The organism is Pseudomonas aylmerensis (genome assembly GCF_001702265.1).
Lineage (GTDB): Bacteria > Pseudomonadota > Gammaproteobacteria > Pseudomonadales > Pseudomonadaceae > Aquipseudomonas > Aquipseudomonas aylmerensis.
The window spans coordinates 1-57671 of the sequence record NZ_MAUE01000004.1 but is presented as its reverse complement, the minus strand read 5'-3'; the positions used below and the strand labels follow the sequence as shown (position 1 = coordinate 57671).

At 63.1% G+C, this 57671-nt stretch carries 50 protein-coding genes (1 of these 50 running past the window's edge); 37 read left to right on the top strand and 13 right to left on the bottom strand.

What is annotated here, in order from left to right:
* On the bottom strand, positions 1-2478 hold the 5' portion of the coding sequence (locus BBG20_RS03545) for an alpha-2-macroglobulin family protein (RefSeq protein ID WP_065900297.1). Its footprint begins 2424 nt before the window's first position; 2478 of the gene's 4902 nt are visible here — the first part of the coding sequence; its start codon is at positions 2476-2478; the stop codon falls past the left edge of the window.
* 224 nt (positions 2479-2702) lie between these two features.
* Here BBG20_RS03545 and BBG20_RS03540 point away from each other — a divergent pair, with 224 nt between their 5' ends.
* Positions 2703-4040 carry an MATE family efflux transporter gene (locus tag BBG20_RS03540; RefSeq protein WP_065900295.1) on the top strand — a complete coding sequence of 446 codons (1338 nt, stop codon included), beginning with the start codon at positions 2703-2705 and terminating at the stop codon, positions 4038-4040.
* Here BBG20_RS03540 and BBG20_RS03535 read toward each other — a convergent pair.
* From BBG20_RS03535 to BBG20_RS03515, 5 genes are all read right to left on the bottom strand, one after another.
* On the bottom strand, positions 3985-4878 hold the full coding sequence (locus tag BBG20_RS03535; RefSeq protein WP_065900293.1) for an alpha/beta hydrolase: 894 nt from the start codon (positions 4876-4878) through the stop codon (positions 3985-3987). The genes BBG20_RS03540 and BBG20_RS03535 overlap by 56 nt on opposite strands.
* A 154-nt stretch (positions 4879-5032) precedes the next feature.
* A complete protein-coding gene (speA, locus tag BBG20_RS03530; RefSeq protein ID WP_065900291.1) occupies positions 5033-6946 on the bottom strand; it encodes an arginine decarboxylase in 1914 nt (637 codons plus the stop codon).
* Positions 6947-7157: 211 nt separating this feature from the next.
* Complete coding sequence (locus BBG20_RS03525; protein ID WP_065900288.1) at positions 7158-7529, bottom strand: translation initiation factor Sui1; 372 nt, start codon at positions 7527-7529, stop codon at positions 7158-7160.
* Positions 7530-7803: 274 nt separating this feature from the next.
* Positions 7804-8340 carry an NUDIX hydrolase gene (locus tag BBG20_RS03520; protein ID WP_065900389.1) on the bottom strand — a complete coding sequence of 179 codons (537 nt, stop codon included), beginning with the start codon at positions 8338-8340 and terminating at the stop codon, positions 7804-7806.
* A 2-nt stretch (positions 8341-8342) separates the two neighbouring features.
* Complete coding sequence (locus BBG20_RS03515; protein ID WP_404940331.1) at positions 8343-9320, bottom strand: DUF2333 family protein; 978 nt, start codon at positions 9318-9320, stop codon at positions 8343-8345.
* Positions 9321-9707: 387 nt separating this feature from the next.
* Between BBG20_RS03515 and BBG20_RS03510 the strand changes: the two genes are divergently transcribed.
* The 13 genes from BBG20_RS03510 to BBG20_RS03450 all read left to right on the top strand — a co-directional run bounded on the left by BBG20_RS03510 (position 9708) and on the right by BBG20_RS03450 (position 26725).
* A complete protein-coding gene (locus BBG20_RS03510) occupies positions 9708-11378 on the top strand; it encodes a response regulator (RefSeq protein WP_065900285.1) in 1671 nt (556 codons plus the stop codon).
* Between the two features lie 53 nt (positions 11379-11431).
* Positions 11432-13393, top strand: a complete 1962-nt coding sequence (locus tag BBG20_RS03505; RefSeq protein WP_065900282.1) for a methyl-accepting chemotaxis protein — start codon at positions 11432-11434, stop codon at positions 13391-13393.
* Positions 13394-13655: 262 nt separating this feature from the next.
* Entirely contained in the window at positions 13656-14111 is a 456-nt protein-coding gene (gene aroQ, locus BBG20_RS03500) for a type II 3-dehydroquinate dehydratase (protein ID WP_012721999.1), read from the top strand.
* Between the two features lie 24 nt (positions 14112-14135).
* Positions 14136-14600: an acetyl-CoA carboxylase biotin carboxyl carrier protein gene (gene accB, locus BBG20_RS03495; protein ID WP_065900279.1), complete on the top strand. Its 465-nt coding sequence runs from the start codon at positions 14136-14138 to the stop codon at positions 14598-14600.
* Positions 14601-14617: 17 nt separating this feature from the next.
* Positions 14618-15979 carry an acetyl-CoA carboxylase biotin carboxylase subunit gene (gene accC, locus BBG20_RS03490; protein ID WP_065900276.1) on the top strand — a complete coding sequence of 454 codons (1362 nt, stop codon included), beginning with the start codon at positions 14618-14620 and terminating at the stop codon, positions 15977-15979.
* Positions 15980-16248: 269 nt separating this feature from the next.
* A complete protein-coding gene (prmA, locus tag BBG20_RS03485; RefSeq protein WP_065900274.1) occupies positions 16249-17127 on the top strand; it encodes a 50S ribosomal protein L11 methyltransferase in 879 nt (292 codons plus the stop codon).
* Positions 17128-17157: 30 nt separating this feature from the next.
* A complete protein-coding gene (locus BBG20_RS03480) occupies positions 17158-18384 on the top strand; it encodes a DUF3426 domain-containing protein (protein WP_065900273.1) in 1227 nt (408 codons plus the stop codon).
* Positions 18385-18569: 185 nt separating this feature from the next.
* Positions 18570-19583, top strand: coding sequence for a tRNA dihydrouridine synthase DusB (dusB, locus tag BBG20_RS03475; RefSeq protein ID WP_016976994.1), 1014 nt, complete (start codon positions 18570-18572; stop codon positions 19581-19583).
* A complete protein-coding gene (gene fis, locus BBG20_RS03470; protein WP_002555375.1) occupies positions 19580-19900 on the top strand; it encodes a DNA-binding transcriptional regulator Fis in 321 nt (106 codons plus the stop codon). The genes dusB and fis overlap by 4 nt, the downstream gene beginning before the upstream one ends.
* An 82-nt stretch (positions 19901-19982) precedes the next feature.
* Positions 19983-21590, top strand: a complete 1608-nt coding sequence (gene purH, locus BBG20_RS03465) for a bifunctional phosphoribosylaminoimidazolecarboxamide formyltransferase/IMP cyclohydrolase (RefSeq protein ID WP_065900272.1) — start codon at positions 19983-19985, stop codon at positions 21588-21590.
* Positions 21591-21767: 177 nt separating this feature from the next.
* On the top strand, positions 21768-23060 hold the full coding sequence (purD, locus tag BBG20_RS03460; protein WP_065900269.1) for a phosphoribosylamine--glycine ligase: 1293 nt from the start codon (positions 21768-21770) through the stop codon (positions 23058-23060).
* A 101-nt stretch (positions 23061-23161) separates the two neighbouring features.
* Positions 23162-25933 carry a hybrid sensor histidine kinase/response regulator gene (locus BBG20_RS03455; protein ID WP_065900267.1) on the top strand — a complete coding sequence of 924 codons (2772 nt, stop codon included), beginning with the start codon at positions 23162-23164 and terminating at the stop codon, positions 25931-25933.
* A gap of 195 nt (positions 25934-26128) precedes the next feature.
* Positions 26129-26725: a MarC family protein gene (locus tag BBG20_RS03450; RefSeq protein ID WP_003217330.1), complete on the top strand. Its 597-nt coding sequence runs from the start codon at positions 26129-26131 to the stop codon at positions 26723-26725.
* Here the strand turns inward: BBG20_RS03450 and BBG20_RS03445 are convergent.
* The 5 genes from BBG20_RS03445 to cobG form a co-directional block, all read right to left on the bottom strand.
* Positions 26722-27501: a hypothetical protein gene (locus BBG20_RS03445; RefSeq protein WP_065900265.1), complete on the bottom strand. Its 780-nt coding sequence runs from the start codon at positions 27499-27501 to the stop codon at positions 26722-26724. The two genes, BBG20_RS03450 and BBG20_RS03445, sit on opposite strands and share 4 nt — an antisense overlap.
* Before the next feature lie 235 nt (positions 27502-27736).
* On the bottom strand, positions 27737-29374 hold the full coding sequence (gene cobJ / locus BBG20_RS03440; RefSeq protein ID WP_065900264.1) for a precorrin-3B C(17)-methyltransferase: 1638 nt from the start codon (positions 29372-29374) through the stop codon (positions 27737-27739).
* A complete protein-coding gene (locus tag BBG20_RS03435) occupies positions 29374-30105 on the bottom strand; it encodes a precorrin-2 C(20)-methyltransferase (protein ID WP_065900262.1) in 732 nt (243 codons plus the stop codon). The genes cobJ and BBG20_RS03435 overlap by 1 nt, the downstream gene beginning before the upstream one ends.
* A complete protein-coding gene (locus BBG20_RS03430) occupies positions 30105-30731 on the bottom strand; it encodes a precorrin-8X methylmutase (RefSeq protein ID WP_016972527.1) in 627 nt (208 codons plus the stop codon). The genes BBG20_RS03435 and BBG20_RS03430 overlap by 1 nt, the downstream gene beginning before the upstream one ends.
* Positions 30724-32070 (bottom strand): precorrin-3B synthase, encoded by a 1347-nt coding sequence (gene cobG / locus BBG20_RS03425; RefSeq protein ID WP_065900261.1) that lies wholly within the window; start codon positions 32068-32070, stop codon positions 30724-30726. Before cobG ends, BBG20_RS03430 begins: the two co-directional genes overlap by 8 nt.
* Positions 32071-32108: 38 nt before the next feature.
* On the opposite strand from cobG, the gene BBG20_RS03420 reads away from it, so the two are divergent.
* Positions 32109-33314, top strand: coding sequence for a bifunctional cobalt-precorrin-7 (C(5))-methyltransferase/cobalt-precorrin-6B (C(15))-methyltransferase (locus tag BBG20_RS03420; protein ID WP_065900259.1), 1206 nt, complete (start codon positions 32109-32111; stop codon positions 33312-33314).
* Positions 33311-34030: a cobalt-precorrin-6A reductase gene (locus BBG20_RS03415; RefSeq protein WP_065900257.1), complete on the top strand. Its 720-nt coding sequence runs from the start codon at positions 33311-33313 to the stop codon at positions 34028-34030. The genes BBG20_RS03420 and BBG20_RS03415 overlap by 4 nt, the downstream gene beginning before the upstream one ends.
* A 94-nt stretch (positions 34031-34124) precedes the next feature.
* Here BBG20_RS03415 and BBG20_RS03410 read toward each other — a convergent pair whose 3' ends face one another.
* The gene (locus BBG20_RS03410; RefSeq protein ID WP_065900255.1) at positions 34125-34376 is read right to left on the bottom strand and encodes a DUF6124 family protein; all 252 of its coding nucleotides are present in this window, start codon (positions 34374-34376) and stop codon (positions 34125-34127) included.
* Positions 34377-34975: 599 nt separating this feature from the next.
* Between BBG20_RS03410 and BBG20_RS03405 the strand changes: the two genes are divergently transcribed.
* The 20 genes from BBG20_RS03405 to ureC all read left to right on the top strand — a co-directional run bounded on the left by BBG20_RS03405 (position 34976) and on the right by ureC (position 55782).
* Complete coding sequence (locus BBG20_RS03405; RefSeq protein WP_065900253.1) at positions 34976-35371, top strand: DUF2946 domain-containing protein; 396 nt, start codon at positions 34976-34978, stop codon at positions 35369-35371.
* Between the two features lie 47 nt (positions 35372-35418).
* Positions 35419-35901: a copper chaperone PCu(A)C gene (locus BBG20_RS03400; RefSeq protein WP_065900251.1), complete on the top strand. Its 483-nt coding sequence runs from the start codon at positions 35419-35421 to the stop codon at positions 35899-35901.
* An 11-nt stretch (positions 35902-35912) separates the two neighbouring features.
* The gene (locus tag BBG20_RS03395; RefSeq protein ID WP_083221326.1) at positions 35913-36314 is read left to right on the top strand and encodes a DUF2946 domain-containing protein; all 402 of its coding nucleotides are present in this window, start codon (positions 35913-35915) and stop codon (positions 36312-36314) included.
* A gap of 93 nt (positions 36315-36407) precedes the next feature.
* Positions 36408-38468, top strand: a complete 2061-nt coding sequence (locus BBG20_RS03390) for a TonB-dependent copper receptor (RefSeq protein WP_065900248.1) — start codon at positions 36408-36410, stop codon at positions 38466-38468.
* Positions 38469-38553: 85 nt separating this feature from the next.
* Positions 38554-39936 carry a PepSY-associated TM helix domain-containing protein gene (locus tag BBG20_RS03385; protein WP_065900246.1) on the top strand — a complete coding sequence of 461 codons (1383 nt, stop codon included), beginning with the start codon at positions 38554-38556 and terminating at the stop codon, positions 39934-39936.
* 152 nt (positions 39937-40088) lie between these two features.
* Positions 40089-42197, top strand: coding sequence for a TonB-dependent receptor (locus tag BBG20_RS03380; protein ID WP_065900244.1), 2109 nt, complete (start codon positions 40089-40091; stop codon positions 42195-42197).
* Between the two features lie 128 nt (positions 42198-42325).
* The gene (locus BBG20_RS03375; RefSeq protein ID WP_065900242.1) at positions 42326-43114 is read left to right on the top strand and encodes an ABC transporter ATP-binding protein; all 789 of its coding nucleotides are present in this window, start codon (positions 42326-42328) and stop codon (positions 43112-43114) included.
* Positions 43111-44058 carry an ABC transporter substrate-binding protein gene (locus BBG20_RS03370; RefSeq protein WP_065900240.1) on the top strand — a complete coding sequence of 316 codons (948 nt, stop codon included), beginning with the start codon at positions 43111-43113 and terminating at the stop codon, positions 44056-44058. Before BBG20_RS03375 ends, BBG20_RS03370 begins: the two co-directional genes overlap by 4 nt.
* The gene (locus tag BBG20_RS03365) at positions 44055-45065 is read left to right on the top strand and encodes a FecCD family ABC transporter permease (protein WP_065900238.1); all 1011 of its coding nucleotides are present in this window, start codon (positions 44055-44057) and stop codon (positions 45063-45065) included. Before BBG20_RS03370 ends, BBG20_RS03365 begins: the two co-directional genes overlap by 4 nt.
* A gap of 286 nt (positions 45066-45351) precedes the next feature.
* A complete protein-coding gene (urtA, locus tag BBG20_RS03360; RefSeq protein WP_065900237.1) occupies positions 45352-46617 on the top strand; it encodes an urea ABC transporter substrate-binding protein in 1266 nt (421 codons plus the stop codon).
* A 135-nt stretch (positions 46618-46752) separates the two neighbouring features.
* On the top strand, positions 46753-48255 hold the full coding sequence (gene urtB, locus BBG20_RS03355; RefSeq protein WP_065900236.1) for an urea ABC transporter permease subunit UrtB: 1503 nt from the start codon (positions 46753-46755) through the stop codon (positions 48253-48255).
* On the top strand, positions 48255-49322 hold the full coding sequence (urtC, locus tag BBG20_RS03350) for an urea ABC transporter permease subunit UrtC (protein ID WP_065900235.1): 1068 nt from the start codon (positions 48255-48257) through the stop codon (positions 49320-49322). The genes urtB and urtC overlap by 1 nt, the downstream gene beginning before the upstream one ends.
* Positions 49319-50152, top strand: coding sequence for an urea ABC transporter ATP-binding protein UrtD (gene urtD / locus BBG20_RS03345; protein WP_162946058.1), 834 nt, complete (start codon positions 49319-49321; stop codon positions 50150-50152). Before urtC ends, urtD begins: the two co-directional genes overlap by 4 nt.
* A gap of 467 nt (positions 50153-50619) precedes the next feature.
* Positions 50620-51318, top strand: coding sequence for an urea ABC transporter ATP-binding subunit UrtE (urtE, locus tag BBG20_RS03340; protein WP_065900233.1), 699 nt, complete (start codon positions 50620-50622; stop codon positions 51316-51318).
* A gap of 31 nt (positions 51319-51349) precedes the next feature.
* Positions 51350-52189 (top strand): urease accessory protein UreD, encoded by an 840-nt coding sequence (locus tag BBG20_RS03335; protein WP_065900232.1) that lies wholly within the window; start codon positions 51350-51352, stop codon positions 52187-52189.
* 146 nt (positions 52190-52335) lie between these two features.
* Complete coding sequence (ureA, locus tag BBG20_RS03330; protein WP_003171437.1) at positions 52336-52638, top strand: urease subunit gamma; 303 nt, start codon at positions 52336-52338, stop codon at positions 52636-52638.
* Positions 52639-52648: 10 nt separating this feature from the next.
* On the top strand, positions 52649-53170 hold the full coding sequence (locus BBG20_RS03325; RefSeq protein WP_065900222.1) for a GNAT family N-acetyltransferase: 522 nt from the start codon (positions 52649-52651) through the stop codon (positions 53168-53170).
* Positions 53171-53175: 5 nt separating this feature from the next.
* Positions 53176-53709, top strand: a complete 534-nt coding sequence (locus tag BBG20_RS03320; RefSeq protein ID WP_065900219.1) for a GNAT family N-acetyltransferase — start codon at positions 53176-53178, stop codon at positions 53707-53709.
* Positions 53706-54011 carry an urease subunit beta gene (locus tag BBG20_RS03315; protein ID WP_065900216.1) on the top strand — a complete coding sequence of 102 codons (306 nt, stop codon included), beginning with the start codon at positions 53706-53708 and terminating at the stop codon, positions 54009-54011. Before BBG20_RS03320 ends, BBG20_RS03315 begins: the two co-directional genes overlap by 4 nt.
* Before the next feature lie 70 nt (positions 54012-54081).
* A complete protein-coding gene (gene ureC, locus BBG20_RS03310) occupies positions 54082-55782 on the top strand; it encodes an urease subunit alpha (protein ID WP_065900213.1) in 1701 nt (566 codons plus the stop codon).
* A gap of 87 nt (positions 55783-55869) precedes the next feature.
* Here the strand turns inward: ureC and BBG20_RS03305 are convergent, their stop codons facing one another.
* Positions 55870-56808: a DnaJ C-terminal domain-containing protein gene (locus BBG20_RS03305; RefSeq protein WP_065900211.1), complete on the bottom strand. Its 939-nt coding sequence runs from the start codon at positions 56806-56808 to the stop codon at positions 55870-55872.
* Positions 56809-57046: 238 nt separating this feature from the next.
* Between BBG20_RS03305 and BBG20_RS03300 the strand changes: the two genes are divergently transcribed.
* Positions 57047-57671, top strand: a 625-nt coding sequence (locus BBG20_RS03300; protein ID WP_146168118.1) for an Hsp70 family protein, incomplete at its 3' end; no start/stop codon positions are given.

Sequence of the window (57671 nt, the reverse complement as noted above, 5' to 3'; positions counted from 1 at the left end):
CAGGCCCACCGCGCGTTTAGGGGTGATATTGGCTTTGCGCTCGCCGGGGCGAATCACCAGCGCGCTCACATACAGATCATGGCGTGACCATTTCGGGTCGAGCTTCACCGCGAAGCTTTTGCCTTCGGCCGGCACGTCGATTTCCTGCCACCACAGCGGCCCTTCGGCGGACTCCACCAGCAGGTAGCCTTTACCGGCAGCCGGCGGCGTGACCGTGACGTTGGCGGTATCGCCGTCGCCATACGCAGGCTTGTCCAACGCCAGCTTGACCTGGTCGGGCCGTACGGCGCCGCCCTCGGTATTGTCCTGGGCCTGGTAACCGGCCCAGAAACGCAGGCTGCTGACCAGGCCGGTCTGCGGGTCTTCGACCTCCACGCGATATGGGCCCCACTCCACCTGGAAGCTGACCTTGGCGGTGTCGCCGGCCTTGATGTTCAGGGTCTGTTCGTCGAGGTTGAGGAATTTTTCGTTGTAGTGATAGCTCCAGCCATCGCTGTCGGAGTAGTTCCAGTAGTAGTCACGACGCTCGCGCACCAGGCGCACCTTGAGGTTTTGCGCGGCGAGTTTCTGCCCGTCCTGATTGGCCACCAGCACTTCGAATTCCGCCGGGCCGTCGCCGTTGGTTTCCTTGCCGTCAAACAACCCGCGCAGGCCCGGCAGCTGTTCGGCCGGCCAGATCGGCTGCACCAGGCGCCGGGTGATCGGGCGCCCGCCCGACTCTTGCAGGCTCGCTTGCACGATCAATTGCAGCGGCGACTTGGCGTCGGCCCATTTGCTTTCCAGGGTGAGGTCTTCCTGGCCTTTGGCATCGAGGACGCTTTCGTCCAACTCGAAATCCTGGCTCAGCTCTTCCTCGGTGACCGAACCGAACTGGTAGCCCGGCAGTGCCTTGACCGCTTCACGCAGCGGGCGCACATAGACCTGGCCGCTGACCCGGTTGCCCGAGGCCGGCGCGCCGTAGAGGTAGCGTCCATTGACGTGAATGACCGGGTTATCCGCCGGGCTCAGGGCCGTGTCGCTGCCCTTGAGTTCCAGGGCCAGGCGCTCGGGCAGGAAGTCTTCGACAAGGAACTCATACAGCTGCGGCTTGCCGTCACCCAGGTCGAATACCAATTGCCAGCGCCCGGTCGGCGCTTCGCCCGCCAGTTGCAGTTGATATTGATACAGGCCGGAAGCATCGGCATCCCACACGAACTTGCGGCTCACCTGCTCATCCGGGCGACGCACTTCGACGCTCACCGGCTGCGGCTTGACCGCGTTGCCATCCTTGTCGCGCAGCAGGGCGTTGAGCAGCACGGTTTCGCCAGGGCGATACAAATCGCGCGGGCCGAACACAAAGAACTGCAACGGGTGGGACGGCTGGCCGCCGATGTCGAACTCGGCCAGATCCAGCGCGGCGCTGTCGAGGCGCAGCAGGCTGGTCTGTTCGCCTTGCTTGGCGAGCAGCACCTGGGCTTTTTTCGGCAGTGGCAACTCGGCGTGACCACCCTTCTCGGTCTTGCCCTGGCCCAGCACCCGGCCATTGGCATCCAGCACTTCGAGGTCGACGCCGTCCAGGGCTTTGCCGCCTTCGAGCGCCTGGGTGAACACATCCAGGCGGTTGGCATAGCGGTGCACCGACAGGCCGATATCACTCAAGGTGAACAACGTGGCCGGCTGCGAATAGTTGTAGGTGCCCGAGGCGCGCATTACCGCCAGGTACACGCCCGGCTGCTGCAATGGCTTGAGGCCGGCGATCGGCAACAACAGGGTTTCGCGGGTATTGCGCGCAGGTTTCAGGTCGAAACGCCCGCCGTAGACCAGGTCGGCCATAGGTAGCAGTTCGCGCGATTCATACCCTTGCAGGCTGGAGTTGCGGCCCCACTGCGCGAGAAACGACGGCAGCGATTCAGGCTTGATCCGGAAGAATTCGACGTCGATCTTGTCGACGTTCAGCGCGATCACCGGCAAGCCTTCGGCCAGGCGCGTCGGCAGCAAGGTGCCACGGCTGGCGAAGCCGACGGTGGCTTGCAGATCACGGGTTTCCAGGCGCGCGCTGTATTCGGCGGCAAGTGTGTTGTCGTTGACCGCCTTAACCCCGGCATCGACCGTGAGCACCAGTTTGCGTTGCGGCTCCAAGTGGCGCAGGCGCAGCTCCATCAGGTTATCGGAGAGTTCCCAGGCACCATCGACCTTGCCGGACTTGGCATCGACCAGGTGCAGTTTGTCGGCGAATTTCTGTTCGGGATCCAGTGGAATCGAAAAGCTCACCGACAGGGTGCTGGCGCCATCCAGCTGCACCTCGGAGACGTCCACCACACTCAACTCACGCCCGGCATAGCGCTGCTTCAATGCCGCCACATCCACCGCCGCCTTGGCCGGCTTCGGTGCGGTACTCGTCGCCGCTGCTGGAGCGGCCGGGGCTGCCGGTTTATCGGAAGAGTCGCAAGCGCTCAGCAGGGCCAGCGCACAGGCCAGGAACAGTCCTTTGTTAAGCATGGGGCACTCGTAGTGAGAGGGATCCGAGGGGTGAACTATATATCAGCGCCAGCCAAGCCGATGTGGCGCTGGTCACATTGACCGACGGAGGGCAGTTTGGTTCTTGAACGGCTCAAGCCCAGCCAAATCCCACAACCAACACCAACCCCCTGTAGGAGCCGGCTTGCCGGCGCCGACATTCGTTCTGCGGACAGTTACAATGCCGCTCCCCCGTAGGAGCCTCCATGAATTCCCTGCTCACCGACTGGCGCCACCGCCCCACTCACCGCCGCGTCTGGGCCCTGGCCGCGCCGATGATCCTGTCGAACATTTCGGTGCCGCTGGTGGCACTGGTCGACAGCATGGTGATCGGCCACCTGCCGCACGCCCACCAACTCGGCGCGGTGGCTGTCGGTGCCAGCCTCTACACCTTTCTCGCCTGGGCCATGGGTTTCCTGCGCATGGGTTCCACCGGATTCGCCGCCCAGGCCGCCGGGCGTAATGATGGAGCGGCGCTGCGGCAAATCCTGCTGCAGGGTTTGCTGCTGGCACTGGGGTTGGCGATGCTGCTGGGAACCGTCGGCATCCCCCTGAGCCATCTGGCGCTGGAGTGGATGCAACCGTCGCCCGAACTCAACCAACTGACTCGCGACTTCTTCCACACCCGCCTGTTTGGCCTGCCCGCCGCGCTGGCCAGTTACGCGCTGGTCGGCTGGTTCCTCGGCACGCAAAACGCCCGCGCGCCGCTGGCGATCCTGCTGACCACCAACCTGGTGAATATCGCCTTGAACCTGTGGTTCGTACTCGGCCTGGATTGGGGCGTGGTCGGCTCCGCACGCGCCTCGGTCATTGCAGAATGGACCGGCGCCCTGCTCGGCCTGGTCCTGACGCAAAAAGCCCTGCGCGCCTACCCCGGTCACATCGCCTGGGCTGCGCTGAAGGTGTGGCAAAGCTGGCGGCCGCTGCTGGCGGTCAACCGCGATATTTTTATCCGCAGCCTGGCGCTGCAATCGGTGTTTTTCATGATCACTGTGCAAGGTGCACGCCTGGGTGACGCCACCGTGGCCGCCAACGCACTGCTGCTCAACGGCCTGCTGCTGACCGCACATGCCCTCGACGGCCTGGCCCACGCAGTCGAAGCGCTGTGCGGCCACGCCATCGGCGCGCATGATCGCCAGGCCCTGCGCCGTTCATTGGTGGTCGCCTGCGGTTGGTCGCTGATCGCCAGCGTCGGCTTCGCCCTGCTGTTCACGTTCGCCGGGCACCTGTTTATCGCAATGCAGACCGACATCCCCAGCGTGCGTGAAACGGCTGACATCTACCTGCCATACCTGGCGGTGCTGCCATTGATTGCGGTGTGGAGTTATTTACTGGACGGCCTTTTTATCGGCGCCACGCGTGCGCGCGAAATGCGCAATGGGATGCTGTTGACCGTGCTGATCCTGCTGCCGTTCGCGTGGCTGTTGCAGGGCTACGGCAACCACGGCCTGTGGATAAGTTTCCTGCTGTTCATGGCATTGCGCAGCCTCACGTTGTGGGCGATTGCCTGGCGCCTGAATCGGCAGAATCAGTGGCTTGGATGAAATCCACGACCCGATCCAGCACCGGTGCCAGCCAGCGCAACGGTTTGGAGATGGCCGCCACCAGCGTCTGGTGGTTGGTCTTGCCGAAGTAGAACTCCTCCACCGGCACACCGGCCGCCCGTAACGCGTTAGCCAGCCCGCCGGTGTTGCGCGTGGGGTTGACCAGTGTGTCGGACGAAGAGGCGATCAACAGGCTCGGCGGCGCGCCGGCACTGACATGGTTGATCGGCTGGGAGTCCGGGGGTGAGTGGGGGAAGAAAAACACCGGCTTCACGTCAGGGTTTTCAATCGGCAGAAAGTCATACGGACCTGCAAGACCGATCCAGCCCTTGAGCATCGACGGCGACAGGTTCGCTTCGTTGAGCCAACGCGCATCCAGCGCCAGCATCGCGGCGTTGTAGGCGCCGGAACTGTGGCCCATCACATACAGCTTGCGGGGATCGCCGCCGTATTCGGCACTGTGTTGATACGTCCAGGCGACCGCTTGGGCACCGTCCTGAAGAAACAGTGGGTAACGCACTTGCGGGTAAAGCCGATAATCGGCGATCACCACCACAATGCCGCGCGAGGCCAGGGCTTCGCCGACAAAACCGTAATCATCCTTGGAGCCACTGTTCCAGCTGCCACCATAGAAAAACACCACCACGGGGGCGTTCGGCGAAGCATTGGCCGGGCGGTAGATATCGAGTTTCTGGCGGGGATCATCGCCGTAGGCGACGGAGGAGGTTTTGGTGAAAGTGCTGGAGGGCGTGAGTGCGTTGAGCACCTTGATGGGCGAGCAGGCTGCGAGGAAGGCAGCGAATGCCAGGGTGAAGGCTTGCAGCCATTTGCTCGACATCTTCCAGACCTCACATAGAAGGTACTACCTGATGAAGATCCAAATGTGGGAGCTGGCTTGCCTGCGATAGCGGAGTGTCAGACCCCACATTGCACACTGACACACCGCCATCGCGGGCAAGCCCGGCTCCTACATTTGAGCCGGGTCACTTCAGTTACGAAGACAGGTACGAAGACCGCGTCAGGCCCAGGCGCAACGCGTCCAGGAACTGCGTACGCTCATTGGCGCTGATCTTCGCGCTGGCGCACTTGTCACGGTAGTGAGTCATCAACTCCTCCGGCGACAAGTGCACGTAGCGCAGCATGTCTTCGATGGTGTCGTGGGTCTCGATACCGGCGCTGTACACCGAACCGTCTTCGCGCTGGTAGATGTTCACCGAGTCGGTGTCACCGAACAGGTTGTGCATGTCGCCGAGGATTTCCTGGTAGGCCCCCACCAGGAAGATACCCAGCAGGTAGTCCTCGCCTTCGTTCAAGGCGTGCACCGGCAGGCTGGTCTCGATGCTCTGCTCGTCGACGTACTGCTTGATCTTGCCGTCGGAGTCGCAGGTCAAATCCTGCAGGACCGCGCGGCGCAGCGGCTCTTCGTCGAGACGGTGCAGCGGCAGGATCGGCAGTACCTGGCCGATGGCCCAAGTGTCCGGCAGGCTCTGGAACACCGAGAAGTTGCAGATGTACTTGTCGGCCAGCTTGTCGTTGAGTTCGTCCAGCACCTGGCGGTGCGAGCGCTGGCGGGCTTTCAACGAGTTGTGCAGGCGGCGGCAGACGGCGAAGTAGCACTGCTCGGCCAGGGCTTTTTCTGCCAGGGTCAGCTTGCCATCGGCGTACTGGGTGGCCACGTCGCTCATGTAGTGGGTGGCACGCCAGTAGGTCTCGGTGACCATCTCGATGTCGGTCGGGCCCAGCAGGTCCACCAGCCACTGCACGGTTTCCGGCAGGCTTTCCTTGTTTTCGATCTCCGGCACGTCGTCGTTGTGCTTCTCGACGTCAGTGACCTGCACCACCAGCATGGCGTGGTGGGCGGTCAGGGAGCGGCCGCTTTCGGAGAAGATGTGCGGGTGCGGCAGGCTCTGCGCATCGCAGAATTCCTTGAGCATGCCCACGACCACGCCAGCGTAGTCGTCCATGTCGTAGTTGATCGAGCTGGCGTTACGCGAGTGGGTACCGTCATAGTCCACGCCCAGCCCGCCGCCGACGTCGATGTGGTCCACCGGCAGGCCGAGGTTGCGCAGCTCGCCGTAGTAACGAATGGCTTCCTTGAACCCGTGCTGGTAGTCGGCCAGGTTGGCGATCTGTGACCCCATGTGGAAGTGCAGCAGGCGGATGCCCTGGTCCAGGCCGGCAGCGCGGAAGCGCTCGACCACGGACAGCAACTGCGCCGCCGACAGGCCGAATTTGGATTTCTCGCCACCGGTGTCCGCCCACTTGCTCGACGCCAGGGACGACAAGCGCACGCGCAGGCCGACCTGCGGCTTGACCTTGAGGCTGGCAGCCTCTTCGATCACCAGCTCAACTTCGGATTCTTTCTCGATCACGATAAACACGTTGTGGCCGAGCTTCTGGCCCATCAGCGCCAGGCGGATGAACTCACGGTCCTTGTAACCGTTGCAGACGATGGTGCCGCCCTTCGGCGCCAGGGCCAGCACGGCCAGCAGCTCGGGCTTGGAGCCGGCTTCGAGGCCAATGGACACGTTCTGGGTTGCGATGATGTTCTCGATCACCGCCTCCTGCTGGTTCACCTTGATCGGGTACAGCGCGGTGTATTGGCTCTGGTATTCCAGGCGCTCGATGTTGGCATCGAAGGCACCGGTCAGCTGGCGCACGCGGTCTTGCAGGATGTCGGGGAAACGCACCAGCAACGGCAAGGACAGGCCGCTTTTACGCAGCTCGTCTACTTGCTCGTACAGGTCGACGGGCGTGCTGTTCGGGCCGTTCGGACGAACTTCAACGCGACCGGCATCATTGATCGCGAAATACCCGGCCCCCCAATGGCGGATCCCGTAAACACTGCGGCTGTCCGCAACTGTCCATTGGCTGCCATCGTCTTTGCGTGTGCGTCGTACGGACATCGAAGTCCCCTATAAATGAAGTCGAAGGCGCCGCCTCTCTCTGAGGCTGGCGCAGTCTAAAGAATGAAAATGACGATTTGCCTGTAAGGAAGGTAGACCCCACTCGCAGGACAGAGTTTAGACACCGGTCAGGAACAGGCTCTGTGAAACCCATGGAGACGACAGTTCGCGTTCAGCGAGCCGGCGGTCGGGGTGGGTTTCACAGAGGCTGCTAGCCGCCGGATTTCTTCGCCTTGTAACCCAGCTTGATCAGCTCGGCCAGCAGCAACTCGACGTGGTCGCCCTGGATCTCGATGACGCCGTCTTTGAGCGCGCCACCGGTGCCACAGCGCTTTTTCAGCGTCGTGGCCAGCTCCTTCAGGGCATCTTCGGCCAGGGGCACGCCGGTGATGGTCGTCACCGTCTTGCCGCCACGGCCCTTGCTCTCGCGTCGCACGCGGGCAATGCCATCGCCTTCAGGGATCAGGGTCTGTTTGCAGGTACACGAATCCACGGGCTGATGACAGTCCGGGCAGTGTCGACCTGCGTCGGTGGAAAATACCAGGCCACCAAGGGCGGCGAAGGATGCGGCTTTTTTGGCCACCGGCAATCCTCTTGGGAGGACAAAGACTGATCGATCAGAATGACCGACCGCGAAGCCCCACTCAGGCAGGGGCAGCGCTACCGTACCGCCCTGTTTCAACCCCACCGGTAGCCGCCGGCTTGCCAGCGATGGCGTCCTAAAGATAGCCATCGCCGGCAAGCCGGCGCCTACAGTGATACCCGGGTGAAACAATCGTAGTACGGGTGAAAAGTCGCGCAGTGTAACGGCAAAAACGCGACTTGCTAAGGGCCAAATGGCGCCAATTTATGCAACTTTAGCGACGCGAGGCCAGATAGCGGCGCAAGCCCTCCTGGGCGTCCGGGCAGTAGGGCTTTTGCTCGGCCTCCTGCAGGACCGTTTCAATCGGTAAAAAGCGAGCTTCCATGACTTCTTCGGGCTGCAGGCTGAGCGGCCCGTCCCACGTCGCCGAGTAGGATTTGCACCAGAGCCGGCTGTCGCCATCTTCGAAATAGAAGTGGTCATGTTCGACCAACGCTACCCCGCCGACGCCCAGCTCTTCTTCCAACTCACGGGCGGCCGACACCGCATACGACTCGCCTGCCGCGACCATGCCGCCGGCTGCCGTGTCCCAGAAGCCGGGATACAGGGCTTTGCTCAGGGTGCGCCGATGCACGCACAGCTCGCCCTTGGAATTGAACAGGAAGATAAACGTGCACCGGCCAATCAGGCCGCGCTGGCGCAGGTCGGACCGCACCAGGTGGCCGAGCAGGTTGTCCTGCTCGTCGACCCAGCAGATCAGTTCGGCATCGGAGGCCGCACGGTGCGCGGCCTCGTTTTGAGCAGCGTCCATCATCAACCCTGGTTGAGCAGTTGACGCAAGTCGATCACCGCCGCGTTGGCCCGGGAAATGTAGTTGGCCATGACCAGCGAGTGGTTGGCCAGCACGCCGAAGCCGCTGCCGTTGAGGATCATCGGGCTCCAGACAGGCTCTTGCGAGGCCTCCAGTTCACGAATGATCTGGCGCACGCTGACGGTGGCGTTTTTCTTGGCCAGGACGTCGGCGAAATCGACTTCGATAGCACGCAGCAGGTGGGACAGGGCCCACGCCTGGCCACGCGCCTCGTAGAACACGTTGTCGATCTGCATCCACGGGGTTTCGACCACTTCTTCGTCGACCTGTGGCACTTCACCCGGCGCCAGCGCTTCGGTTTTCAGTGCAGTGTTCAACTTGACCCGGCCGACGCTGGCCGACAGGCGTTGCGACAGCGAGCCCAGGCGGGTAGCGACATCGCCCAGCCAGTTGTTCAGGTTGTCGGCTCGCGCATAGAACAGCGCGCCTTTCTGGTTAGGGTCCGACAGGCGCGCCTCGTAGCGGCTCAGGGAATTGATGCCTTCCTGGTATTCCGACTCACTGGATGGCAGCACCCAGCTCTTGTTGTCGAAGTTGAAACGCGGCTCGGCCTTGGCCAAGTCAGCGTCTTCCGCCGATTGCGACTGGGAACGGGCGAAGTCTTTACGCAGGGCTCGGGTCAGGTCGCGTACCTGCACCAGCACGCCGTATTCCCAGCTGGGCATGTTGTCCATCCACAGGCCCGGCGGGAAGCGGTCGTTGGAAATGTAGCCACCCGGCTTGTTCAGCAGGGTGCCGACCACGGTCTTGAGGGTTTCGACGGTGGTGAAGCCCACCACCATCTGCTTGCCGTCTTTTTCAGCGGCAATCTGCGCATTTTGCTGGACCGGAAACAGCGCCGGCTCTTCGCTCCAGTAACAACCCAGGGCACCGGTGACCAACAGGTACAGGCCGAGCACGCTCAGCACGGCGCGGCTCATCAGCACCGTGCGAAAATAGCTGCGGTTGGCCGACTTGGGCTCAGGGGCGGGGCCTTTGGCACTGCCTGCACGGTTTTTCCAGTCCAGCATGGCGATATCCTTTCAATCACTTGAGTTCATGCACTTCAATGGTCCGGGTGCGTTCAAACACTCCGACCACAACCCTACCCCATCGTGCCCGCCGGTGCGGTGCTTTTAATCAAACGGGGGACGAGGAAGGTTCGACTATAAAGGATGCAGGTTTTTTACGCTGCGCGACCATCGGGTCAATAACTGAATACCCGGGACACGCAGTTAATTGACATATGACACTCATCCCATGGAAAAGAGGTGCTAGCATAGAGCCATCAGTCGACCTCAGCATGCACCCTAACTAGTAGTCAGGATATGACCGAGCCAGAAGACCCCAGCCGTGAGCGTCTCAAGCAGCATTTTGCCCAGCGGGTAATTCATCAGGCACGTCAAATTCTTGAGATCTGGCAGCGCCTGCAACGCAGCGAATGGTCGGGCGCCGACCTGTCCGAACTCAGCGAAGCCAACCTGCGCCTGCTGCGCTTTGCCGAGCGTTTCGAACAGCCGGAACACAGCCAGCTCGCCGTGCACATCGGCGAATCCCTCAAGGCAGTGGACGAAAACCGTGGCCGCCTGAGCAGCCACCTGATCACTGAACTCAACCGCCTGATGCAGCGCCTGTCCCGCACCGGACTGCGCCAGGGCGACCAGCTCGAGCAAACGTTCCTGCCGCCGATGCGCAAGCCGATCTACGTGATGCTCGCCGATCACGACCGCGCCGAACGCCTGGCCAAGCAGCTGGAATTCTTCGGCATGAGCGCGCAGTCGCTGGACAGCGTGGCAGCCTTTCGCGCCGCCATGGCCGAGCGCCTGCCCTCGGCGATCGTGATGGACGTGGACTTCTGCGGCGCCGGCCTGGGCCTCAAGCTCGCCGCCGAAGCCCAGGAAGGCTTGGAGCAAAAGCTGCCGCTGCTGTTTTTCAGCCTGCATGAAACCGACACCCCGACCCGCCTGGCCGCCGTGCGCGCCGGGGGCCAGGAGTTCCTCACTGGAACACTGGAGGCTTCCAGCCTGCTGGAAAAAATCGAAGTGCTCACCTGCGTCGCCCAGTACGAACCCTATAAAGTGCTGATCATCGATGACTCGCGGGCCCAGGCACTGCACACCGAGCGGCTGCTCAACAGTGCCGGCATCGTCACGCGCACCCTGATCGAGCCGATCCAGGCCATGGCCGAGCTGGCGGACTTCCAGCCCGACCTGATCATCCTCGACATGTACATGCCCGCCTGCACCGGTACCGAACTGGCTAAGGTGATTCGCCACAACGACCGCTACGTCAGCGTGCCGATCATCTACCTGTCAGCCGAAGACGATCTCGACAAGCAACTGGACGCCATGAGCGAAGGCGGCGACGACTTCCTCACCAAGCCGATCAAGCCGCGCCACCTGATCACCACCGTGCGCAACCGCGCCGCCCGTGCGCGCAACCTCAAGGCGCGGATGGTGCGCGACAGCCTGACCGGCCTGTACAACCACACTCACATCCTGCAATTGCTCGAAGACTGCAGCTTCCGTGCGCGCCGCGAGAACAAGCCGCTGAGCTTTGCCATGCTCGACATCGACCATTTCAAGCGGGTCAATGACAGCCACGGGCATCCCATGGGCGACCGCGTGATCAAGAGCCTGGCGCTGTTTCTCAAGCAGCGCCTGCGCAAGACCGACTATATCGGGCGCTATGGCGGTGAAGAGTTCGCCATCGTAATGCCCGACACCGACCTGGAGTCGGCCTGCAGGGTGCTGGATGAAATTCGCGGGCGCTTTGCCGAAATCCACTACCCGGCCCAGCCGCAGGATTTGTGGTGCACCTTCAGCGCCGGGCTGGTGGAGCTGTGCGACGGTTCCGACAGCCTGATGATGGCCGCACAGGCCGACGAGGCGCTGTACCGCGCCAAGGACGCCGGGCGCAACCGCGTACAAGCGGCGCGCACGTCAAAGCAAAGTGCCATCTTTTCACCGGAATCGACTGATTCCGTCATTACTCTGTAACGCAAACGCAATAACTTCAGGCACTTACCTTTTGCTGTCGGTTGAAACCCCGCATGCGCCTGAAGCTGCTGACCAATCTCAATACCCTCCTCTTGGTGGCTGTGTGCCTGGCCCTCGGGGCCACGCTCTGGTGGTCGCAACGCGCGCTGGAGCGTCCCTATCTATTGATGGAACGCTACCTGGGCCTGTCGCAGACCTTTCAGAATCAGGCCGCGCGCAATATCGACGACTACCTGGCCAGCGGCGATGCCCTGCGCCTGAGCAGCGCCAGCCAGAGCCTGGAAAACCTGCTGCAGCACCTGGATGAACTGCCCGCCGACCTCGCGCAGAACCTGCGCCCCAGCCTGGTGGACCTGGATACCTTCAGCAAGACTGACCTGCTGGCTGCCGGCAAGCTGGCCGGCGACCCGCAAGCGCTTTTACTGCAAGCCGAACGCGAACTGGGCGCGAACCTGGAGCAACTGGGTCAATACGCCCTGAGCGTCAATTCGCCGCAAGCCGCGCGTTACCTGCCGCCGTTGCTGGCCGCGTCCCAGCACTTGGGCAAACTGTCCCTGGCCCGCGACAAGCTGGTGAGCAGCGGGCGCGCGGAACTGGCCGATGATGTGGAGCGTGAAGTCGGCAATATCCGCAGCCAGGCCGACCTGCTGGAGCCGTTGCCATTGCTCGGCGTCAAGGCCAGCGCCGACTCCAGCGCCGACGACTTTTCTGCCTTGATGGGCCTGGAAAACACCGAGAAGACCGAGACCCAGGACACCGGCGTCGACCTCAAGCGCGAACTCAACAGCCTGCTCACCCGCTACCCCGGCGAACTCAAGCGCACCCGCGAACAGATCCAGCAACGCACCGACCTGGCCGCAAGCACCCACCTGAAAATCGCCGCCGTACAGCAGGCCATTGCCAGCCTGGAGCCGGTGGTGCGCGCGCAACATGCCCAGATCCAGGGCGAAGTGCGCCTGATGCAAGGCGTGATGATCGGCCTGATCCTGCTGATTGCCCTGCTGATCGATACCCTGCAACGGCGCCTGGCACGGGTGCTGACCAACCTGGCGCCGGCCCTGTCGACCTGGGCCGAAGGTGACTTCAGCCAGCCGATTGCCTTGGGCAAGACCAACCGCGAGTTGCACGATATCGAAGCCTCCCTCAACCGCTTGCGCGCCTATCTGGTCGACCTGGTGGGCACCATTCGCGGGAATGCCGAAGAGGTCGCCGGCAGCAGCCGGGCCCTCGCCGAGTTGAGCAGCGGCCTGCACGACGGCGCTGAACGCCAGGCCGGGGACACCGCGCAGATCCGCGATTCGCTCGGCGAGCTGGAGGCAACCATCCAGCAAGTCGCCGGGGATGCCAGCCAGGCGGCCGGGGCCAGCCGGAGTGCTGGCCAGGCGGTGGAGCAAGGCCAGCGCGTGATCGGCCTGAGCCTGACCGGGCTGCACGCGCTGGTGGGTGAAGTGCAGCAGAACGCGCAGATGATCGAAAAACTCGCCGAAGAATCCGCCACCATCGGCGGCGTACTCACGGTGATCCGCTCGATTGCCGACCAGACCAACCTGCTGGCGCTCAACGCCGCCATCGAGGCCGCCCGTGCCGGTGAAGCCGGGCGCGGGTTTGCGGTGGTCGCCGACGAAGTGCGCTCCCTGGCCCAGCGCACCGCCGGCGCCACCGCTGAAATCCAGGGCCTGATCGCCGGCCTGCAAAGCGCCGCCCACCAATCGGTGCAAGGCATGCGCGCCCAGGTCGAACACGCCGAAGCCACCGCCCAGCAGGCCCAGGCGGCAGATGGTGCGCTGGATGAAATCGTCGGCGCGATCCAGACCATTGCCGACACCGCCGTGCGCATCGCCGATGTGACCGCGCAGCAGAGTGGCGCCGTCAGTGAGATTCGCGACAACAGCGAGCGGATCCACCAGTTGGGCGAGGACAATCTGCTGCGCATCGGCCAGGGCCGCAGCCAGGGCGAACACCTGCTGGTGCTGGGCGGGCAGCTCAACACGGCGGTCCAGGCGTTTCGCGTCTGACCGGACTCAACGTGGGTTGCGACCCAATGTGGCAGTTGGCTTGCCTGCGATGGCGGTGAACCAGGCGACATCTCCCTGTGCTGACACACCGCTATTGCAGGCAAGCCAGCTCCCACACTGACCGAACTCGCCCTCACAGTCACAAATTTCGCGCTATCCTCGGTAATCGTGCTGGCTACTGCATAGAACTGGACAGTCACAAAGGCTTTGCGGCATAGTCGCCGGGTTCTGCCGTACCCACATCAATAACAAGGAACAGCCGATGGCGACCTTACTGGTTCTTCACGGACCCAACCTGAACCTGCTCGGCACCCGCGAACCGGGCGTCTACGGGGCAGTCACCCTGGACCAGATCAACCTCGACCTGGAACGACGGGCGCGTGAAGCCGGCCACCATTTGCTCTACCTGCAAAGCAATGCCGAGTACGAACTGATTGATCGTATCCATGCCGCCCGCGGCGAAGGCGTGGACTTTATTCTGATCAATCCCGCCGCTTTTACGCATACAAGCGTTGCATTACGTGACGCGCTGCTGGCGGTGAGCATCCCATTCATCGAAGTGCACTTGTCGAACGTGCACAAACGCGAACCTTTCCGCCATCACTCCTACTTCTCCGACGTAGCGGTAGGAGTGATCTGCGGCCTTGGCGCCAGCGGTTACCGACTGGCCCTGGAGGCCGCCCTGGAACAGCTTGAACAACCGGCCAAGCGCCCCTGACCGACCCTTGGGAGTTGATGATTCATGGATATCCGTAAAGTTAAGAAACTGATCGAACTGCTGGAAGAATCCGGTATCGACGAGCTGGAAATCAAGGAAGGCGAAGAGTCCGTACGGATCAGCCGTCACAGCAAGACCCCGGCCCAGCAGTTCTACGCGCCACAAATGCAAGCGCCGGCTCCGGCCGCTGCTGCTCCGGCCGCCGCACCTGCCGCCGCCGCTGCGCCAGCAGCACCTGCTGCGCCAGTGCTGAACGGCTTCGTGGTCAAGTCGCCAATGGTCGGTACCTTCTACCGCACCCCGGCACCGACCTCGCCAGCCTTCGTTGAAGTCGGCGCAACCGTGAAAGTGGGCGACACCATCTGCATCGTCGAAGCGATGAAAATGATGAACCACATCACCGCTGAAAAAGCCGGCGTCATCGAATCCATCCTGGTAGAAAACGGTCAGCCGGTTGAGTACGACCAGCCGCTGTTCACCATCGTTTGAACCGCGGAGCGCCTTCGATGTTGAAACCTGCGAAGAAACTGCAAAAAGTCCTGATCGCCAACCGCGGCGAGATCGCGCTGCGTATCCTGCGCGCCTGTAAGGAAGAGGGCATCAAGACCGTCGCTGTTTACTCGACGGCCGATACCGAATTGATGCACGTGAAACTGGCGGACGAAAGCATCTGCATCGGCCCGCCACTGGCCACGAACTCGTACCTGAAAGTCTCGAACATCATCGCCGCGGCAGAAGTGACCGGCGCCGATGGCATCCACCCGGGCTACGGCTTCCTCGCGGAAAACGCCGATTTCGCCGAACAGGTGGAAAAATCCGGGTTTGCCTTCATCGGCCCGAAAGCCGAAACCATTCGCCTGATGGGCGACAAGGTCTCGGCCAAGGACGCGATGATCGCTGCTGGCGTGCCAACCGTTCCAGGTTCCGACGGCCCACTGCCTGAAGACGAGGCCACCGCCCTGCGCATTGGTCGCGAAGTCGGTTACCCGGTGATCATCAAGGCCGCCGGTGGCGGTGGTGGTCGCGGCATGCGCGTGGTGCACAAGGAAGAAGACCTGATCGAAGCCGCCAAGCAGACCCGCTCCGAAGCGGGCGCCTGGTTCGGCAACCCGATGGTCTACCTGGAGAAGTACCTGACCAACCCACGTCACGTGGAAGTGCAGGTATTGTCCGACGGCCAGGGCCACGCCATCCACCTGGGCGACCGCGATTGCTCGCTGCAGCGCCGTCACCAGAAGGTACTGGAAGAAGCTCCGGCACCGGGCCTGGATGAAAAAGCTCGCCAGGAAGTACTGGCTCGCTGCGTCAAGGCGTGCATCGACATCAACTACCGTGGCGCCGGTACCTTCGAGTTCCTCTACGAGAACGGTCGTTTCTACTTCATCGAGATGAACACTCGCGTGCAGGTAGAGCACCCGGTTTCGGAGATGGTCACCGGTATCGACATCGTCAAGGAGATGCTCAGCATCGCCGCCGGCAACCCGCTGTCCTTTACCCAGGACGACGTGAAGATGCACGGCCACTCCCTGGAGTGCCGCATCAACGCCGAAGACCCGAAGACCTTTATCCCAAGCCCTGGCCTGGTCAAGCATTTCCACGCGCCCGGCGGCAACGGCGTCCGTGTGGATTCGCACCTGTACAGCGGCTACAAGGTTCCGTCCAACTACGACTCGCTGATCGGCAAGCTGATCACCTGGGGCGCGACCCGCGACGAGGCCATGGCCCGTATGCGTAACGCCCTGGACGAAATCGTGGTCGACGGCATCAAGACCAACATCCCGCTGCACCGGGAACTGGTCCGTGATGAAGGCTTCTGCGAAGGTGGTGTGAACATTCACTACCTGGAACACAAGCTGGCCAACCAGTAAGTGCTCCACCCAACAAAGCCGCCTTCGGGCGGCTTTGTTGTTTGTGAGATACAGAAAACCCCACAAAATCCTGTGGGAGCTGGCTTGCCTGCGATAGCGGTGGATCAGTCAAGTAATACTCCGCTGACACTCCGCTATCGCAGGCAAGCCAGCTCCCACATTTGGACCGAGTGCAGTCAGTAGTGTCGTCTTCTGCACGCCGCTCGCGTAAACTTGCGCGCTTTCGCGACCCAGCAGTCGCACATTCATTTTATTCAAAGGTGCCCGCCATGCCTTGGCTGCAAGTCCGTCTCGCCATCAGCCCAGAACAAGCCGAAACCTACGAAGACGCTTTCCTCGAAGTGGGCGCTGTCTCGGTGACCTTCATGGACGCCGAAGACCAGCCGATCTTCGAACCCGAACTCAATACCACCCCGCTGTGGTCCCACACCCATCTGCTGGCCCTGTTCGAAGACGGCACCGATGCCGCCGCCGTGCTGGCCCATATGGAACTGCTCACCGGCGGCCCGCTGCCCGAGCACCACAGTGAAGTCATCGAAGACCAGGACTGGGAACGCAGCTGGATGGATAACTTCCAGCCGATGCGGTTCGGCCAGCGCCTGTGGATCGTGCCGAGCTGGCACGCCGCGCCGGAGCCCGACGCAGTCAACCTGCTGCTTGATCCGGGCCTGGCCTTCGGCACCGGCACCCACCCCACCACCGCGCTGTGCCTGGAATGGCTGGACGGCCAGGACCTGACCGACAGCCACGTGCTGGACTTCGGCTGCGGCTCGGGGATCCTGGCGATTGCCGCCCTGCTGCTGGGCGCCAAGGAAGCCGTCGGCACCGACATCGACGTGCAGGCCCTGGAAGCTTCGCGCGACAACGCCGGGCGCAACCACATTCCCGAAGATAAATTCCCACTCTATCTGCCCGAGCAATTGCCCCAGGTGCAGGCCGACGTGCTGGTGGCGAACATCCTCGCCGGCCCGCTGATTTCCCTGGCGCCGCAGCTGTCGAGCCTGGTCAAGCCGGGCGGCCGCCTGGCGCTGTCGGGCATCCTTGCCGAGCAGGGTGAAGACGTGGCCGCTGCCTACGCCAAGGATTTCGAGCTGGATCCGATCGCCAACCGTGATGGCTGGGTACGCATCAGCGGTCGTCGGCGCTAGAATGAGCGCTTGCCTGAATCGGATGGCCGCATGACCGACAGTTTCGTCACCCAGTGCCCGCATTGCCAAGCACGCTTTCGCGTTAACCACGCTCAATTGAGCGTGGCCCGCGGCGTGGTGCGCTGCGGCTCGTGCCTGCAGGTGTTCAATGCGGCACGCCAGCTGCTGGAGCAGCGCGCCCAGCAGACGCCGGCACCGGAACCGGTCGAGCCAGCCGCCGAGGCCCCGCGGGCGATCAGCCAGAAACAGTGGACCGCCGAAGAACTGGACCTGGACAACCTCGACCTCGACGTGGAGCTGGCCAAGCTGGAACGCCGCGAGATTCAGCACACGCAGCCCTCGGGCGCGGAGCGTCGCCAGGGCGGTTCCGACCGTCGGCAAAAGGAAGAGGCCCTCAGCGCCAGCCGCGATACGGTCAAGGCCGAGGAAGAAAAGTGGGCGGCCAGCCTGTTCAGCGAACCACCGGAAGAACGCGTCCAGGTCGTCGAAGCCCCTGAACCGACCAAGACACCTGCGACCCGGCAGCGCACCGAACCGTCGATGTCGTTCCACACCGACGATATCGACGACGAACCGCCGCTGCGCTCGACACTCGAGGATGACGAACTCGATCCCCCCGTCACGCCCGTTATCGAGGCAGTCGAGGAACCGGAACCCGAAGAACGCCCGCAACCCCGACGCAAACGCCCTCGCCCGTCCACCGGCGTTCACGACGATGTCCTGCAGGACCTCGAAGACGACCCACTGCACCTCTACGCGCAAAAACGTGCGTCGGGCTGGGGCCGCCGCCTGCTCTGGCTGTTGCTGGTGCTGATCGCCGCCGCCGGCCTCGCCGGCCAATACATCGCCTACCAATTCGACGACCTGGCCCGCCAGGACGCCTACCGCCCATGGTTCCAGCAACTGTGCCCCACCCTGGGCTGCACGGTGCCGTCACGGGTCGATATCGCCCACATCAAGAGCAGCAACCTGGTGGTACGCAGCCACCCGGAGTTCGCCGGGGCGCTGGTGGTGGATGCAATCATCTATAACCGCGCGACCTTCTCCCAGCCCTTCCCGCTGCTGGAGCTGCGTTTTGCCGATTTGAACGGCAGCCTGATCGCCAGTCGTCGGTTCAAACCCGCCGAATACCTCAGCGGTGAGTTGGCCGGCGTGAGCGAAATGCCATCACAGACGCCGATCCATATCTCCCTGGATATCCTCGATCCGGGCAATAAAGCCGTGAATTACAGCCTGAGCTTTCATTCGCCCGAGTGAATCGGTTCATGCACCGAGGCTTGACGGCAGATTCTTGACTAAGCGCCGGTCAACCAAACCGGCGGCGATAAAGAAATTGCTGTTCAGATTTTATCCAATTCAGCCTTTATCCAGTCATCGAGAGCGGGTATCATGCCAACCCTTTTTCGAACTCTAATGATCCGGCCCCACAACAGGGAAGTCCTATGTCGGCGGTACGCATCGGCCCATACACATTGCAGAACGGCTTGATCCTCGCTCCTATGGCGGGCGTCACCGACCAGCCCTTTCGTCAGCTGTGCAAGCGTTTGGGCGCGGGTCTAGTAGTCTCGGAAATGGTCACCAGCGACATGAGCTTGTGGAACACCCGCAAATCGCGGATGCGCATGATCCACGAAGGTGATCCCGAGCCCCGCTCGGTACAGATCGCCGGCGGTGATGCGCAGATGCTGGCGGATGCGGCCCGGGCCAACGTGGAGTTGGGCGCACAGATCATTGATATCAACATGGGCTGCCCGGCCAAGAAGGTCTGCAACAAGGCCGCCGGTTCCGCCTTGTTGAAGGATGAGCAGTTGGTCGCCGAGATCCTGCAGGCCGTTGTCGCCGCAGTGGATGTGCCGGTCACCCTGAAGATCCGTACCGGCTGGGACCGGGACAACAAGAATGGCCTGACGGTGGCGAAGATCGCCGAACAGGCGGGCATTACAGCGCTGGCGGTGCATGGGCGCACCCGCGCCGATCTGTACACCGGTGAAGCCGAGTACGACACCATTGCCGCGATCAAGCAGGCGGTGTCGATGCCGGTCTTTGCCAATGGCGATATCGACTCAGCCGAGAAAGCCCGGCGCGTGCTGCACGCTACCGGTGCCGATGGCCTGTTGATTGGCCGGGCCGCCCAGGGGCGGCCGTGGATTTTTCGTGAGATCGAGCATTTTCTGCGTACCGGCGAAGTCTTGCCGGCACCGGAGTTGATCGAGGTGGAACGTATTCTGCTAGAGCATCTGGCCGCCCTGCACGCCTTCTATGGAGACGTGATGGGAGTACGCATTGCTCGCAAGCATGTCGGCTGGTATCTCGCAACCTTGCCGGGCGCCAGGGAGTTTCGCGCCCACTTCAATCGTTTGGATGATACGGAAGCACAGTGCGCCAACGTTCGTGAGTTCTTCAGCGAGCGTTACAAGAGCCTGGGGACAGGGGACGGAGAGGGGGTGGCCGCATGACGATGATGACCGAGACTTTAGTGAGTGGAACAACACCCGTGAGCGACAACGTCAATTTGAAACAGCACCTCAACACGCCGAGCGAAGAAGGCCAGACCCTTCGCGGGAGTGTCGAGAAGGCGCTGCACAATTATTTCGCCCACCTTGAGGGCGCTTCCGTCACGGACGTGTACAACCTGGTGCTCTCCGAAGTCGAGGCGCCCTTGCTCGAAAGCGTGATGAACTACGTCAAGGGCAACCAGACCAAAGCCAGTGAGCTGCTGGGCCTCAACCGTGGCACCTTGCGCAAAAAGCTCAAACAATACGATTTGCTGTAAGCATTCAATCAAACCAGAAAGGCGCCCGCGTAAAAACGGTCGCCTTTTTTGCTGACTTCCTTTGCTTTTGATGGAAATTGAAATGACCGACCAGACTACCCGCCTGCCGATCCGCCGCGCCTTGATCAGTGTCTCCGACAAGACCGGGATCCTCGAATTTGCCCGGGAGCTGGAAGCCCTTGGCGTGGAAATCCTCTCCACGGGCGGGACCTTCAAACTGCTGCAGGACAACGGCGTGGCCGCAGTAGAAGTGGCGGACTACACCGGTTTCGCAGAAATGATGGACGGTCGGGTCAAGACCCTGCACCCGAAAATCCACGGCGGTATCCTCGGCCGTCGCGGTACCGACGACGCCATCATGAGCGAGCACGGCATCAAGCCGATCGATCTGGTAGCCGTTAACCTGTACCCGTTCGAAGCCACCATCAACAAGCCAGGCTGCGACCTGCCGACCGCCATCGAAAACATCGATATCGGCGGCCCGACCATGGTTCGCTCGGCAGCCAAGAACCACAAAGACGTGGCCATCGTGGTCAACGCCAGCGACTACGCCCAGGTGCTCGAGAGCCTGAAAGCCGGCGGCCTGACCTACGCCCAGCGCTTCGACCTGATGCTCAAGGCGTTCGAACACACTGCCGCCTACGACGGCATGATCGCCAACTACATGGGCACCGTGAACCAGGCGGCTGAAACCCTCAGCACCGAAGGCCGCAGCCAGTTCCCGCGCACCTTCAACAGCCAGTTCATCAAGGCCCAGGAAATGCGCTACGGCGAGAACCCGCACCAGAGCGCGGCGTTCTACGTGGAGGCCAAGCCGGCCGAAGTGGGCATCGCCACCGCGACCCAGCTGCAAGGCAAGGAGCTGTCCTACAACAACGTGGCCGACACCGACGCCGCGCTGGAGTGCGTGAAGAGCTTCGTCAAGCCAGCCTGCGTAATCGTCAAGCACGCCAACCCGTGCGGCGTGGCCGTGAGCCCGGACGCTGAAGGCGGCATCCGCCAGGCGTACGAACTGGCCTACGCCACCGACACCGAATCCGCATTCGGCGGCATCATCGCGTTCAACCGCGAACTGGACGCCGAGACCGCTAAAGCCATCGTCGAGCGTCAGTTCGTCGAAGTGATCATCGCCCCTTCCGTCAGCGAAGAAGCCCGCGCCATCGTGGCAGCCAAGGCCAACGTGCGCCTGCTGGCCTGCGGCGAGTGGTCGGCTGAACGTGCCGCTGCCTGGGACTACAAGCGCGTCAACGGCGGCTTGCTGGTACAGAGCCGCGACATCGGCATGATCGGCAGCCAGGACCTGAAAGTGGTGACCAAGCGCGCACCGACCGAGCAAGAGATCAACGACCTGATCTTCGCCTGGAAAGTGGCCAAGTACGTTAAATCCAACGCCATCGTCTACGCCAAGAACCGCCAGACCATCGGTGTCGGCGCTGGCCAGATGAGCCGCGTGAACTCGGCACGTATCGCCGCGATCAAGGCCGAACACGCCGGTTTGCAGGTGGTCGGTTCGGTGATGGCATCCGACGCGTTCTTCCCGTTCCGTGATGGCCTGGACAACGCCGCGAAAGCCGGTGTGACAGCGGTGATCCAACCGGGCGGTTCGATGCGTGACGCCGAAGTCATCGCGGCGGCAGACGAAGCCGGCATCGCCATGGTCTTCACTGGCATGCGCCACTTCCGCCACTGATCCACTGCCGTGAAGCGGCAAGGTTCAAGCTGCAAGCAGCACGTAAAAGCACAGCTGCCTCGCTTTTGCTGCTGGTTGTAGCCTCTAAAATTCATAGCTGCAGGCTGCCTTCAGAGCGATACAGATTGCTCTCAACGTGCAGCTTGCAGCTTGTAACTTCCTTCGAAGGAGTCTGACTTGAACGTCCTCATCATTGGCAGCGGTGGCCGTGAACACGCCCTGGCCTGGAAAGTTGCCCAGGACCCTCGCGTCCAGAAAGTATTCGTCGCCCCCGGCAACGCCGGCACCGCCATCGAAGCCAAGTGCGAGAACGTCGCTATCGACGTGCTGGCGCTCGAGCAACTGGCGGATTTCGCTGAAAAGAACGTCTCCCTGACCATCGTCGGTCCGGAAGTGCCGTTGGTGGCTGGCGTCGTCGACCTGTTCCGCAGCCGTGGCCTGGATTGCTTCGGCCCTACCGCCGGCGCGGCCCAACTGGAAGGTTCCAAGGCGTTCACCAAGGATTTCCTGGCACGCCACAAGATCCCGACCGCCGACTACCAGAACTTCACCGAGATCGAGCCGGCCCTGGCTTACTTGCGTGAAAAAGGTGCGCCGATCGTGATCAAGGCCGACGGCCTGGCCGCTGGCAAAGGCGTGATCGTCGCCATGACCCTGCAGGAAGCCGAAGACGCCGTGCGCGACATGCTCGCCGGCAACGCCTTTGGTGACGCGGGTTCGCGCGTGGTCATCGAGGAATTCCTCGACGGCGAAGAAGCCAGCTTCATCGTGATGGTCGACGGCAAGAACGTGCTGCCGATGGCCACCAGCCAGGACCACAAACGCGTCGGCAACGGCGACAGCGGCCCGAACACGGGCGGCATGGGTGCCTACTCCCCTGCCCCGGTGGTTACCGCCGACGTGCACAAGCGCGTCATGGACCTGGTGATCTGGCCCACCGTGCGCGGCATGGCCGATGAAGGCAATGTGTACACCGGTTTCCTCTACGCCGGCCTGATGATCGACAAAGCCGGCAACCCGAAAGTCATCGAGTTCAACTGCCGCTTCGGTGATCCGGAAACCCAACCGGTGATGCTGCGCCTGCAATCGAGCCTGGTGCTGCTGGTCGAAGCCGCATTGGCCCAGGCCCTGGACAAGGTCGAAGCGCAATGGGATCCACGCCCGAGCGTCGGCATTGTGCTGGCAGCCGGTGGCTACCCTGCCGACTACGCCAAGGGTGATGTGATTGAAGGCCTGGACGCTGCTGCTACGCTGGAAGGCAAAGTGTTCCACGCGGGCACCGCGCTCAAGGATGGCAAGGTTGTCACTGCGGGTGGCCGCGTGTTGTGCGCCACCGCGATGGGTGCCAGTGTCGACGCCGCGCAGCAACAGGCTTACAAGCTGGCCGCAAAAATCGACTGGAAAGGCTGCTTCTACCGCACTGATATCGGCTATCGCGCCATCGCGCGGGAACGCGGCGAGCACTCGTAAGTCGCTATCCGTTCGGTTAGGTAAGGGCCTCTGGCCCTTGCCGTACTCATGCCACCCCGCGCATAGTTAACCCGTGCATCAACCTACGAAGGGATTTCGCCGTGCGCTGGCTCAGGATCGCCATAGGTTTCACTGTCAGCCTGCTGACGCTGCTCTGCTTGTTCCCGGCCCAGGCCGCCGCGCAAGGCAGTGGCTGGGCAGTATTGCTTGATGAACAGGCCGATCTGCAGCTGAGCGACATCCGCTCTTCACGCTACACCAATCAATTCAGCCCCATTGAACTGGACCGCATTACCGCCGCGGAACCGGACGGTGCACTGTGGGTACGTTTCAAGCTGCAACCCGGCAAGCACGAGCAAGTGCTGCGGGTATTCGCGCCCGACCTGTCGCACCTGAGCCTCTACGTGCTGGACGGCGACACACTGGTCGAACAACAAAGCACCGGCACGCGCCAGCCCCAGGCGGAACGCCCGCTGCCCAGCAGTGACTTCATGCTGCCGATGCCCCAGAGCCAGAAGCCTCTGGAGGTGTATCTGCGCCTGGTCTCCGAACACGAACTGCGCCCCTATATCACCCTGGAACCGGCCGTGCTCGCCGCCGCCGACCAGACCCAGACGCTGATCTACGGCCTGCTGTTCGGCTGCCTGCTGATGCTGATCCTGCACAACCTCACGCGCTTCGCCTACCACCGCTCGCGCAGCAGCCTGTGGCTGGCGGCGTGCGAAGTGCTGTTGATGCTCAGCCTGGCGCTGCTGCTCAACCTGGTAGGCCCGTGGCTGCCGAACTGGCATGCGATCCAGACCCCGGGCGCCTACCTCGCGCTGCTGCTGACCGCGCCGTGCGGGTTGATGTTTGCCTACCGTTTCTTCATGCCGCTCGGCCCGCATCCGCTGAACAAACTGTTGATGGCCGACATTCTGTTTATCGTGCTGTGCGGCCTGCTGCTGTTGTTCGTCAACACCCTGCCGCTGAACATCATCACCTACGCCCTGGTCGCCCTGGCCGGCTTGAGCATGCTGTTTGTCTCGGCCTGCCACTGGCAGAAAGGCTACCGCCCCGCACGTTTGTTCGTGGCGGCGATGGTGGTGTTCAACATCGGTACGCTGATCATCCTCCCGGCCTTGCTGGGCCTGACCATGGTCTCGCCGCAAGGCCTGATCGTCACACTGCTGGCATTTATCTGCGTCAGCGGCCTGTTGATGAGCCTGGCCCTGGGCGAACGCCAGCGTGCGATTGTCGAGGCGCGTTTCAGCCTCAGCCGTGACCTGGCCGCCAGCAACGCAGAGATCGCGGCCAAGGCCGAGTTCCTGGCGAAAATCAGCCACGAAATCCGCACCCCCATGAACGGCGTGCTGGGCATGACCGAGCTGCTGCTGGGCACGCCGCTGTCGGTGAAACAGCGCGACTACGTGCAAACCATCCACAGCGCCGGCAATGAACTGCTCACGTTGATCAACGAGATCCTCGATATCTCCAAGCTCGAATCCGGGCAGATCGAACTGGACGACGTGCAATTCGACCTCAACGCGCTGATCGAAGATTGCCTGAGTATCTTCCGCGCCAAGGCCGAGCAGCAAAACGTCGAGTTGATCAGTTTCATCCAGCCCCAGGTACCGCGCGTGATCAGCGGCGACCCGACGCGCCTGCGCCAGGCGATGCTGAGCCTGCTGGAAAACGCCCTGCAGAAAACCGATGAAGGCGAAGTGCTGATCGTGGTCGCCTTGGATGACCGCAGCACCAAGCCGCGCCTGCGCATTGCCGTCCAGGACAGCGGCCTGCCAATGGAAGCCGCCGAGCGCGACGCCCTGCTGCACAGCGAACTGCACAGCAAGAACTTCCTCTCGGCCACGCGCCTGAGCGGCCACCTGGGCCTGGTGATTGCGCGCCAGCTGATCCTGTTGATGAACGGCGAGTTCGGCATCAAGAGCGGCGCCCAGCAAGGCAGCACCCTGTGGCTGACCTTGCCGCTGGACCCGGAACGCCTCGAACACCCGACCTCCGACCTCGATGGCCCGCTCAAGGGCGCGCGCGTGCTGGTGGTGGACGACAACGACACCTGCCGCAAAGTGCTGGTGCAGCAATGCACCGCCTGGGGCCTGAATGTCAGCGCCGTGCCGTCGGGCAAGGAAGCCCTGGCGCTGCTGCGCACCAAGGCACACCTGCGTGATTACTTCGACGTGGTGCTGCTCGACCAGAACATGCCCGGCATGACCGGCATGCAACTGGCGGCGAAGATCAAGGAAGACCCGAGCCTGAACCACGACATCCTGTTAATCATGCTCACCGGCATCAGCAATGCGCCGAGCAAGATCATCGCGCGCAACTGCGGGATCAAGCGCATTCTCGCCAAGCCCGTGGCGGGCTATACGCTCAAGACCACCCTGGCCGACGAATTGACTCAACGCAGCAAGGGCAACGTCCCGGCGCGCGCGCTGCCCATCGCGCCAGCGCCCGTCACCGTGCCCAGCGACTTCCGCATCCTGGTGGCCGAAGACAACAGCATTTCCACCAAAGTGATCCGTGGCATGCTCGGCAAGCTCAACCTCAACCCGGACACCGCCAGCAACGGCGAGGAAGCACTGGAGGCGATGAAGGCCCAGCGTTACGACCTGGTGTTGATGGACTGCGAGATGCCGATCCTCGATGGTTTCTCCGCGACCCAGCAACTACGCGCGTGGGAAGTCAGCCACCAGCGCATTCGCACACCGGTGGTGGCGCTCACCGCGCATATCCTCTCGGAGCACAAAGAACGTGCACGTCAGGCCGGAATGGACGGCCACATGGCCAAGCCGGTGGAACTCTCGCAATTGCGCGAGCTGGTGGAGTTCTGGGTCGCACAGCGTCAACAGCGGCCAGAGCACGCGCCTACCTGACCCCTGCATGGCGCAGATCAAAAATGTGTGCGGGCTTGCTCGCGAACGCGCTGTATCAGTCAAACCTGTATTGGCTGACACGCCGCTTTCGCGAGCAAGCCCGCTCCCACATTGGAGTGTTGTCGCATCACAGATAGCGCTCAGCCACAGGCCTGATAAACTCCCGCTCGCCCTCCTTCGTTGCGAGCTCCCACCATGCTCCACGTGTTGTTCAGCGTTTACCTGAAGATGCTGGTGCTCTACAGCCCGTTCTTCGTGCTGTCCTGCTTTATCAGCCTGACCCGCGGCTATTCCAGCAAGGAGCGCCGACGCCTGGCCTGGAAAGTGGCTCTCGCCACCCTGGTATCGAGCGTGTTGCTCTACCTGTTCGGCCGGGTGATTTTCAGCGTGTTCGGCATCACCGTGGATGCGTTTCGCATCGGCGCCGGCAGTGTGCTGTTCATTTCCGCCTTGGGCATGGCCCAGGGCAAGTCCGCAGTGCAGACCGACAACGTGCAGCAGGACGTGACGATCGTGCCGCTGACCATCCCCCTCACCGTCGGCCCCGGCACCATCGGCGCGCTGTTGGTGATGGGCGTCAGCCAACCACACTGGGATGACAAGATCACCGCCATCCTCAGCATTGCCCTGGCCAGCCTCACGGTGGGCGTGGTGCTGTACCTGTCCAACCGGATCGAACGCATTCTCGGTGACCAGGGCTTGCAGATTGTCAGTCGGTTGATGGGGTTGTTCGTGTGCGCCTTGGCCGCGCAAATCATCTTCACCGGCGTACGCGGTTACCTGGTGCCCTAGATCCGGTATTGGGCAATTGCCAGCTGCACCTTGTCGCCGGCGCTTTCGCGCATCAACTGGATGGTTTTTTCGTTGACCACCGAGGTATTCAGCACCAGGCAGGTTTGCCCGCTGAAAGCCTCGGACGACGTACTGTCCCACTCCAGAAACGGCAGGCCCACCTGCTTGCTTACGCCACGGCTGCTGTAGGTCACCAGCACCATCATCACCTCGCCGTCGTTTTCGGCGCAGGATGCCACGCCGAAATCACCGCCCTGATGCAGCGTAGTGTTGCGCTTGAACAGCTCGAACGAAGCGGGGTGTTGCTTCATGGCCTCCAATGCATCGGCCGCCAACTTGGGCAGCGACGCCAGCAGTGGCCCGGCCAATGAGGTCGAGGCGAGCATGGCGGCGATCAGGTTCAGCACTGCCAATTGCACGGTCAGGCCCTTGCCGGAACTTGAGACCCGCTCGAAGCTGCTGCGCACCGGCAACCAGCCCAGGCTGATCATGACCTTGATGAATTCGTCGTACCAGGCCTCGGTACCCCGGTGCATTTTCAATACATCGCTGACGTAGCTGCTGGCCAGCAGATAGCTTTTACGGATGTACTCCCGGTTGATCCCGGACAGGCCCTCGGCAAACGAAATCACACTGTTGTTGACCACGGCCGCATTGCATGGATTGTTCGGGTCGAGGGGCACGGCAGGCGGCTTGCCAGGTGCCCCCGGCAACTTGTAGGCGGCAATCAACTTGCGCCTTTTGCTGCTGTTGATCCTTGCGTGATGTCGCTCCATTTTCAGTTCTCCACAAGCCCCCACATGGGGCATGTGTTCACACTAATCCAGCGGCTGCGCGGCTTGCCAGACGACAAACATCGCTTGCAAGGGCACCGCGCAAAACGCAGCCCAGCAATTACTGGGCATGCGTGCCAGCCTTCGGGTTTTCATCGATAAAAAAAGAAAAAGCCCCGAGTCACCGCAGGTAATTCCCTGGGTCACTCGGAGCTTTCTGGCAGCCGTCGAGGCGTTTTCAGCCGATGGGTTTTTCGCCGTACCAGCGCGGCGTGTACACCCAATCACCGCCACCGGCACGGGGGAAGGTGCAGGTAGTGGACGAGCCGATCAGCACCATGGTGCGCATGTCCACCTGCTCCGGCGTGAGCTGGCCCAGGGTCGTGGTGCGCAGGGTCTGGCCGGGGCGACCGATGTCGCGACCCAGCACCACCGGCGTTTCGGGGGTGCGGTGCAGCGCAACGATTTCCAGGGCGCGCCCCAACTGCCACGGCCGCGAACGCGAGATCGGGTTGTAGAACGCCAGGGCCAGGTCGGCCTGGGACGCGAGGTCCAGGCGCTTTTCGATGATCGACCAGGGCTTGAGGTTGTCCGACAGCGACATCACGCAGAAGTCATGCCCCAACGGCGCACCCGCCTGGGCGGCAGTCGCCAGCGAGGCCGAAACACCGGGCAGGATCTGCAGGTCGACCTGGTGCCACGCGGGGTCGCTGGACTCGTGCAACGCTTCGATCACCGCCGCCGCCATGGCGAAAACACCCGGGTCGCCGGACGATACAACCACCACCGAACGGCCAAGGGCAGCCAGTTCGAAGGCGTGGCGGGCGCGCTGCATTTCTTCACGGTTGTCGGTGCAATGCTGCACCTGATCGTCACGGAACGGCCCGGCCATGCGCACATAGGTTTCATAGCCGAGCACATCGGTGCAGCGCGCGAGTTCGGCCTTCACCGCCGGCACCATCAACTCGGCGGCGCCAGGGCCGAGGCCGATGACAGCAAGGCGGCCACGCACACGACCGACCTGCGACACGTCCAGCGGCTGTTCGGCGACGCTGATAGCGATATCCGCGTCTTGCTCCACGACGGCAAAGCGCAGCGGCACGGCCAATTGCGCCGCCGCTTCGTGCAGCGACACGTCGGCCATCTGCGTCTCGCTGGCCAACAGGCAAGCCAGCGATTGCACGGCGATACCCGCTTCGTGCAGCGCGCTGCGCACACGTGCCGCCAGTTGCGGACCCGGTTTGCAGGTGACGCACACGGTCTTCGGATAGATCAGCAATTCATGGGCAGCCGGCACGCGCTCGGCACTGCCGACGTGAATCGCCAGGCGCGCCTGCTGATCCTGTGGCAGGTTGGCCTGATCCAGCCAGGGCGCCGCCCCCTCAATGCGCACGCTTGCGCCGGCCAGCAGGTCGGACACAAAGCGCTTGCCGAGGTCCAGGTCAGCCAACTCATAACCCGCAGGCGGGTTGAGCAGGCAGGTGCCGAAACGCAGCTCGCCACTGGTGGTGATGGCCGCGGACACCTCCAGCGCACTGGCAATTTCACGGGCCATGACATTCACGCCGCCCAGGCCACCGAGCAGCGGCACCACGGCGCTGCCGTCTTCGGCCACCGCCAGCACGGCGGGCTCTTCACCTTTTTCCAGCAGCAGTGGCGCCAGGGTCCGGATCACGATACCGGCCGCGCACAGCGCGATCAGCGGCGTGCCTTGCTGGTACAACTGGCGCAGGGTCGCGCCGAATTCGCTGTAGGCCTGGTCCGCGCCTTCAACCCGTCCGGCCAGGCCGTGGATCAATGCGCCCGGGTAAACCTGCTGGATCCTGCGCGCGGTGGCCAGGCTGCCCTGGCCCAAAATGACAATCGCCGGATTCATCAACCTTGCCACCGTTCACCGGGCACGATGATCAGCGAGAAGTACGGCGAAGACATCGGCTCTACCTGATCCAGTGGCACGATTTTCTGGTTGGCCATGGTCGCGCGCTCCACATACAGCGCGCGCTCGGCCAGGCCGAGTTCTTCGAGCACCTGGCGCACCTTGGGGAAGTTGCGACCCAGCTTCATGATCACCGCCGCGTCGGCATCTGCCAGGCGGCGCTTGAGGTCATCATGGGGCAACACGCCCGAGAGCACCGACAGGCTCTGGTTGCGATACACCAGCGGCGCGCCGAGTACCGAGGCACCGCCGAGCATCGAGCACACGCCGGGAATGACCTGGGCCTCATACCGCTCGGCCAGGCGGTCGTGCAGGTACATGTAGGAGCCGTAGAAGAACGGATCGCCTTCGCAGATCACCGCCACGTCGCGGCCGGCGTCCAGGTGCGCGGCCACGTCGAGGCTGGCAGCGTCGTAGAAGTCGCTGATGACTTGCTCGTACGACAGCGGCGCCGGGAGTATCTCGGTGGTTACCGGGTACACCAGCGGCATCAGGGTCTGCTGCGCGACCAGGTGGTCTTCGATAATGCCGAAGGCGTTGCCCTTCTTGCCCTTGGCCACGAAGTACGCCACCACCGGTGATTCACGCAGCAGGCGCAGGGCCTTGAGGGTGATCAACTCGGGGTCACCGGGGCCCACGCCCAGGCCAATCAAACGTCCGCGTACCGGCATTATTCGACCTCCGTGGCCAGGGCGTTCACCGCAGCGGCGGCCATCGCACTGCCGCCCAGGCGGCCTTGCATGATCACGAACGGCACGCCACGGCTGTCGGCGGCCAGCATCGCCTTGGACTCGGCAGCGCCGACAAAACCAACCGGGAAACCAAGGATCAACGCCGGCTTCGGTGCGCCGGCGTCGAGCATTTCCAGCAGGTAGAACAAGGCGGTCGGCGCGTTGCCGATCACCACCACGCTGCCTTCCAGGTGCGGACGCCACAGTTCCAGCGCAGCCGCAGAGCGCGTGTTGCCCAGCTCGCGCGCCAACTCCGGCACGCTGTCGTCGCGCAGGGTGCAGATCACGGCATTGTTGGCCGGCAGCCGCGCGCGGGTCACGCCTTCGGAGACCATCCGCGCATCACACAGAATCGGTGCACCGGCGGCCAGTGCATCGCGGCCGGCCTTGCCTGCGCCTTCAGAGAACTGCAGGCCATCGATGGCCTCGACCATGCCGCATGCATGAATCACGCGCACCGCGAGTTTCTCCAGATCAGCCGGGATACGGTCCAATTTGGCTTCCGCGCGAATAATGGCGAAGGAGTTGCGATAGATCTCCTGACCGTCGCGGATGTAATCAATCATCGGTGTTGCTCCGTGGGCGAGCGCGCAGCAGGGCGCCCGCCGCTTCAATAGAAAGAGTGCGCGCGTGCAGCCGGCCGAAACCGGCGTGGGCTGCATCGCGAAAATACAGGTCGTAGTGGCCGGGGCTCACCGCCAGCAAGGTGACCGGCGCCGTGTGCGCGGCGGCGCAGGAACGTGGGCAACCGGACAGGTGCACGTCATGGCCGGGTTGCAAGGCGGCGAGTTGCACCGCGTCGGCCTTGGTGTCGGCCAAGGCCTTGCCGCAGCCGCTGGAGCCGGTGCAGGCAGTCATGTGCGCCAGCGGTTGGTCGACCGAGCAGAGGAAGCCCAACTGCGCCAGGCGCTCGGTCACCGCGTGGGGCTTTTCGATGTTGGGCAACAGCACACCCTGCCAAGGAGTGAAACGCAGGGTGCCGTCGCCGTACTCGCTGGCGAGTTGTGCGGCGCCCTTGAGCATCGCCGCATTCAGGCGCCCCAAGGGGGCGATGGCAGCGACGTAGAACTGGTTTTTCTGCGTCTGTGGATAAGTGCCGAGATGCAGCAAGGCACCACTGGGCGGGCGATTGAAGCCGTCGACTGGCAGCAGCGGCAGATCCAGACGGCTCATTAAGTTATCCACAGGCAGATGGCGCATGCGCGTCTGTTCTGGCGTGGCGAGGTCCAGAAACGCATCCAGCACGGCCACCACCAGTGCATGGCCTTGCGCCAGAGGCACGGCCGCCAGCGGCGCATCCAGCCCCGGACAGCCTGCCAGGCCGAACGCCAGGAGCGTCTCGCCCTTGCGTACGAACGCCGACAGCCACAGGTCATGATGATGCTCGAGCATCGCCAGGGCCTCCCCGCCATCCAGCTGCACGGCGAACTTGGCCGACAACTCATGAAAACGCGGATGGCTTTGCAGGGTGGCCAGGATCTGGTCTGCCAATGGGCGCGTGTCGAACAGCATCTGCGGGTCGATACCCGCGCTGGGGCTGAGCATCAGGTTGCGCACATCGTCGCCGGCGGCATTGCTGGGCCCCAGGCCTGCGGCGAGCAGCAGGGCGATCAAGGCTTGCTGCTCGGCGCCGATCCCACGAATCTGCAGGTTGGCGCGGTTGGTGGCCTCGATCACCCCGCCGGCATAGGCGTGGGCCGCGTCTGCCACAGCGTTGGCCTGGGCCGCCGTGATCGAACCGCCGGCCAGTTTGATCCGGCAAATGCCGCCGTCCAGCGCCTGGACGATACGCAGCAACCCCGGACAAGCCGAGGGGCGCAAGGTATTCAGAGCGGGCGTTGGGTTCACGGGGCTACCGGTTAACGGGTCAAGGCGCGGTATTATGCCTGCTTTGTCCGGCGGCATGAAAAGCCTGCCCGTCGGATGTCGTTCAAGGAATTCATATGTCGCCCTGGCTGACGGTTGTAGGCATCGGTGAAGACGGCTTCAAGGGGCTGGGCAGGAATGCCCGGCATGCCCTGTTGCGCGCCACCCGGATTATAGGCGGCCAACGCCAGCTGGACCTGTTGCCGGTGTGTATTCGCGGCGAGCGACAGTTGTGGCCGAGCCCGTTCTCCCTGGAGCCGGTGCTGGCGCGACGTGGCGAACCGGTGTGCGTGCTGGCCAGCGGCGACCCGATGTTCTACGGCGTGGGCGCCAGTTTGGCGCGGCAGGTGGCGGCTGCCGAGCTGCTGGTTTTGCCGGCGCCTTCATCGGTGTCCCTGGCGGCGGCGCGGTTGGGCTGGCCGTTGCAGGAGGTGGTGACGCTGTCCGTGGTGGCCCGGCCCTTGGCGGCGCTGAATGCGCATCTGGCGACCGGCGTGCGGTTGCTGGTGTTGAGCAATGACGGCAACAGTCCTGCATTGATTGCCGCGTCGTTGGCTGAATCCGGGTTCGGGCCCAGCCGGTTGAGCGTGTTTGAACATCTGGGCGGCGTGGATGAAAGGCGCATTGACGGGCTGGCTGGGGATTGGCAACACGCTCGCGTCGCCGATTTGAACCTGGTCGCCATCGATTGCCTGGCTTCCAGCGAAACACCACGCCTGTCACGCCTGGCGGGCCTGCCCGACTCAGCCTTCCAACACGATGGCCAACTGACCAAGCGCGATGTGCGCGCCATTACCCTCGCCCGCCTCGCGCCGATGCCCGGTGAGCTGCTCTGGGATGTGGGCGCGGGCAGCGGCTCCATCGGCATCGAATGGATGCGCGCGCACCCGAGCTGCCGTGCGCTGGCGATTGAAGCCGATGCAGGCCGCCAGGACCTGATCGAACACAACCGCGATGCCCTCGGCGTGCCCGGCCTGCAACTGATCCGCGGCACCGCGCCGCAAGCGCTCAACGGCCTAGAAGCACCGGACGCGATCTTTATCGGCGGCGGCGTTACCCGCGACGGCGTGCTCGACATCTGCTGGCAACACCTGCGTCCTGGCGGTCGGCTGGTGGCCAACGCCGTGACCCTGCAGAGCGAAATGACCCTGATGAACTGGCGCGCGGAGCACGGCGGCGAACTGACCCGCATCCACGTGGCCCAGGCCCAGCCGTTGGGGGCGTTTGATACGTGGCGCCAGGCGCTGCCGATTACCCTGCTGGAAGTGGTCAAGCCGCTATGAAACGCATCTTGCTGTTGGGCGGCGTGACCGAAGCGCTGGCTATCGCACGGACTTTGGGGCCGGAGCATGTCTACAGTTTGGCCGGGGTTGGGCGCGTGTCCACTGACCTGACCTGCCACGTGCGTGTTGGCGGTTACGGCGGCGCTGGGGGCTTGGCCCAGTTTGTCCGGGATGAAGGCATCAGCCTGATCCTCGATGCAACCCACCCCTATGCGGCGCAGATCAGCCGCAATGCCGCCGAGGCCGCGCAGATCAGCGGCATCCCCTGCTGGGCGCTGCGACGCCCGGCGTGGCAGCCGCAGCAGGGGGATAACTGGCGTGAGGTCGCTGACTGGGCCGAGCTGATCGACGCTTTGAAACCCTTCAAGCGGCCGCTGTTCACGCTGGGTCGCGAGCCGCTGCAGCACCTCGATGAAATCCCTGCCGACCAATTCTGGACGCTACGCGCGCTAGACACGTATCCGGGGAATGAACGTTGCGAAGTGATCGGCGCACGTGGGCCGTTTCTGCTCGAAGACGAACGCGCGTTGTTTGCACGGCGCGGGATTGATGTGTTGATCAGCAAGAACAGCGGTAGCACCGCCACCGAGCCGAAACTGGAAGTGGCGCGCGAGCGTGGCGTGCCGGTCTTGGTGTTGAAACGGCCGGTGTTGGTTGCGGTGGACCGGGAGTTTACCCGCGTAGACGCGGTTTTACAGGCACTGCATTCACTATAGGCGCTGGCTTGCCAGCGATGACGCCCGAAAACCCGCCGCCGACCTCGATGGCCTCATCGCCGGCAAGCCGGCTCCTACAGATTGCAGCGGGCCTTCAGTTGATCGTGGCTGTCGCCTGTCCGACACCATCGTGCACACGGTCAGCGAGCAATTGCGCCAGCTCGATCAACTGCGCAACGCCAAGCAATTCCTCGCGCGGTGCGCCTTCCAGGTTGAAGGCAATGTCGCAACTCAGTGCATTGGCTGAAGCGAGTGTTTCGCTGAGGTTGACCAAAAGGTCTTCAGTGCTGATTCCATCGGCCACGGTGAATAGCCGGATGGGAGGATTGGGGGTGGGTTTGATCATTGTGGAACTCCTAAGGAAATGGAGCTGCCACTGATCGCCGCGACGCGATAGGGGGTGGCAGCTGTACGCAGGTTCGCGGACCGGTCCTCAGGAAACCCGGCATACCCGAAGGTATCCCGCGTACAGCCACCATAGCGCCGCACAGTAGACGATAAAAAAGCGCCAACTGAAAGCAGACGATGACGCTCAGTGTCCAATAGGAATCCGGGCCGCGACGCCCGTCCGCTGAGTTTTCAGCGGTGTACGGAGACTAGAGATTGAGTGTCCTAGGGACAACCTCAAAAAGCTGTCGGACGTTTCTGCTGAAGCCCCCCACAGTCGAGTCGGGCATAGTCCAACCTGTGGGAGCTGGCTTGCCTGCGATAGCATCACCTCGCCCCAGCTGCTGGACCGAGTCGTCTGCATCGCAGGCAAGCCAGCTCCCACAGGGTTCAGCGTCATGCAGGATTTCGCGCCTGGTCTGAAAAATTGGCAATCTGTGGTTCCGGTCTATCCTCAAGCTAGTCACTGCGACACCAAATCACACCGCCCCTTTTTACTTATCCCCCCCGATCAGGCTAAATACCCCCCTGATCGTTTAACCCTACGGATTGTCCGCCATGGCCCGTCAACGCTTTGCAATTGCCTGGATCGCCTGCCTTGCAGTGCTGTTCAATGCCTTTGCCATGCCGATGGCCAGTGCAATGCAACAATCCCAGGACCCGGTGCAGCAGTTGCTGTGGGGCAGTTTCTGTTCGTCCAACGGCGCCAGCCTGAAGACGATTGCCCTGGGCAAGCTGGAGATTCCGGCGCCGCAGCAGGACGATCACTCCACCATGCAGCATTGCTGGTGTTGCTCGGGCTCGGCGCCGTGGGTGGCGTTGCCGGGGCATGTGCCGCAGTTGTATGTCACGCGGTTCGAGGCGGTGCAGAGCCTGCCGCCGCCGGTATTGCGTAACCCTACCCCGCGCCAGCAATGGCCAAGCCTCAACCCCCGCGCCTCTCCGACGGTCTGATTTTCTTCGCAAGTGAACTGCGTTTAGAACCGTTCTGGAGAACTGCCATGCTCAAATCTTCCCTGCTTCTGGCTGCGTTGCTGCTGCCGGTGTGCGTTGCTGCCAATGCCGATGACTACAAGGCCGGCGACCTGTTGGTCAGCGATCCCTGGTCCCAGGAGTTGCCGCCGAATGCGCCGACCGTCGCGGCGTATTTCGTGATTCATAACACCGGCGAGACACAGGACCGCCTGCTCAGCGTCGACACGCCCGTGGCGGAAAAAGCCGAGTTGCACGAGCACGTGATGCAGGGCGACTTGATGAAGATGCAGCAAGTGACCAGCGTCGCGGTGCCGGCCAAGGGCGACCTGACCTTCGCGCCGATGGCGTATCACGTGATGCTGCTGGGCCTCAAGGACCGCAGCCTGCTGGCCGATGGCAAACAGTTCCCGCTGACCCTGACCTTCGAAAAAGCCGGCAAGGTCGAAGTCGAAGTGTCGGTGCAAAAAGTGCCGCCGACGGCCCCCAACGAGCATAAGCACGCCCAGTAGGCAGACACTCGATGGGCGCCCCTCGCGCCAGGTTGTCCCCCCGCCACCGCGTGATGCGCGGCAGTTGGATCAGCCTGTTCGCCATGCTGATGATTTTTATCGGTCCGCTGATTTCCCAGGCGATGCCGATGGACCATCACGTCGGCATGTCCATGGAAATGTCCATGGACATGCCGAGCTGCCATGGCGAGCCGCAACCGAAAAAAACCGCCGACGAACATCACGTCCTCTGGGAAAAATGCGGCTATTGCAGCCTGCTGTTCAGTTGCCCCGCGCTGCCGGGCAGCGTGTCCTACCTCAGCCTCGGTAACCCACCGCCGGCCAACGCCCTCACCCCCGCCCCACGCCTGGGTCATGCCCGGCAGAGCATCTTCCCCGGCGCCCGCAGCCGCGCGCCGCCCATCGTCTCGTAGGCACCGAGCACCGTTACTTCACCCCGGCCGACTTTAGACAGACAGCCGCAGGCTGCTGGCCGTGTTGTTTACGATTGATTGATGGAATTTGTCATGTCCAGGTTTTCTGCTGACACCCGTATGGGATGTACCCCTGTGCTCGCCGTTTTATGCGGCGCACTCCTGGCGCCACAGGCCCAGGCCGACGAGCATGAACTGAGCCCCACCGTGATCACCGCGATTGCGCCCAGCTCGCCGCTGACCGTGGTCACCAACCCCAAGGACCCGCGCCAGCCGGTGCCCGCCAGCGACGGCGGCGACTACCTCAAGACCATCCCCGGCTTCGCCCTGGTGCGCAACGGCGGCACCAATGGCGACCCGGTGCTGCGCGGCATGTTCGGCTCGCGCCTGAATATCCTCACCAACGGCAGCATGATGCTCGGCGCCTGCCCGGGTCGGATGGATGCGCCGACCTCCTACATTTCGCCGGAAACCTACGACAAGCTCACCGTGATCAAGGGCCCGCAAACCGTGCTGTGGGGCCCCGGCGCATCTGCCGGCACCGTGTTGTTCGAGCGCGAGCCGGAGCAGTTCGGCGCACTCGGTACACGCCTCAACGCGAGTGTGCTGGCCGGCTCCAACGGGCGCTTCGACAAGGTCATTGATGCGGCGGCCGGCGGGCCCCTCGGCTATGTGCGGGTGATCGGCAACCAGGCGCATGCCGACGACTACAAGGACGGCAATCACGACACCGTCGCCTCGCGCTACGACAAATGGAATGGCGACGTCGCGGTCGGCTTCACCCCGGACGCCGACACCCTGCTGGAACTCACCGCCGGCCGCGGCGATGGCGAAGCGCGCTACGCCGGACGCGGCATGGACGGTTCGCAATTCCTGCGCGAAAGCCTGGGGCTGCGCTTCGAGAAGTCCAACATCGGCGCCGTGCTGGACAAGGTCGAGGCCCAGGTCTACTACAACTACGCCGACCATGTGATGGACAACTACAGCCTGCGCGTGCCCTCCGGCACCGGGATGATGGCCGGGCCCATGGCCGCCAACGTCGACCGCCGCACCCTCGGTGCGCGGGTCAAGGCCACCTGGCGCTGGGCCGATGTGCAACTGATCGGCGGCCTGGATGCGCAGACCAACGAGCATCGCCAGCGCAGCAGCATGGGTATCGATACCTACAAGGATTTGCCCAAGGTCAAGGACGCCAACTTCCACAACTACGGCGCATTCGGCGAACTGACCTGGTACGCCGCCGACCGCGACCGCCTGATCACCGGGGCGCGCCTGGACCGCGCCTCAGCCAAGGATTTCCGGCAAACCCTCGATGCGGGCATGATGCCCAGCCCCAACCCGACCGCCGACAAATCCCGCGCCGACACTTTGCCGTCAGGTTTCGTGCGCTTTGAACACGACCTGGCAGACAGCCCGACTACCGTCTACGCAGGCCTGGGCCATGCCGAGCGCTTTGCCGATTACTGGGAACTGTTTTCCCCGGACAACGGCCCGGCCGGTTCAGTCAACGCCTTCGACAGCATAAAGCCGGAGAAGACCACCCAACTCGACGTCGGCGCCCAATACAAAACCGCCGACCTCGAAGCCTGGGCCTCGGGATACATCGGCCAGGTCCGCGATTTCATCTTGTTCGACTACCAGCCAGGAATGATGGGCACCACCTCCCAGGCACGCAATGTGGACGCGCGGATCATGGGCGGTGAACTCGGCGCGGCCTACAAGCTGACTCGCCAGTGGAAGGCCGACGCGACCCTGGCCTACGCCTGGGGCAAGAACAGCAGCGATGGCAAGGCCCTGCCGCAAATGCCGCCCCTGGATGCGCGCCTGGGCCTCACTTACAGCGAGGATGACTGGAGCGCCGGTGCCCTGTGGCGCGTGGTTGCGGCGCAGAACCGTATCGACCGGAACAAGGGCAATGTGGTCGGCAAGGACTTCGACAAGAGCGCAGGTTTCGGCGTGTTCTCGCTGAACGCCGCGTACCGCATCAATAAAAACTTCAAGGTCAGTACCGGCGTCGACAACCTGTTTGGCAAGGCCTACGCCGAGCATCTGAACCTGGCGGGTAACGCCGGCTTCGGCTACCCCGCCAACGACCCGCAAGCCATCAAGGAACCGGGGCGCACGCTCTGGACCAAGGTGGACATGAGCTTCTGACGCACACCCTGCAGGAGCCGGTTTGCCGGCGCCTGCAGGTCCTGCGTTTACACCCAATAAATAACGAGCCTGTGCGGAGCACCTGATGACCACTCAAAAGATATCCTTCTACAACCTGGCCTGGCGCTGGCATTTCTACGCCGGCCTGTTTGTCGCCCCCTTCATGGTGTTGCTGGCGCTGACCGGCATCATCTACCTGTTCAAACCCCAGCTCGACCCGCTGATGTACGGCGACCTGCTCAAGGTCCAGAGCGCCGAGCACGCGTTGAGCGCAGACGAGCAACTGCAACGCGCCCAGGCCGCTTTCCCCCAGGGCAAGATCAGCAAGTACCTGCCCCCGGCCGACGCCACCAGCAGCGCACAATTCGTGATGCACGACGGTGGGCGTGAAGTCACGGTGTTCGTCGATCCCTATCGCGGCACCGTGCTCGGCGAACAAGATGCAAAAAACAACCTGCAAGCCATCGCCCGTGCGCTGCATGGCGAGTTGATGATCGGCACCGTCGGTGATCGCCTGGTGGAACTCGCTGCCGGCTGGGGCGTGATGCTGGTGGTGTCGGGCCTGTACCTGTGGTGGCCGCGTGGCAAATCATCGGCAGGGGTGCTGTGGCCGCGTTTCAATAGCCGTGGCCGCGTGTTCTGGCGTGACCTGCATGCAGTCGCGGGCTTCTGGGGCGCGGCGTTTTTACTGGTGATGCTGCTCAGCGGCATGACCTGGACCGGCTTCTGGGGCAAGCAATACGCCGACCTGTGGAACACGTTCCCGGCAGCCATGTGGAACAACGTGCCGCAGTCCGACCAGCAGGCGCGGGTGCTCAACACCGCCAGCCAGCAGACCGTGCCCTGGGCCATGGAAAACACGCCGATGCCGATGTCCGGCGACCATGCCGAACACATGAATCACGCCGGCCTGCACTCAGGCCCTGCCGCGCCGACCCTGCGCCTGCAACAGGTGGTCGACCTCGCCAACGCGCGCCAGGTCGAGCCCGGCTACAGCGTTACTTTTCCTAGCACCGTCGAGGGTGTGTTCACCGTCGCGGTATTCGCCAACGACCCGCGCAACGACGCCACCCTGCATGTGGACCAGTACACCGGCAAGGTCCTGGCCGATGTGCGCTGGGAGCACTACAACGGCGTGGCGCGGGCCACCGAAACCGGGGTGATGCTGCACGAAGGCAAGATGTTCGGCTGGGTCAACCAGGTGGTGGTCCTGCTGATCTGCCTGATGATCCTGCTCAGCGCCGTGAGCGGCGTGGTGATCTGGTGGAAGCGCAGGCCTGCGGGCGGCCTGGGGGTTCCGCCGTTACGCCATGACCTGCCGAAGTGGAAAACCGCGATGGTCATCATGCTGGGGCTGGCAATTGTTTTCCCGTTGGTGGGCGCGTCGTTGATCGTCGTGTGGGTGGTGGATCGCCTGGTGCTGTCGCGGCTGTTCGCCCCACATGAATCCGCCTCAGGTTCGGCATGAATTAGGCGAGATGCCCCACTTAGAGGCGTTATGTAGTCTTACGCGGGCTTTCGCCCACGACGCAGAAAGTGTTAACTTATAACACTTGCTGCATACCCCAGCTCGCCGTCCCCTACGGCGAGCACCGCCTCGAAGAAGCGATTTTCCGTCTGATGAACAAGTACCTTGCGTCCGGCCTGTGCCTGCTCGCCCTGCACACCAGCGCCCAGGCCCTGACCCTGCCCGCCAGCCCCGTCACCGCGCCTGCGGTGGATGACGAACGCGTCGACCTGAACACACCGACCACCGCCGGCTCACGCCTGAACCTTACTGCCCTGCAAACCCCGGGCAGCGTCGAGAGCCAGACCGGCACGCAGATCCGCGAACGCGGCGACGCCAGCGTGCAGGACGCGATTTCCCGCGCCACCGGCATCAGCCGCACCGGCTCGCCGGGCGACGGCGGCACGTCGCTCTCGGCCCGTGGCTTTACCGGCCAGGGTTCGGTGATGCAGCTGTATGACGGCAACCGCATGTACATGGGCATGGGGACCTCGACCTTCCCGGTGGACACCTGGTCGGTGGAGCGCGTGGACGTTTTGCGCGGCCCGGCTTCGGTGCTGTACGGCGAAGGTGCCACCGGTGCGGTGGTCAACACCGTGCCGAAAAAGCCCTTCAGCGGCGAGATCGAAAACCATATCCGCCTCGGCTACGGCTCCTACGATCGCCAGCAGGAAGCCCTGGACAGCGGCGGCTCGCTGACCGACACCCTGAGCTATCGCTTGAACCTCAATCGCCTGCGCAGCAACGGTTTCATCGACCGTGGCGACTCCAGCAGCGACTTCATCAGCGGTGCGCTGCGCTGGCAGGCGGCAGACAACCTGAGCTTTACCCTGGCCAGCGACTACGGCGACCAGCGCCCGCAAAACTACTTCGGCACCCCGCTGATCAACGGCCAATTGCACAAGGGCCTGCGCGACAAGAACTACAACGTCAGCAACGACATCCAGCACTACAACGACCAGTGGACGCGCCTGACCAGTGAGTGGCAGATCAACGACCATGTCAGCGCCACCAACGAGCTGTACTACCTGAAGAACCAGCGTCGCTGGCAGAACGCCGAGAACTACACCTTCACCGACGGCCAACTCACCCGCAGCGGCAACTTCGGCATCAAGCACAACCAGGAACAGGTCGGTGATCGCCAGACCTTCACCTTCAAGCACACCCTGTTCGGCCTCGACAGCCAGACCGTGACCGGCGTGGAGTACAACCGCATTCGCTTCCGCCTGGCCAGCAATACCCCGTTTGAAGACACCTTCACCGGTGGCCAACCTATCGACGTGAACCACCCGGCGCCAGGACAGTTCGCCAGTAACTCCCCGTTCAAACCGGTGTTCGCCACCACCACCAAGACCGTCGCCGGCTTCGCTGAAAACCGCCTGCAACTCACCGATCAACTGTCGCTGGTCACCGGCATCCGCCGTGACTACGCGCACATTGATCGCGATGATTTGCGCGACGGCAGCCAGAACGACAAGACTCTCACCGGCAACAATTGGAAGGCCGGCCTGGTGTATGCGATCACCCCGGACACGTCGGTCTACGGCCAGTACGCCACCAGCACCGACGGCGTCGGCGGCTTGATTTCCCTGAGCAAGAGCCAGCAGCAGTTCGACCTGTCGACGGCCAAGCAAAGCGAGATCGGCATCAAGCAAACCTTCTGGGACCAACGCGGTGAATGGACGCTGGCCGCCTACCATATCGTCAAGAAAAAACTGCTCACCGACGTGCCGGGCGACCCGGACCAACAGCAGCAGGTCGGCCAGCAATCGTCCAATGGCCTGGAAGCCAGCCTCGACCTGCAACTGCCGAACGCTTGGCAACTGCAAGCCAATGCCGCCTTCGTGCGGGCGCAGTACGACGACTTCAAACAGGACGTCGACGGCGTACAGGTATCGCGCGACGGCAACCGCCCGGTGGACGTACCGCGCCGCACCGCCAACCTGTGGCTAAGCAAGGCCGTGACCGACGATATCCGCGCCGGCGCCGGTGTGCGTTATGTCGATGCGCGGTATGCCGACATGGCCAACCAGAACGAGTTGCCGAGCTACACCGTGGTCGACGCCAGCGTCTCGTGGAAAGCACTGCGCAACACCACCCTGGGCCTGCAGTTGAACAACCTGTTCGACCGCACCTACGCCGTCAGCCAGTACAACGACGGCCAACAGTGGATCCTCGGTGAACCGCGCTCGTTCTTCGTCACGGCGGACTACACCTTTTAGCGGAACCCCATGTGGGAGCTGGCTTGCCTGTGATGGCGGCGGTTCAGGCAGTGCATCTGGACCAGACAAACTGCTATAGCCGGCAAGCCAGCCCCCACCGTTCAATTGTGTTGATCCAGAGAGTAACGATGACTTCACTCACCCTCGCCCAGCTTGGCTGGACCCCACCGGGTCACGACCGCTGCCATCACCGGTTCCAACTGCGTGACGCCAGCCTGCAGGTCGGTGCGGGGGAATTTGTCGGGCTGATCGGGCCCAACGGCAGCGGCAAGACCAGCCTGTTGCGCTGCGCCTACCGGTTCACCCAACCGGAACACGGTGAAGTGCGGCTCGACCATCGGAACGTGTGGAAGCAAAGCGCCAAGTGGTGCGCGCAACGTATTGCCGTGGTGTTGCAGGAGTTTCCGGATGCCTTCGGCCTGCGCGTGGATGAAGTGGTCGCCATGGGCCGCACACCCCACAAGGGTTTGTTTGACAGCGACACGCCACAGGACCAGCAACTGGTGCAACAGGCGCTGGCGTCGGTGGGCATGCAGGGCTTTGACGACCACGCGTTCGGCACGCTGTCGGGCGGTGAAAAACAGCGCGTCATCCTGGCCCGTGCACTGGCCCAGCAACCGCAACTGTTGATCCTCGACGAGCCGACCAACCACCTCGACCCGCGCTACCAGCTTGAGCTTTTAAGGCTGGTCAAACGCCTGAACATCGGCACCCTGGCCAGCATCCACGACCTGAACCTGGCCGCCGCCTTTTGCGACCGCCTCTATGTGATCGACCACGGGCGCATCGTCGCCAGTGGCACGCCCCACCAAGTACTCACCGCCGAGTTGCTGCGCGACGTGTTCGGCGTCGAGGCGCTGATCGACACCCATCCCTTGTCCGGCTACCCCCGAATCACCTGGATAACTCAACCATGATCCTGCGCTCCCTGCTGTCTCTCGCCCTGCTGCTCGGCACGGCTCAAGCGTTCGCCGAAGCGACCCATTACCCGGTGACCATCAAGAGTTGCAACCGCGACGTGACCTTCCAGGAAGCGCCGCAGCATGCGGTGAGCCACGATATCAACATGACCCAGATGATGCTCGCCCTGGGCCTCAAGCCACGCATGGCCGGCTACAGCGGTGTGACAGGATGGAAGTCGGTCAGCGCGCAAATGGCCCAGACCCTCGATGGCCTGCCGGAGCTGGCTAGCAAGTATCCCTCGGTGGAAACCCTGCTCAACGCCAATGTGGATTTCTTCTTCGCCGGCTGGGACTACGGCATGCGCGTGGGCGGCGACCTCACGCCGCAAACCCTGCAACCCTTGGGCATCAACGTGTATGAGCTGACCGAGTCGTGCGCTTTTGTCATGAAGCGCCCGGCCGCGACCCTGGACGACACCTACAATGACCTGCGCAACCTGGGCAAGATCTTCGACGTGCAGGACCGCGCCAACGCCCTGATCGCCCAGATGCAGGCGCAGGTCGCCGAGGTGCGCAAGGACCTGCCCGCCGACACACCCCGCGTGTTCCTCTATGACAGCGGTGAAGACCGCGCCATGACCTCCGGCCGCCTGGGCATGCCCCAGGCACTGATCGAGGCTGCCGGCGGGCGCAATATCCTCGACGACGTCGACGCCAGCTGGACGCGCATCAACTGGGAGACCGTGGTCGAGCGCAACCCGCAGGTCATCGTGATCGTCGACTACAGCGAAGTCAGCGCCGACCAGAAGCAGGCCTTCCTGCTCAATAACCCGGCACTGCAGGCGGTGGATGCGATCAAGAACCAGCGTTTTATCGTGATCCCTTACGTGCAGGCCACGCCCGGCATCGATAACGTGCTGGCTGTCGAAACCCTGGCCAAGGGGTTCCACGGCGAATGATCACCCGTCGCTACGCCTTGCTGCTCGCCGCCCTCGGGGCGGTGTTGCTGGTGTCCTGCGTGCTCTCCCTGGGTTTTGGCCCGGCGCGGGTGCCGGTGGACGTGGTGTGGCGCGTCTTGTTGTACAAGGCCTTCGGACTCGGCGAGGTCAACTGGCCGGTCGGGCAGGAGCACATCGTCTGGCTTATCCGAGTGCCGCGCATGTTGCTCGGGGCGCTGGTGGGCGCCGGCCTGGCGTTGATCGGCGCGGTATTGCAGGCCGTCACCCGCAACCCGCTGGCGGATCCGCACCTGCTGGGCGTCACCTCCGGCGCCACGCTCGGCGCGGTGATCGTGGTGCTGCATGTCGGCGAAATCATCGGCCTGCTGACCTTGCCCATCGCCGCGTTTATCGGTGCGTTGGTGAGCATGCTGGTGGTGCTGGCCGTGGCCAGTCGCAATGGCCGGCTGGAGAGTGATCGCCTGTTGCTGTGCGGTGTGGCGGTGTCGTTCGTGATGATGGCGACGGCCAACCTGCTGCTGTTCATGGGCGACCATCGCGCCGCGTCGGCGGTGATGTTCTGGATGCTCGGCGGCCTCGGCCTGGCGCGTTGGGAACTGCTGATGGTGCCTGCCGCCGTGGTGGTGCTGGGGCTGATGCTGCTGGTGGGCATGGCACGGCCGCTGAATGCGCTGATGGCCGGCGAACAGACCGCCGTGACCCTTGGCCTGAACGCCCGCAACGTGCGCCTGCGGGTATTCCTGATCGCCTCATTGATGACCGGCGTGCTGGTGTCGGTGAGCGGCTCCATCGGTTTTGTCGGACTGATGGTGCCGCACATCGCCCGGCGCCTGGTAGGCGCCGAGCACCGCCGGTTGCTGCCGGTCTGCGCGTTGCTGGGCAGCTTGTTCCTGGTGTGGGTGGATGTGGCCGCGCGCACCCTGATCGCCCCGCAAGACCTGCCGATCGGCATTGCCACGGCGGCGATCGGCGGGCTGTTCTTTATAGGCCTGATGCGCAAGCGCTAGGGCTCAAGACGCAGCCCTGTCGCGACAGCGGCCTGCAACTCATCGCGGTCAGCCTCAAGAGGGGCGCCGCTTGGTTATCAAGGCGCCTTTGCCTCCCGGCACTCTTTAGGCGCATCACCTGCACCGCCACCGCCTGGTCGCTCGTTTTTGGTGCGCACAACACTCCAGCTGCAGGTATGCCCCCGCAAAACCGGGCAGTGCGTCATCGGGCACAGCCTTTGCTAGTACCGTTTTAACGTTCATATCTGGCCCTCAGAAAAAATCCAACGTTTACGGAGATCGCACCATGAAGCGTCGCAGCTTGATCAAGGCTTTCACCCTGTCGGCATCCATTGCCGCCATGGGCCTGACCTGGACCGTGCAGGCCGCCGAGACCATCAAGGTCGGCATCCTGCATTCGCTGTCCGGGACCATGGCCATCTCCGAAACGTCGCTCAAGGACATGGCGCTGATGACCATCGACGAGATCAACGCCAAGGGCGGGGTGAATGGCAAGATGCTCGAGCCAGTGGTCGTCGACCCCGCCTCCAACTGGCCGCTGTTCGCCGAGAAAGGCCGCCAGTTGCTGACCCAGGACAAGGTCGCCGTGGTGTTCGGCTGCTGGACCTCGGTGTCGCGTAAATCGGTGTTGCCGGTGTTCGAAGAGCTCAATGGCCTGCTGTTCTACCCGGTGCAATACGAGGGTGAGGAGATGTCGCCCAACGTGTTCTACACCGGTGCAGCGCCGAACCAGCAAGCGATCCCGGCGGTGGAATACCTGATGAGCGAAGAAGGCGGCAGCGCCAAGCGTTTCTTCCTGCTCGGCACCGACTACGTGTACCCACGCACCACCAACAAGATCCTGCGCTCGTTCCTGCATTCCAAAGGTGTAGCGGACAAAGACATCGAAGAGGTCTACACCCCGTTCGGCCACGCCGACTACCAGACCATCGTCGCCAACATCAAGAAGTTCTCCGCCGGCGGCAAGACGGCGGTGATCTCCACCGTGAATGGCGACTCCAACGTGCCGTTCTACAAAGAGCTGGCCAACCAGGGCCTGAAGGCCACCGACGTACCGGTGGTGGCGTTCTCGGTGGGTGAAGAAGAGCTGCGCGGCATCGACACCAAGCCGCTGGTGGGCAACCTCGCGGCCTGGAACTACTTCCAGTCGGTGGAGAACCCGGTGAACACCAAATTCGTCGCCGACTGGAAGGCCTACGCCAAGAAACACAACCTGCCGGGCGCGGACAAAGCCGTGACCAACGACCCGATGGAAGCCACCTACGTGGGCATCCATATGTGGGCGCAGGCCGTCGAGAAAGCCAAGTCCACCGATGTCGACAAAGTGCGTGAAGCGCTGGCCGGCCAGACCTTCGCCGCGCCGTCGGGCTTCACCCTGACCATGGACAAGACCAATCACCACCTGCACAAGCCAGTAATGATCGGCGAGATCCAGGCGGACGGGCAATTCTCGGTGGTCTGGCAGACCCAGGAGCCGATCCGCGCGCAACCGTGGAGCCCGTACATTCCTGGCAATGACAAAAAGCCGGATTACGCCGTCAAGAGCAACTAAGCCCGACTCGGTCTAAATGTGGGAGCGGGCTTGCTCGCGAAAGTGCTGGATCAGCTCCGGATGCGTCGACTGACACAGCGCATTCGCGAGCAAGCCCGCTCCCACACTGTCCGCGCATGATCAGGACATTTTGGTATGCCCACTGCCCTTTACCGCTTCATCCTCGCCGCCCTGCTGTTGCTGCCGCTGGCCGCACACGCAGGCGATGCCGAAGACTTCCTGGCCGCCAACCCGACCCAGCAAGCCAAGCTGCTGCAGGACTGGGCTGCCCAGCCAAATCCAGCCCGCATTGAACTGGTCGACGCCCTGCAACAAGGCCAACTCACGGTCAACGGTGAAACCAGGACCGTACGCCTGAACAACCGCCTGCGCGGTTTGATCGACAACGTGCAAGCCAGCCAGCAACTGCTCGCCGCCGACCCCAAGGTGCGCCTGGCCGCAGCACAAACCCTGCAAAAAACCGCTGTGCCTGCGCAGCTCAAATTCCTCGACCAGCAAGTCGCCGCCGAGACCAACGAGGACGTGCACACCGCCCTCAGCCTGGCACTGGCCAACCTGCAACTGGTCGACACCGACCCGCTGGTGCGCCTCGCTGCGGTGCGTCTGCTCGGCAGCACCGGCGATCCGCTGGCGCGCACCCGTCTCGAAGCACTGCTGGCGCCGGGCGTGGAAACCGACGCCGCCGTGCACACCGCTGCCGAAACCAGCCTGGCCCAGGTCAAACGCAAACTGATGCTCGGCGAGATCCTCGGCCAGGCCTTCAGCGGCATGTCCCTGGGGTCGATCCTGCTCCTCGCGGCCCTGGGCCTGGCGATCACGTTCGGCCTGCTCGGTGTGATCAACATGGCCCACGGCGAGATGCTGATGCTCGGCGCCTACTCGACCTATGTGGTGCAGTTACTGATGCAGCGCTACGTGCCCGCGGCCATCGAGTTCTACCCGTTGATCGCCTTGCCGGTGGCGTTCTTCGTCACCGCCGCGATCGGCATGGCGCTGGAGCGTACGGTGATTCGCCATCTGTACGGCCGGCCGCTGGAAACCCTGCTGGCCACCTGGGGCATCAGCCTGATGCTGATCCAGTTGGTGCGCCTGGTGTTTGGCGCGCAGAACGTCGAAGTCTCCAATCCCGCGTGGCTGTCCGGCGGGATCCAGGTGCTGCCCAACCTGGTGCTGCCGTACAACCGCATCGTGATCATCGCCTTCGCGCTGTTTGTGGTGGTGCTGACCTGGCTGCTGCTGAACAAGACGCGCCTGGGCCTCAACGTGCGCGCCGTCACCCAGAACCGCAACATGGCTGCCTGCTGTGGCGTGCCCACCGGGCGCGTGGACATGCTCGCGTTTGGCCTTGGCTCCGGCATCGCCGGCCTGGGCGGCGTGGCGCTGAGCCAGATCGGCAACGTCGGCCCGGACCTGGGCCAGAGCTACATCATCGACTCGTTCCTGGTGGTGGTGCTCGGCGGTGTCGGCCAGTTGGCCGGTAGCGTGATGGCGGCCTTCGGCCTGGGGATCGCCAACAAAATTCTCGAACCGCAGATCGGTGCCGTGCTCGGCAAGATCCTGATCCTCGCGCTGATCATTCTGTTTATCCAGAAACGCCCGCAGGGACTCTTCGCACTGAAAGGACGGGTGATCGACTGATGAACCAGCCATTGATGCTCACGGCCACGCAAAAGGCCGGCCCCACCGTCACGATTGCAGTGGGCGCGTTGATCCTTGTGGTACTGCTCGCGCTGCCGCTGCTGTCGTTGTTGCCGCCGGACAGTGCGCTGCATGTGTCCGCCTACACCCTGACACTGGTCGGCAAGATCCTCTGCTACGCCATCGTCGCGCTCGCGCTGGACCTGGTGTGGGGCTACGCGGGAATGCTGTCGCTCGGCCACGGCCTGTTCTTCGCCCTCGGCGGTTATGCGATGGGCATGTACCTGATGCGCCAGGCCAGCGGCGATGAGTTGCCGGCGTTCATGACCTTCCTGTCGTGGACCGAACTGCCCTGGTATTGGGTTGGCACCGAGCACTTCCTGTGGGCCCTGTGCCTGGTGGTACTCGCGCCGGGCGTGCTGGCGCTGGTGTTCGGTTTCTTCGCCTTCCGCTCGCGGATCAAAGGTGTGTATTTCTCGATCATGACCCAGGCCCTGACCTTCGCCGGGATGCTGTTGTTCTTTCGCAACGAGACGGGCTTTGGCGGCAACAACGGCTTCACCAATTTTCGCAGCATTCTCGGTTTCGGCATCACCGAACCGGGCACGCGCGCGGTGTTGTTCGTGGCCACGGTCCTGCTGCTGGTGGCGAGCCTGTTCATCGGCTGGCGGCTGGCACGCAGCAAGTTCGGCCGGGTACTGACCGCCCTGCGTGACGCCGAGAACCGCCTGATGTTCTGCGGCTACGACCCGCGCGGCTTCAAGCTGTTCGTATGGGTGCTGAGCGCGGTGCTGTGTGGTTTGGCCGGGGCGTTGTATGTGCCGCAAGTGGGCATCATCAACCCCAGCGAAATGTCGCCGACCAACTCCATCGAAGCCGCCGTGTGGGTGGCCCTGGGCGGGCGCGGCACGCTGATCGGGCCGTTGCTCGGCGCCGGCGTGGTCAATGGCATGAAGAGCTGGTTCACCGTGGCCTTCCCGGAATACTGGCTGTTCTTCCTCGGCGCGCTGTTCATCATCGTCACCCTGTACCTGCCCAAGGGCGTGATCGGGCTGCTGAAAAAATGAGGAACGTCATGCTCGAACCTATTCTCGATGCGGGCAGCGGCCGCGATGCCATCGGCCTTGGCCAGGCCGCCGGCACCGGCCTGAACACCCGCCACGGCACGATCCTGACCCTGGAAGACATCAGCGTCAGCTTCGACGGTTTCAAGGCCCTCAACGCCTTGAACCTGTACATCGGTGTCGGTGAATTGCGCTGCATCATCGGCCCCAACGGCGCCGGCAAGACCACGCTGATGGACGTGATCACCGGCAAGACCCGTCCCAGCCACGGCAAGGCCTGGTTCGGCGAGACCCTGGACTTGACCAGCATGAGCGAAGTGCAGATTGCCCAGGCCGGCATTGGCCGCAAGTTCCAGAAACCCACGGTGTTCGAAGCCCTCAGCGTGTTTGAAAATCTCGAGCTGGCGCAGAAGACCGACAAGTCGGTATGGGCCAGCCTGCGCGCGCGCCTGAGTGGCGAGCAGAAAGACCGTATCGATGAAGTGCTCGACACTATTCGCCTGACCGCGTCACTGGATCGCCCGGCGGGATTGCTGTCCCACGGGCAAAAGCAGTTCCTGGAAATCGGCATGCTGCTGATGCAGGACCCGCAGCTGTTGCTGCTCGACGAACCGGTGGCGGGTATGACCGACGCCGAAACTGAATTCACCGCCGAACTGTTCAAACGCCTGGCGGGCAAGCACTCGTTGATGGTGGTGGAGCACGACATGGGCTTCGTCGGTTCGATTGCCGACCACGTGACCGTGTTGCACCAGGGCAGCGTGCTGGCGGAAGGATCGCTGGAACAAGTGCAGGAAAATGAACGGGTGATCGAGGTGTACCTGGGCCGCTGAAAAATCGGCGGCAGTCACACTGTTGTGGTGAGCAGGCTTGCCCTGCGTTGGGTTGCGAAGCGGCCCCAATAAGAGCGCCGCGTTACGCCAGGCACACCGCGTTGTCTGGTTTTAGGGCTGCTGCGCAGCCCAACGCAGGGCAAGCCTGCTCACCACAGAAGCCAGGTACCTGAGCGCCAGTCACCTGCACGTCAGGCAGCTGCACGATTTGGGGAGATTTTGAACATGCTGCACGTCGACAAGCTGCACCCGTACTCCGGCGGTATGCACACCAACACTTTTGTGGTGAGCAGGCTTGCCCTGCGTTGGGCTGCGAAGCGGCCCCAATAAGAGCGCCGCGTTACGCCAGGTACACCGCGTTGTCTGGTTTTAGGGCTGCTGCGCAGCCCAACGCAGGGCAAGCCTGCTCACCACAGAAGCCAGGCTCCTGCATGCCAGGCACCTGCACGATTTGAGGAGTTTTGAACATGCTGCAAGTCGACAAGCTGCATCAGTATTACGGCGGTAGCCACATCCTGCGCGGTCTCTCCTTTGATGTGAAGATCGGCGAGGTCACCTGCCTGCTCGGCCGTAACGGCGTGGGCAAGACCACTTTGCTCAAATGCTTGATGGGCCTGCTGCCGGCCAAGGAGGGCGCGGTGAATTGGGAAGGCAAACCCATCACCGGGTTCAAGCCGCACCAGCGCGTGCACGCCGGGATCGCCTACGTGCCGCAGGGTCGGGAGATTTTCGGGCGGCTGACGGTGGAAGAAAACCTGCTGATGGGTTTGTCGCGGTTTCCCGGTGCCGAGGCCAAGGAAGTACCGGCCTTTATCTACGAACTGTTCCCGGTGTTGCTGCAAATGAAGCACCGGCGCGGCGGTGACCTGTCCGGCGGCCAGCAGCAACAGTTGGCGATTGGCCGCGCCCTGGCCAGCCGTCCGCGCCTGCTGATCCTCGATGAACCCACCGAAGGCATCCAGCCATCGGTGATCAAGGAGATCGGCGCAGTGATCAAGAAACTTGCCGCACGCGGCGACATGGCCATCCTGCTGGTGGAGCAGTTCTACGACTTCGCCGCCGAGCTGGCCGACCAGTACCTGGTGATGTCGCGGGGTGAAATCGTCCAGCAGGGCCGTGGCGAAAATATGGAGCGTGAAGGTGTACGCGGCCTGGTTACCATCTAATCTGTAGCGTCCTGATGATAAGCACTCAACCATGAACCTGCCCGTCTCCCCCGCCCTGTTCACCCCCAGCTGGCACGCCGAGCTGGAACTCGGCTACGCACGTTTCGGCGACACCACGCGCCCGGTAATGCGCCGCCACCTCGGCCCGCTGCGAGTGCAGAAGCACCTGTATGCCGAAGGGCCCGAGGTGTGCCAGCACATCATCGTGCACCCGCCCGGCGGAATTGCCGGTGGTGATCGCCTGGACATCAGCGCGCATGTCGGCACAGGCGCCTGGGCCCAATTGACCAGCCCCGGCGCGGCCAAGTGGTACCGCGCCAGCGGCCCGGCGTTTCAGCAACTGGACTTGATCGTGGAAGCCGGCGCGACCCTGGAGTGGCTGCCCCAGGAAACCATCGTGTTCAGCGCCGCCCAGGCCGAGCTCACCACGCGCATCCAGCTGCACGGCGATGCGCGGCTGTTCTACTGGGACGTCATTGCCCTCGGTCGCCCGGCCAGTGGTGAGCGTTTCGACCTCGGCCACTTCCAATCGCACCTGGATATCCGCCGCGACGGCCAGTTGCTCTGGCATGAGCGCCAGCGCATTGTGGGCGCCGACGGTTTGCTCGACTCGCCCATCGGCCTCGACGGCCAACCGGTGTTCGCCACGCTGTTGCTGACCGCCGAGATCGAACCGCAATTACTCGAACAGTGCCGCGCCCTGCCCCACGCCGTGCGCGGCGACCTGACCCAACTGCCCGGTTTGCTGGTCGCCCGCTGCCTGGCCAGTGAAGCGCTGTTGGCGCGGGGCTGGTTGATTGATTTATGGAAACTGTTACGCCCGGCGGTGCTGGGCCGTGAAGCCGTTTCACCGAGAATCTGGAGCACATGAAGATTCGCACTGCAGGAGCCGGCTTGCCGGCGATCGCGGTGACTCAGTCACGAGGGTTTCGCCTGATAGTCCGCCATCGCTGGCAAGCCAGCGTCCACAGGGATCTACGGTGTTTTTATGAATGACGTTTTGAAGGACCTTGAACCATGGATCTGACCCCACGGGAAAAAGACAAGCTGCTGATCTTTACCGCCGGCCTGGTGGCCGAGCGCCGCCTGGCGCGCGGGGTGAAGCTCAACTACCCGGAAACCATCGCGTATATTTCCGCCGCCCTGATGGAAGGCGCCCGCGATGGCCGCACCGTGGCCGACCTGATGCACTACGGCACCACCCTGCTGAGCCGTGAGCAAGTGATGGAAGGCATCCCGGAAATGATCCCGGATATCCAGGTGGAAGCCACGTTCCCGGACGGCACCAAGCTGGTCACCGTCCACCAACCGATTGCTTGAGGGACCGAGCATGTCCATCTCCCTGCGTGACGCCGTGCACGCCGATCTGCCGGCGATTCGCGATATCTACAACGACGCGGTGCTCAACACCACGGCGATCTGGAACGAACAACCGGTGGACCTCGGCAACCGCCAGGCCTGGTTCAGTTCGCGCCAGGCCCAGGCCTATCCGATCCTGGTCGCGGTGGAAAATGATGAAGTGATCGGCTACGCCTCGTTCGGCGACTGGCGTCCCTTCGAAGGCTTTCGCTACAGCGTCGAACACTCGGTGTATGTGCGCAATGACCAGCGCGGCAAAGGCCTTGGCCCCCTGCTGATGCAAGCCCTGATCGAACGCGCGCGCGCCTGTGGCAAACACGTGATGGTCGCCGCCATCGAAAGCGGCAACCAGGCCTCGATCCGCCTGCATGAACGCCTGGGCTTCATCACCACCGGGCAGATGCCCCAGGTGGGCATCAAGTTCGGCCGCTGGCTGGACCTGACCTTTATGCAACTGACATTGAACCCGGGCGCGCAACCGCCCAAGGAGTGAGATCGATGAGCGCGACCCAACTGCGTCGAGTCAATGCTGAAAGTTTTGCCCACTACCGCCAGGGCTTGGTGGAGCTGTTGCTCGACGCGGTCAAGCACGGCGCGTCGGTGGGTTTCATGGCCGACTTCGATGAAGCCCAGGCCCGCGACTATTTGCAAGGCGTGCGCGCCAGCATCGAAGACGCCAGCCTGCTGCTGTGGGTGGTGGTGCGCGACGAACAGGTGATCGCCAGCGTGCAATTGGCGCTGTGCCTGAAAGCCAACGGCCTGAACCGCGCCGAGGTGCAAAAACTGCTGGTGCACAGCAGCGCGCGACGCCATGGCCTGGGCCAACAGTTGATGAACACCCTGGAACTCGCCGCGCGCCAGCACAAGCGCGGCCTGTTGTACCTGGACACCGAAGCCGGCTCGGGCGCCGAGGCCTTCTACCAGTCCCTGCGCTACACCAAGATCGGCGAACTGCCCGACTACTGCCAAAGCCCGGACGGGCGCTACACCCCGACCGCCATCTACTTCAAGACCTTGGGGCAACCTGCATGATTCCTGGCGAATATCAGATCCAGCCTGGCGAGATCGAACTCAATGTCGGCCGCCGCACCGTCACCCTGAGCGTGGCCAACAGCGGCGACCGCCCGATCCAGGTGGGTTCGCATTACCACTTTTTCGAGACCAACGACGCACTGACCTTCGACCGCGCATTGAGTCGCGGCATGCGCCTGAATATTCCAGCGGGCACGGCGGTGCGGTTCGAGCCTGGGCAAAGCCGTGAAATCGAACTGGTCGATTTGAGCGGCGGACGCCGGGTATTTGGTTTTGCCGGGCGGATCATGGGCGACCTCTAGGCGCCATCGCCGGGAAGCCGGCGAAAGCGAGCGCGTGATCCCACATTCACTTAATTCCCAAGGCAATCACATGAAGATTTCCAGACAAGCCTACGCCGACATGTACGGCCCCACCGTCGGCGACAAGGTCCGCCTGGCCGACACCGAGCTGTTCGTCGAAGTGGAGCAGGACTTCACCGTCTACGGCGAAGAAGTGAAATTCGGCGGCGGCAAGGTGATCCGCGATGGCCAGGGCCAGAGCCAACTGCTCGCCCACGAGGTCGTCGATACCCTGATCACCAACGCGCTGATCATTGACCACTGGGGCATCGTCAAGGCCGATGTGGGCCTCAAGAATGGCCGCATCCATGCCATCGGCAAGGCCGGCAACCCGGATATCCAACCCGGTGTGACCATGGCCATCGGCGCCAGCACCGAAGTGATCGCTGGCGAAGGCATGATCCTCACTGCCGGCGGCATCGACTCCCATGTGCATTTCATCTGCCCGCAGCAGATCGAAGAAGCGCTGACCAGCGGCGTCACCACCATGATCGGCGGCGGTACCGGCCCGGCCACCGGCACCAACGCCACCACCTGCACCTCGGGTCCGTGGCACCTGGCGCGCATGCTGCAGGCCAGCGACTCGTTCCCGATGAACATCGGCTTGACCGGCAAGGGCAACGCCAGCCTGCCGGAGCCGCTGATCGAACAGGTCAAGGCCGGCGCCATCGGCTTGAAGCTGCATGAAGACTGGGGCACCACGCCCGCCAGCATCGACAACTGCCTGAGCGTCGCCGACCAGTACGACGTGCAAGTGGCGATCCACAGCGACACCCTCAACGAGTCGGGCTTCGTCGAAACCACCCTGGCCGCGCTGAAGGGCCGCACCATCCACACCTATCACACCGAAGGTGCCGGTGGCGGCCATGCGCCGGACATCATCAAGGCCTGCGGCTTTGCCAACGTGCTGCCCAGTTCCACCAACCCGACGCGGCCGTTCACGCGCAATACCATCGACGAACACCTGGACATGTTGATGGTCTGCCATCACCTGGACCCGAGCATTGCCGAAGACGTGGCCTTCGCCGAAAGCCGCATCCGCCGCGAAACCATCGCCGCCGAAGACATCCTGCACGACCTCGGCGCCTTCTCGATGATCAGCTCCGACAGCCAGGCCATGGGCCGTGTCGGCGAGGTCATCACGCGCACCTGGCAGACCGCCGACAAGATGAAAAAACAGCGCGGCGCCCTGCCCGGCGACGGTCCGGGCAACGATAACTTCCGCGCCAAGCGCTACATCGCCAAATACACCATCAACCCGGCGATCACCCATGGCATCAGCCATATCGTCGGCTCCATCGAAGTCGGCAAATGGGCTGACCTGGTGCTGTGGCGCCCGGCGTTCTTCGGCATCAAGCCGAGCCTGATCCTCAAGGGCGGTGCGATTGCCTCCAGCCTGATGGGCGACGCCAACGCCTCGATCCCGACGCCGCAACCGGTGCACTACCGCCCGATGTTCGCCAGTTTTGGCAGCTCGTTGCACGCCACCAGCCTGACCTTTATCAGCCAGGCAGCGATGGACGCAGGCCTGCCGGAAGCGCTGGGCCTGAAGAAACAGATTGGGGTTGTGAAGGGCTGTCGCGACGTGCAGAAAACCGACCTGATCCACAACGATTACTTGCCGGATATCGAGGTGGACCCGCAGACCTACCAGGTCAAGGCCGATGGGGTGTTGCTGTGGTGCGAGCCGGCGGACGTGTTGCCGATGGCGCAGCGGTATTTCCTGTTCTGACCCCTGAATCGTGCAGGAGCCCGGCTTGCCGGCGATAGCGGTCTCTAGAACGCTTTCGCCGGCAAGCCGGGCTCCTGCAAGGGCGCGTCAGAAATTGGCGCGAGGATCGAAGGCAGCTTTCTGCGCCAACGCCTGCCACAACGCTTTCACCTCGTCATCGCCTGCCGGTGGCATCACCGCCTTGAGCTGCACGTAAAGGAAGCCGCGCTGCCCGGCCTTGTTCAGCAAGCCATGGCCCTTGGCGCGCATGCGCTGGCCGTTCTGGCTGCCGGCCGGCACCTTGAGGTTGATCTTGCCGGTCAGGGTCGGCACCGCCACTTCCGTGCCCAACGCCAATTCCCATGGCGCCAGGGGCAGGTTGATGATCAGGTTCTCGCCATCCACCTCGAACTTGGGGTGTGGCGCAAACTTGATGATCAGGTACAGGTCGCCATTCGGCCCGCCGCCGATGCCCGGTGCGCCCTGGCCCTTGAGGCGGATGCGCTCGCCGTCGGTCACGCCGGCAGGGATCTTCACGTTCAGGCTCTTGGTGGTGTTGCTGACATGCCGGCCCGAGGCGTCGTATTGCGGCACCTGGAAGCTGATCTGCTTGGACTCGGTGGACAGCGTCTCCTCGAGGAACACCGACAGCTGCATCTCCACGTCCTGGCCTTTACGCCCGGCAGGACGGCGCTGGCCGCCTCCGAAGGCATCGCCACGCGAGCCGAAGATCGAACTGAAGAAGTCCGAGAAGTCGCCCGCGTCCTGGCCGCCACCAAAGCCGCCACGGCTCTGCCAGCCCGGTGGCCCCTGGAATGGCTGGCCATGTTGGCCGTATTTGCGCAGTTCGTCGTATTCCGCGCGCTTATCCGCGCTTTTAAGCGCTTCATAGGCTTCGGACGCGTCCTTGAACTTGGCTTCGGCGTCTTTTTCCTTGCTGACATCCGGGTGGTATTTGCGTGCGAGCTTGCGATAGGCGGCCTTGATTTCCTTGTCATCGGCGCTCGGCTCGACACCCAGAATCTTGTAGTAGTCTTTGAAATCCATCGGCGGTTCACCATCCTTAATCGAGATCGCACAGCCCGGGGCACAACGTGCGCTGCATTGCACCTGTTGAGTGCTGTGGCCTGGGGGTGCGTCAAAGTGTTATCGGCGCTGGCCGTATGCACAAGATGTGGGGGCGAAACGCGCACTTTCAAGCACCATTTAACGGATAGTCGGCCTACGCATTCCTTTGCGACTGGCATACACTGCGCGGCCGTTTTTCAACCGGAACCCGATAGACATGAAAAACCCATCCCCAGCCCGTGCCTGCGGCATCGACTTTGGCACGTCCAACTCCACCGTCGGCTGGATCCGCCCCGGCGAGGAGACGCTTATCGCGCTGGAGGACGACAAGATCACGTTGCCGTCGGTGGTGTTCTTCAACTTCGAGGAGCGCCGCCCGGTCTACGGTCGCCTGGCCCTGCACGAGTACCTGGAAAACTACGAAGGCCGGCTGATGCGCTCGCTCAAGAGCCTGCTGGGTTCCAAGCTGATCAAGCACGACACCAGCGTATTGGGCACGGCCATGCCGTTCACCGACCTGCTGGCGCTGTTTATCGGCCAACTCAAGAGCCGTGCCGAAGCCACCGCCGGCCGCGAGTTCGAGGAAGTGGTGCTGGGACGTCCGGTGTTCTTCGTCGATGACGACCCGATGGCCGACCAGGAAGCCGAAAACACTCTGGTGGATGTAGCGCGCAAGATCGGCTTCAAGGACATCTCGTTCCAGTACGAACCGATTGCCGCGGCCTTCGACTACGAGTCGACCATCGAGAAGGAAGAGTTGGTGCTGATCGTCGACATTGGCGGCGGTACCTCCGACTTCTCGCTGGTGCGCCTGTCACCGGACCGCCGTCACAACGACAACC

What these genes read in the sequence shown, in the direction of transcription:
- urtE (WP_065900233.1), top strand. Translation starts at nt 50,620, where the DNA reads ATGCTGCAAGTCGACAAGCTGCATCAGTATTACGGCGGTAGCCACATC.
- cobG (WP_065900261.1), bottom strand. Translation starts at nt 32,070, where the DNA reads ATGCCGCCGGACAAAGCAGGCATAATACCGCGCCTTGACCCGTTAACC.
- BBG20_RS03445 (WP_065900265.1), bottom strand. Translation starts at nt 27,501, where the DNA reads ATGGAGCGACATCACGCAAGGATCAACAGCAGCAAAAGGCGCAAGTTG.
- BBG20_RS03420 (WP_065900259.1), top strand. Translation starts at nt 32,109, where the DNA reads ATGTCGCCCTGGCTGACGGTTGTAGGCATCGGTGAAGACGGCTTCAAG.
- ureC (WP_065900213.1), top strand. Translation starts at nt 54,082, where the DNA reads ATGAAGATTTCCAGACAAGCCTACGCCGACATGTACGGCCCCACCGTC.
- BBG20_RS03320 (WP_065900219.1), top strand. Translation starts at nt 53,176, where the DNA reads ATGAGCGCGACCCAACTGCGTCGAGTCAATGCTGAAAGTTTTGCCCAC.
- accC (WP_065900276.1), top strand. Translation starts at nt 14,618, where the DNA reads ATGTTGAAACCTGCGAAGAAACTGCAAAAAGTCCTGATCGCCAACCGC.
- BBG20_RS03365 (WP_065900238.1), top strand. Translation starts at nt 44,055, where the DNA reads ATGATCACCCGTCGCTACGCCTTGCTGCTCGCCGCCCTCGGGGCGGTG.
- fis (WP_002555375.1), top strand. Translation starts at nt 19,580, where the DNA reads ATGACGATGATGACCGAGACTTTAGTGAGTGGAACAACACCCGTGAGC.
- BBG20_RS03520 (WP_065900389.1), bottom strand. Translation starts at nt 8,340, where the DNA reads ATGGACGCTGCTCAAAACGAGGCCGCGCACCGTGCGGCCTCCGATGCC.
- BBG20_RS03395 (WP_083221326.1), top strand. Translation starts at nt 35,913, where the DNA reads ATGGGCGCCCCTCGCGCCAGGTTGTCCCCCCGCCACCGCGTGATGCGC.
- BBG20_RS03385 (WP_065900246.1), top strand. Translation starts at nt 38,554, where the DNA reads ATGACCACTCAAAAGATATCCTTCTACAACCTGGCCTGGCGCTGGCAT.
- BBG20_RS03515 (WP_404940331.1), bottom strand. Translation starts at nt 9,320, where the DNA reads ATGAGCCGCGCCGTGCTGAGCGTGCTCGGCCTGTACCTGTTGGTCACC.
- BBG20_RS03535 (WP_065900293.1), bottom strand. Translation starts at nt 4,878, where the DNA reads ATGTCGAGCAAATGGCTGCAAGCCTTCACCCTGGCATTCGCTGCCTTC.
- BBG20_RS03430 (WP_016972527.1), bottom strand. Translation starts at nt 30,731, where the DNA reads ATGATTGATTACATCCGCGACGGTCAGGAGATCTATCGCAACTCCTTC.
- BBG20_RS03315 (WP_065900216.1), top strand. Translation starts at nt 53,706, where the DNA reads ATGATTCCTGGCGAATATCAGATCCAGCCTGGCGAGATCGAACTCAAT.
- urtA (WP_065900237.1), top strand. Translation starts at nt 45,352, where the DNA reads ATGAAGCGTCGCAGCTTGATCAAGGCTTTCACCCTGTCGGCATCCATT.
- prmA (WP_065900274.1), top strand. Translation starts at nt 16,249, where the DNA reads ATGCCTTGGCTGCAAGTCCGTCTCGCCATCAGCCCAGAACAAGCCGAA.
- BBG20_RS03510 (WP_065900285.1), top strand. Translation starts at nt 9,708, where the DNA reads ATGACCGAGCCAGAAGACCCCAGCCGTGAGCGTCTCAAGCAGCATTTT.
- cobJ (WP_065900264.1), bottom strand. Translation starts at nt 29,374, where the DNA reads ATGAATCCGGCGATTGTCATTTTGGGCCAGGGCAGCCTGGCCACCGCG.
- purH (WP_065900272.1), top strand. Translation starts at nt 19,983, where the DNA reads ATGACCGACCAGACTACCCGCCTGCCGATCCGCCGCGCCTTGATCAGT.
- aroQ (WP_012721999.1), top strand. Translation starts at nt 13,656, where the DNA reads ATGGCGACCTTACTGGTTCTTCACGGACCCAACCTGAACCTGCTCGGC.
- BBG20_RS03335 (WP_065900232.1), top strand. Translation starts at nt 51,350, where the DNA reads ATGAACCTGCCCGTCTCCCCCGCCCTGTTCACCCCCAGCTGGCACGCC.
- ureA (WP_003171437.1), top strand. Translation starts at nt 52,336, where the DNA reads ATGGATCTGACCCCACGGGAAAAAGACAAGCTGCTGATCTTTACCGCC.
- BBG20_RS03305 (WP_065900211.1), bottom strand. Translation starts at nt 56,808, where the DNA reads ATGGATTTCAAAGACTACTACAAGATTCTGGGTGTCGAGCCGAGCGCC.
- speA (WP_065900291.1), bottom strand. Translation starts at nt 6,946, where the DNA reads ATGTCCGTACGACGCACACGCAAAGACGATGGCAGCCAATGGACAGTT.
- BBG20_RS03450 (WP_003217330.1), top strand. Translation starts at nt 26,129, where the DNA reads ATGCTCCACGTGTTGTTCAGCGTTTACCTGAAGATGCTGGTGCTCTAC.
- BBG20_RS03325 (WP_065900222.1), top strand. Translation starts at nt 52,649, where the DNA reads ATGTCCATCTCCCTGCGTGACGCCGTGCACGCCGATCTGCCGGCGATT.
- BBG20_RS03415 (WP_065900257.1), top strand. Translation starts at nt 33,311, where the DNA reads ATGAAACGCATCTTGCTGTTGGGCGGCGTGACCGAAGCGCTGGCTATC.
- dusB (WP_016976994.1), top strand. Translation starts at nt 18,570, where the DNA reads ATGTCGGCGGTACGCATCGGCCCATACACATTGCAGAACGGCTTGATC.
- BBG20_RS03540 (WP_065900295.1), top strand. Translation starts at nt 2,703, where the DNA reads ATGAATTCCCTGCTCACCGACTGGCGCCACCGCCCCACTCACCGCCGC.
- accB (WP_065900279.1), top strand. Translation starts at nt 14,136, where the DNA reads ATGGATATCCGTAAAGTTAAGAAACTGATCGAACTGCTGGAAGAATCC.
- BBG20_RS03480 (WP_065900273.1), top strand. Translation starts at nt 17,158, where the DNA reads ATGACCGACAGTTTCGTCACCCAGTGCCCGCATTGCCAAGCACGCTTT.
- BBG20_RS03370 (WP_065900240.1), top strand. Translation starts at nt 43,111, where the DNA reads ATGATCCTGCGCTCCCTGCTGTCTCTCGCCCTGCTGCTCGGCACGGCT.
- urtC (WP_065900235.1), top strand. Translation starts at nt 48,255, where the DNA reads ATGAACCAGCCATTGATGCTCACGGCCACGCAAAAGGCCGGCCCCACC.
- BBG20_RS03400 (WP_065900251.1), top strand. Translation starts at nt 35,419, where the DNA reads ATGCTCAAATCTTCCCTGCTTCTGGCTGCGTTGCTGCTGCCGGTGTGC.
- BBG20_RS03505 (WP_065900282.1), top strand. Translation starts at nt 11,432, where the DNA reads ATGCGCCTGAAGCTGCTGACCAATCTCAATACCCTCCTCTTGGTGGCT.
- BBG20_RS03375 (WP_065900242.1), top strand. Translation starts at nt 42,326, where the DNA reads ATGACTTCACTCACCCTCGCCCAGCTTGGCTGGACCCCACCGGGTCAC.
- urtD (WP_162946058.1), top strand. Translation starts at nt 49,319, where the DNA reads ATGAGGAACGTCATGCTCGAACCTATTCTCGATGCGGGCAGCGGCCGC.
- BBG20_RS03435 (WP_065900262.1), bottom strand. Translation starts at nt 30,105, where the DNA reads ATGCCGGTACGCGGACGTTTGATTGGCCTGGGCGTGGGCCCCGGTGAC.
- BBG20_RS03390 (WP_065900248.1), top strand. Translation starts at nt 36,408, where the DNA reads ATGTCCAGGTTTTCTGCTGACACCCGTATGGGATGTACCCCTGTGCTC.
- urtB (WP_065900236.1), top strand. Translation starts at nt 46,753, where the DNA reads ATGCCCACTGCCCTTTACCGCTTCATCCTCGCCGCCCTGCTGTTGCTG.
- BBG20_RS03405 (WP_065900253.1), top strand. Translation starts at nt 34,976, where the DNA reads ATGGCCCGTCAACGCTTTGCAATTGCCTGGATCGCCTGCCTTGCAGTG.
- BBG20_RS03410 (WP_065900255.1), bottom strand. Translation starts at nt 34,376, where the DNA reads ATGATCAAACCCACCCCCAATCCTCCCATCCGGCTATTCACCGTGGCC.
- BBG20_RS03380 (WP_065900244.1), top strand. Translation starts at nt 40,089, where the DNA reads ATGAACAAGTACCTTGCGTCCGGCCTGTGCCTGCTCGCCCTGCACACC.